This is a genomic window from Bacillus sp. Xin1 (genome assembly GCF_013314535.1).
In the GTDB taxonomy this organism is placed as follows: Bacteria; Bacillota; Bacilli; order Bacillales; family Bacillaceae_G; genus Bacillus_A.
Genome location: NZ_JABUAE010000006.1, coordinates 57,672 through 115,342, shown reverse-complemented (window position 1 = coordinate 115,342; position 57,671 = coordinate 57,672). Strand labels below are relative to the sequence as shown.

The 57,671-nt window shown below is 36.5% G+C and carries 50 protein-coding genes and 2 pseudogenes (1 of these 52 only partly in view); 50 read left to right on the top strand and 2 right to left on the bottom strand.

From position 1 onward, the window contains the following. Positions 1-304 precede the first annotated feature (304 nt). The 5 genes and pseudogenes from atpG to HRG09_RS08945 all read left to right on the top strand — a co-directional run. Entirely contained in the window at positions 305-1,165 is an 861-nt protein-coding gene (atpG, locus tag HRG09_RS08965; RefSeq protein ID WP_174100467.1) for a F0F1 ATP synthase subunit gamma, read from the top strand. Between the two features lie 237 nt (positions 1,166-1,402). Further along, positions 1,403-2,797: a F0F1 ATP synthase subunit beta gene (gene atpD, locus HRG09_RS08960; protein WP_174100466.1), complete on the top strand. Its 1,395-nt coding sequence runs from the start codon at positions 1,403-1,405 to the stop codon at positions 2,795-2,797. A 20-nt stretch (positions 2,798-2,817) separates the two neighbouring features. Continuing rightward, complete coding sequence (gene atpC / locus HRG09_RS08955) at positions 2,818-3,219, top strand: F0F1 ATP synthase subunit epsilon (protein ID WP_174100465.1); 402 nt, start codon at positions 2,818-2,820, stop codon at positions 3,217-3,219. Between the two features lie 169 nt (positions 3,220-3,388). Then, positions 3,389-4,177, top strand: coding sequence for a DUF975 family protein (locus HRG09_RS08950; protein ID WP_174100464.1), 789 nt, complete (start codon positions 3,389-3,391; stop codon positions 4,175-4,177). 54 nt (positions 4,178-4,231) lie between these two features. Next, positions 4,232-4,510, top strand: a pseudogene (locus HRG09_RS08945) (DUF975 family protein); the annotation flags it as partial. Positions 4,511-4,528: 18 nt separating this feature from the next. Here HRG09_RS08945 and HRG09_RS08940 read toward each other — a convergent pair. Beyond that, on the bottom strand, positions 4,529-6,742 hold the full coding sequence (locus HRG09_RS08940) for a putative bifunctional diguanylate cyclase/phosphodiesterase (protein ID WP_217447977.1): 2,214 nt from the start codon (positions 6,740-6,742) through the stop codon (positions 4,529-4,531). An 878-nt stretch (positions 6,743-7,620) separates the two neighbouring features. Here HRG09_RS08940 and HRG09_RS08935 point away from each other — a divergent pair. The 15 genes from HRG09_RS08935 (at position 7,621) to spoIID (ending at position 21,509) form a co-directional block, all read left to right on the top strand. Then, positions 7,621-7,989: an NADH-quinone oxidoreductase subunit A gene (locus HRG09_RS08935; protein ID WP_174100462.1), complete on the top strand. Its 369-nt coding sequence runs from the start codon at positions 7,621-7,623 to the stop codon at positions 7,987-7,989. Continuing rightward, on the top strand, positions 7,980-8,498 hold the full coding sequence (nuoB, locus tag HRG09_RS08930) for an NADH-quinone oxidoreductase subunit NuoB (protein WP_017153544.1): 519 nt from the start codon (positions 7,980-7,982) through the stop codon (positions 8,496-8,498). The genes HRG09_RS08935 and nuoB overlap by 10 nt, the downstream gene beginning before the upstream one ends. Continuing rightward, the gene (locus tag HRG09_RS08925; protein ID WP_174100461.1) at positions 8,495-9,448 is read left to right on the top strand and encodes an NADH-quinone oxidoreductase subunit C; all 954 of its coding nucleotides are present in this window, start codon (positions 8,495-8,497) and stop codon (positions 9,446-9,448) included. The genes nuoB and HRG09_RS08925 overlap by 4 nt, the downstream gene beginning before the upstream one ends. Positions 9,449-9,452: 4 nt before the next feature. Then, on the top strand, positions 9,453-10,553 hold the full coding sequence (nuoD, locus tag HRG09_RS08920) for an NADH-quinone oxidoreductase subunit NuoD (protein WP_174100460.1): 1,101 nt from the start codon (positions 9,453-9,455) through the stop codon (positions 10,551-10,553). Then, complete coding sequence (nuoH, locus tag HRG09_RS08915; RefSeq protein WP_174100514.1) at positions 10,553-11,554, top strand: NADH-quinone oxidoreductase subunit NuoH; 1,002 nt, start codon at positions 10,553-10,555, stop codon at positions 11,552-11,554. The genes nuoD and nuoH overlap by 1 nt, the downstream gene beginning before the upstream one ends. 25 nt (positions 11,555-11,579) lie before the next feature. Continuing rightward, positions 11,580-11,999, top strand: coding sequence for an NADH-quinone oxidoreductase subunit NuoI (nuoI, locus tag HRG09_RS08910; protein ID WP_017153540.1), 420 nt, complete (start codon positions 11,580-11,582; stop codon positions 11,997-11,999). Then, positions 11,996-12,520, top strand: a complete 525-nt coding sequence (locus HRG09_RS08905; protein ID WP_174100459.1) for an NADH-quinone oxidoreductase subunit J — start codon at positions 11,996-11,998, stop codon at positions 12,518-12,520. The genes nuoI and HRG09_RS08905 overlap by 4 nt, the downstream gene beginning before the upstream one ends. Continuing rightward, entirely contained in the window at positions 12,513-12,827 is a 315-nt protein-coding gene (nuoK, locus tag HRG09_RS08900) for an NADH-quinone oxidoreductase subunit NuoK (RefSeq protein WP_174100458.1), read from the top strand. Before HRG09_RS08905 ends, nuoK begins: the two co-directional genes overlap by 8 nt. A 27-nt stretch (positions 12,828-12,854) precedes the next feature. Then, positions 12,855-14,717, top strand: coding sequence for an NADH-quinone oxidoreductase subunit L (gene nuoL / locus HRG09_RS08895; RefSeq protein ID WP_174100457.1), 1,863 nt, complete (start codon positions 12,855-12,857; stop codon positions 14,715-14,717). Continuing rightward, complete coding sequence (locus HRG09_RS08890) at positions 14,714-16,216, top strand: NADH-quinone oxidoreductase subunit M (protein ID WP_174100456.1); 1,503 nt, start codon at positions 14,714-14,716, stop codon at positions 16,214-16,216. Before nuoL ends, HRG09_RS08890 begins: the two co-directional genes overlap by 4 nt. Before the next feature lie 7 nt (positions 16,217-16,223). Further along, a complete protein-coding gene (gene nuoN / locus HRG09_RS08885) occupies positions 16,224-17,738 on the top strand; it encodes an NADH-quinone oxidoreductase subunit NuoN (protein WP_302480766.1) in 1,515 nt (504 codons plus the stop codon). Between the two features lie 218 nt (positions 17,739-17,956). Next, positions 17,957-18,193: a DUF1146 family protein gene (locus HRG09_RS08880; protein ID WP_003202077.1), complete on the top strand. Its 237-nt coding sequence runs from the start codon at positions 17,957-17,959 to the stop codon at positions 18,191-18,193. A 52-nt stretch (positions 18,194-18,245) separates the two neighbouring features. Continuing rightward, positions 18,246-18,953, top strand: coding sequence for a YwmB family TATA-box binding protein (locus HRG09_RS08875; protein ID WP_174100454.1), 708 nt, complete (start codon positions 18,246-18,248; stop codon positions 18,951-18,953). A gap of 35 nt (positions 18,954-18,988) precedes the next feature. Then, the gene (gene murA / locus HRG09_RS08870; protein ID WP_017153532.1) at positions 18,989-20,293 is read left to right on the top strand and encodes a UDP-N-acetylglucosamine 1-carboxyvinyltransferase; all 1,305 of its coding nucleotides are present in this window, start codon (positions 18,989-18,991) and stop codon (positions 20,291-20,293) included. A gap of 202 nt (positions 20,294-20,495) precedes the next feature. Next, on the top strand, positions 20,496-21,509 hold the full coding sequence (gene spoIID, locus HRG09_RS08865) for a stage II sporulation protein D (RefSeq protein WP_174100453.1): 1,014 nt from the start codon (positions 20,496-20,498) through the stop codon (positions 21,507-21,509). A gap of 146 nt (positions 21,510-21,655) precedes the next feature. Here the strand turns inward: spoIID and HRG09_RS29510 are convergent, their stop codons facing one another. Continuing rightward, positions 21,656-21,844: a hypothetical protein gene (locus tag HRG09_RS29510; RefSeq protein ID WP_309232061.1), complete on the bottom strand. Its 189-nt coding sequence runs from the start codon at positions 21,842-21,844 to the stop codon at positions 21,656-21,658. A 309-nt stretch (positions 21,845-22,153) separates the two neighbouring features. Between HRG09_RS29510 and HRG09_RS08860 the strand changes: the two are divergent. From HRG09_RS08860 to pgtP, 30 genes and pseudogenes are all read left to right on the top strand, one after another. Further along, positions 22,154-22,621: pseudogene (locus tag HRG09_RS08860) on the top strand (AMP-binding enzyme); the annotation flags it as partial. Positions 22,622-22,790: 169 nt separating this feature from the next. Next, complete coding sequence (locus HRG09_RS08855) at positions 22,791-23,798, top strand: LytTR family transcriptional regulator DNA-binding domain-containing protein (protein WP_174100452.1); 1,008 nt, start codon at positions 22,791-22,793, stop codon at positions 23,796-23,798. A 189-nt stretch (positions 23,799-23,987) separates the two neighbouring features. Further along, a complete protein-coding gene (locus HRG09_RS08850; RefSeq protein ID WP_174100451.1) occupies positions 23,988-24,830 on the top strand; it encodes an ABC transporter ATP-binding protein in 843 nt (280 codons plus the stop codon). Next, positions 24,830-25,537 carry an ABC transporter permease gene (locus HRG09_RS08845; protein WP_174100450.1) on the top strand — a complete coding sequence of 236 codons (708 nt, stop codon included), beginning with the start codon at positions 24,830-24,832 and terminating at the stop codon, positions 25,535-25,537. The genes HRG09_RS08850 and HRG09_RS08845 overlap by 1 nt, the downstream gene beginning before the upstream one ends. A gap of 162 nt (positions 25,538-25,699) precedes the next feature. After that, on the top strand, positions 25,700-26,671 hold the full coding sequence (gene spoIIQ / locus HRG09_RS08840; RefSeq protein ID WP_174100449.1) for a stage II sporulation protein SpoIIQ: 972 nt from the start codon (positions 25,700-25,702) through the stop codon (positions 26,669-26,671). A 141-nt stretch (positions 26,672-26,812) separates the two neighbouring features. Continuing rightward, the gene (locus tag HRG09_RS08835) at positions 26,813-26,947 is read left to right on the top strand and encodes an ABC transporter ATP-binding protein (RefSeq protein ID WP_174100448.1); all 135 of its coding nucleotides are present in this window, start codon (positions 26,813-26,815) and stop codon (positions 26,945-26,947) included. A gap of 328 nt (positions 26,948-27,275) precedes the next feature. Further along, positions 27,276-27,548 (top strand): sporulation transcriptional regulator SpoIIID, encoded by a 273-nt coding sequence (gene spoIIID / locus HRG09_RS08830; protein ID WP_174100447.1) that lies wholly within the window; start codon positions 27,276-27,278, stop codon positions 27,546-27,548. Between the two features lie 162 nt (positions 27,549-27,710). Beyond that, the gene (gene mreB / locus HRG09_RS08825; protein WP_174100446.1) at positions 27,711-28,712 is read left to right on the top strand and encodes a rod shape-determining protein; all 1,002 of its coding nucleotides are present in this window, start codon (positions 27,711-27,713) and stop codon (positions 28,710-28,712) included. Between the two features lie 462 nt (positions 28,713-29,174). Next, on the top strand, positions 29,175-30,434 hold the full coding sequence (locus HRG09_RS08820; protein WP_174100445.1) for a glycosyltransferase family 4 protein: 1,260 nt from the start codon (positions 29,175-29,177) through the stop codon (positions 30,432-30,434). Further along, positions 30,385-31,683 (top strand): glycosyltransferase, encoded by a 1,299-nt coding sequence (locus HRG09_RS08815; RefSeq protein WP_174100444.1) that lies wholly within the window; start codon positions 30,385-30,387, stop codon positions 31,681-31,683. Before HRG09_RS08820 ends, HRG09_RS08815 begins: the two co-directional genes overlap by 50 nt. 78 nt (positions 31,684-31,761) lie before the next feature. Further along, a complete protein-coding gene (locus HRG09_RS08810; protein WP_309232066.1) occupies positions 31,762-34,479 on the top strand; it encodes a glycosyltransferase in 2,718 nt (905 codons plus the stop codon). A 12-nt stretch (positions 34,480-34,491) separates the two neighbouring features. Then, positions 34,492-36,336: an accessory Sec system protein Asp2 gene (locus HRG09_RS08805; protein WP_174100442.1), complete on the top strand. Its 1,845-nt coding sequence runs from the start codon at positions 34,492-34,494 to the stop codon at positions 36,334-36,336. A gap of 63 nt (positions 36,337-36,399) precedes the next feature. After that, the gene (locus HRG09_RS08800) at positions 36,400-39,927 is read left to right on the top strand and encodes a bifunctional glycosyltransferase/CDP-glycerol:glycerophosphate glycerophosphotransferase (RefSeq protein ID WP_174100441.1); all 3,528 of its coding nucleotides are present in this window, start codon (positions 36,400-36,402) and stop codon (positions 39,925-39,927) included. Between the two features lie 3 nt (positions 39,928-39,930). After that, positions 39,931-41,214, top strand: a complete 1,284-nt coding sequence (locus tag HRG09_RS08795) for a nucleotide sugar dehydrogenase (RefSeq protein ID WP_174100440.1) — start codon at positions 39,931-39,933, stop codon at positions 41,212-41,214. After that, on the top strand, positions 41,211-42,017 hold the full coding sequence (locus tag HRG09_RS08790) for an ABC transporter permease (RefSeq protein ID WP_174100439.1): 807 nt from the start codon (positions 41,211-41,213) through the stop codon (positions 42,015-42,017). The genes HRG09_RS08795 and HRG09_RS08790 overlap by 4 nt, the downstream gene beginning before the upstream one ends. 15 nt (positions 42,018-42,032) lie before the next feature. Continuing rightward, positions 42,033-43,685, top strand: a complete 1,653-nt coding sequence (gene tagH / locus HRG09_RS08785) for a teichoic acids export ABC transporter ATP-binding subunit TagH (RefSeq protein ID WP_174100438.1) — start codon at positions 42,033-42,035, stop codon at positions 43,683-43,685. 482 nt (positions 43,686-44,167) lie between these two features. After that, positions 44,168-44,602: a 3-hydroxyacyl-ACP dehydratase FabZ gene (gene fabZ, locus HRG09_RS08780; RefSeq protein WP_174100437.1), complete on the top strand. Its 435-nt coding sequence runs from the start codon at positions 44,168-44,170 to the stop codon at positions 44,600-44,602. Between the two features lie 226 nt (positions 44,603-44,828). Further along, positions 44,829-45,746 (top strand): polyisoprenyl-teichoic acid--peptidoglycan teichoic acid transferase TagU, encoded by a 918-nt coding sequence (gene tagU, locus HRG09_RS08775; protein ID WP_174100436.1) that lies wholly within the window; start codon positions 44,829-44,831, stop codon positions 45,744-45,746. A 354-nt stretch (positions 45,747-46,100) separates the two neighbouring features. Next, complete coding sequence (locus tag HRG09_RS08770) at positions 46,101-46,685, top strand: hypothetical protein (RefSeq protein ID WP_254610047.1); 585 nt, start codon at positions 46,101-46,103, stop codon at positions 46,683-46,685. 9 nt (positions 46,686-46,694) lie between these two features. Continuing rightward, the gene (locus HRG09_RS08765; protein WP_174100435.1) at positions 46,695-47,330 is read left to right on the top strand and encodes a class D sortase; all 636 of its coding nucleotides are present in this window, start codon (positions 46,695-46,697) and stop codon (positions 47,328-47,330) included. Positions 47,331-47,600: 270 nt separating this feature from the next. Then, entirely contained in the window at positions 47,601-48,509 is a 909-nt protein-coding gene (tagU, locus tag HRG09_RS08760) for a polyisoprenyl-teichoic acid--peptidoglycan teichoic acid transferase TagU (protein WP_217447970.1), read from the top strand. Between the two features lie 320 nt (positions 48,510-48,829). Beyond that, entirely contained in the window at positions 48,830-50,695 is a 1,866-nt protein-coding gene (locus HRG09_RS08755) for an NTP transferase domain-containing protein (protein ID WP_174100434.1), read from the top strand. Next, positions 50,692-51,666, top strand: coding sequence for a DMT family transporter (locus HRG09_RS08750; protein ID WP_174100433.1), 975 nt, complete (start codon positions 50,692-50,694; stop codon positions 51,664-51,666). Before HRG09_RS08755 ends, HRG09_RS08750 begins: the two co-directional genes overlap by 4 nt. Beyond that, the gene (locus tag HRG09_RS08745; protein WP_174100432.1) at positions 51,663-52,355 is read left to right on the top strand and encodes a sugar phosphate nucleotidyltransferase; all 693 of its coding nucleotides are present in this window, start codon (positions 51,663-51,665) and stop codon (positions 52,353-52,355) included. The genes HRG09_RS08750 and HRG09_RS08745 overlap by 4 nt, the downstream gene beginning before the upstream one ends. A 110-nt stretch (positions 52,356-52,465) precedes the next feature. After that, positions 52,466-53,458: a UDP-glucose 4-epimerase GalE gene (galE, locus tag HRG09_RS08740; RefSeq protein ID WP_174100431.1), complete on the top strand. Its 993-nt coding sequence runs from the start codon at positions 52,466-52,468 to the stop codon at positions 53,456-53,458. A gap of 111 nt (positions 53,459-53,569) precedes the next feature. Further along, positions 53,570-54,241, top strand: coding sequence for a response regulator transcription factor (locus HRG09_RS08735; protein WP_174100430.1), 672 nt, complete (start codon positions 53,570-53,572; stop codon positions 54,239-54,241). A gap of 11 nt (positions 54,242-54,252) precedes the next feature. Further along, positions 54,253-55,683 carry a HAMP domain-containing sensor histidine kinase gene (locus tag HRG09_RS08730; protein ID WP_174100429.1) on the top strand — a complete coding sequence of 477 codons (1,431 nt, stop codon included), beginning with the start codon at positions 54,253-54,255 and terminating at the stop codon, positions 55,681-55,683. Positions 55,684-55,749: 66 nt separating this feature from the next. Next, positions 55,750-56,532: a DUF3919 family protein gene (locus HRG09_RS08725; RefSeq protein WP_174100428.1), complete on the top strand. Its 783-nt coding sequence runs from the start codon at positions 55,750-55,752 to the stop codon at positions 56,530-56,532. After that, positions 56,529-57,563, top strand: a complete 1,035-nt coding sequence (locus HRG09_RS08720) for an ABC transporter substrate-binding protein (RefSeq protein ID WP_174100427.1) — start codon at positions 56,529-56,531, stop codon at positions 57,561-57,563. The genes HRG09_RS08725 and HRG09_RS08720 overlap by 4 nt, the downstream gene beginning before the upstream one ends. Positions 57,564-57,582: 19 nt before the next feature. After that, positions 57,583-57,671, top strand: partial view of an MFS transporter gene (pgtP, locus tag HRG09_RS08715; RefSeq protein ID WP_174100426.1) — the start only. The gene runs 1,252 nt beyond the window's last position; the window shows 89 of its 1,341 coding nt (coding positions 1-89); it begins with the start codon at positions 57,583-57,585; its stop codon lies beyond the right edge, outside the window.

Genomic DNA, 57,671 nt, shown 5'->3' with positions numbered 1-57,671 from the left:
GCATTGGAACTCCTGACAAAGAGGCGCTTTTTGCCTCGCAGGAAGGGGTGAAATGACCGACCCTTCTAGCCACCGCAGCTAGATTGAATAAAAAAGCGGAAGCGGCTCGTGCCGCTGAAACTAGATGATATAAATAGGCAACTCCTACAGGGATTGCTGACGGTTATGTAAAGGAAAAGAGTAGGTGCACCTATTCTTTTCCTTCAATCATGAGCAAGAAGATCTTGCAACGTAGATTAGAAAGATGAACGAAAGGGATTCTTACTAATCGTGCCAACTTCCGGAAAAAAGGTGGTGAAAACCTGTGGCATCTTTACGCGATATAAAAGCGAAAATTAACTCGACTAAGAAAACGAGTCAAATTACGAAAGCGATGGAGATGGTATCTGCATCGAAATTAAACCGTGCAGAACAAAATGCTAAATCTTTCGTTCCGTATATGGAAAAGATTCAAGAAGTAGTAGCGAGTATTGCGCAAGGTAGCAAAGGAATTAATCATCCAATGCTAACAGCACGCCCTGTAAAACGTACAGGATACATCGTTATTACATCTGATCGTGGACTAGCAGGTGGTTATAACAGTAACGTATTACGTACGGTAAGTAACGTAATTCGTGAACGTCATAATATGGATTCAAACCAATATTCAATTATTGTGCTTGGACGACTAGGACGTGATTATTTAAAACGTCGTGGCTTTAACATCATTGATGAAGTAGTTGGATTATCCGATCACCCATCATTTACAGATATTAAAGACCTTGCTTCTCGAGCAATTGCGATGTTCGCAGATGGTGCTTATGATGAACTGTATATTTACTACAACCATTTTGTAAGTAAAATTTCACAAGAAGTAACGGAAAATAAAATTTTACCGCTTACGGACGTGACGTCTGACAAACCGACGACAGCTTATGAATTCGAACCTTCTGAAGAAGATATCTTAAAAGTATTATTGCCACAATACGCAGAAAGCTTAGTGTACGGTGCATTACTAGATGGTAAAGCAAGTGAACACGCAGCGCGTATGACAGCAATGAAGAGTGCTACAGACAACGCAATGGAAGTTATCGATTCACTTACACTTTCATTCAACCGTGCTCGACAAGCAGCGATTACGCAAGAAATTACAGAAATCGTTGGTGGAGCGGCAGCGTTAGAATAGTAATAAAAAGCGAAAGCGGTTCGTTCAGAACAGGAGGACGTTGGAGCTCCTGACGAAGAGGCGTTCTGTGCCTCACAGGAAGGCGCGAAACGACCGACTGTTCTAGCCGCTGGAGCTAGATTCATAAAAAGCGAAAGCGGTTCGTTCAGAAGAGCCGCCTCAGTTAAACTAATAAAAAAATGAAAGCCGACTCTCATAGAAAGCTGGCTAATTTAAAGAAAGCTAGGAGGGAACCCGATGAATAAAGGGCGCGTTACGCAAATCATGGGTCCGGTTGTAGACGTTAAGTTTGACGGCGGAAAGCTACCTGAAATCTACAATGCCCTTAGAATTAAACAAGACGCAGTTAACTTAACTTTAGAAGTGGCGCTTCACTTAGGTGATGACACAGTTCGTACGGTTGCGATGTCTTCTACAGATGGACTTGTTCGTGGTACAGAAGTAGAAGATACTGGTAAACCAATTTCTGTTCCAGTTGGTGATGCAACACTTGGTCGTGTATTTAACGTATTAGGTGATGCAATTGACTTAGATGGTGAAGTTCCTGCGGATGTACGCCGTGATCCAATTCACCGTCAAGCACCTGCGTTCGAAGAGTTATCTACGAAAGTAGAAATTCTTGAAACTGGTATTAAAGTAGTAGACTTACTTGCTCCTTACATTAAAGGTGGTAAAATCGGTCTATTCGGTGGTGCCGGTGTAGGTAAAACAGTATTAATCCAGGAGTTAATTAATAACATCGCACAAGAGCACGGTGGTATTTCTGTATTCGCTGGTGTAGGTGAGCGTACTCGTGAAGGTAACGACTTATACCACGAAATGAGCGATTCTGGCGTAATCAAGAAAACAGCGATGGTATTCGGACAAATGAACGAGCCACCTGGTGCACGTCAACGTGTTGCATTAACAGGATTAACAATGGCTGAACATTTCCGTGATGAGCAAGGACAAGACGTACTATTGTTCATCGATAACATCTTCCGTTTCACGCAAGCGGGTTCTGAAGTATCTGCCCTTCTTGGTCGTATGCCATCTGCGGTAGGTTACCAACCAACACTTGCAACAGAAATGGGTCAATTACAAGAACGTATTACATCTACAAATAAAGGGTCTATCACGTCTATCCAAGCGGTATATGTACCAGCCGATGACTACACTGACCCAGCACCAGCTACAACGTTCGCTCACTTAGATGCAACAACAAACTTAGAGCGTCGTTTAACACAAATGGGTATTTACCCAGCGGTAGATCCATTAGCATCTACATCTCGTGCGCTTTCTCCAGAAATCGTAGGAGACGAGCATTACGAAGTAGCGCGTCAAGTGCAGCAAACACTTCAACGCTATAAAGAACTTCAAGATATCATCGCTATCTTAGGTATGGATGAGTTATCTGAAGAAGATAAGTTAGTTGTACATCGCGCTCGTCGCATTCAATTCTTCTTATCACAAAACTTCCACGTAGCGGAGCAGTTTACAGGTCAAAAAGGTTCTTATGTACCTGTAAAAGAAACAGTTCGTGGTTTCAAAGAAATTCTAGAAGGTAAATACGATGACCTTCCAGAAGATGCATTCCGTCTTGTTGGTAGCATTGAAGAAGTTATTGAAAACGCGAAGAAAATGATGGCGTAAGGCCTTAGGAGGGACGAATTATGAAGACATTTCCAGTCAGTATTGTAACTCCTGATGGACCGGTTTACGAAAAAGAAGTAGAAATGGTAAGTGTAAAAGCAGAGAGTGGGGAAATGGGGATCTTACCAGGTCACATTCCAACTGTTGCACCATTAAAAATTAGTGCAGTTCGCCTGAAAAATGGTGGACACACTGATTATGTAGCAGTAAGCGGTGGCTTTATCGAAGTTCGTCCAGATAAAGTAACTGTATTAGCACCATCTGCTGAGGAAGCAAACCATATCGATATCCATCGTGCAAATGAAGCGAAGCGTCGCGCTGAGCAACGTATGCAAGATAAACAAGCACATGTTGACTTTAGACGTGCAGAAATGGCACTACAACGTGCTGTGAACCGTTTGAACGTTTCCGATATGAAATAAAAAAATCCGTAAAGGTTCATTCCTTTACGGATTTTTTTGTTTTTCCGTTTTATCTCTAATATATATCATAAAAACTTCCCAAAAATGGTATAATTATTATATTTCTACCTGAAGTAGAGTATGCAAGGCACTGTAATTTGACAGCTTTGAGGAAAGAGGAGATAAGAAAGTGATTAGTGAAATGAAACGAGAAGCGTTACAATCGTTAAAAGGAAAATGGGGGCTTGGTGTTGGTTCTACTATTTTATATGTTATTTTAAGTTATGTTATATCAACAATTGCAACATTTATTGTCATCATTCCTGCTGTTATTTTATTTTTATCAGTTGGTGATTCTATCAACTTTTTTGAGAGAGAAACAGCGACAGCAGGCTTTATTGTTACGTTGATTATTCTTTATGCTCTTATGGCAATTGTGAGCCTTGGTTCATATGGCATTACATCATATGGTTACACGAATGTATCGCTAAATATTAGTAGAAGACAAGGTGCTACAATAGATGCTTTATTTGAAGGATTTCGTGGTTTCAAAAGAATGATGAATACTGTAAAAGCGATGATTTTAATCTGTTTATATTCTGGAATTTGGATTCCTATGGTGCTACTGGTTATCGTTGGCTTGTTAGGGGAAGAGGGGAAAGGCGCTGATGAAGGATCGGCTATTGCCTTTTTTGTATTATTATTTATTTCATTTATTGTCATTATTATTTCATATTTTTCGTATGCAATGACATATTACGTGATGATTGATCATCCGGAATATGGGGCTTTACAAGCGATGAAAGTAAGTAAAGAAATCATGAAAGGGCATAAAATGGATTTATTCCTTTTATGGCTTAGCTTTATCGGTTGGGCGATACTAGCGCTCATTCCTTTTGGGCTTGGATTTTTTTGGCTTTCTCCATACTTGAGTACAACAACAGCACATTTTTATCAAAATATATCAAAAGAAAGATAGTATGCACCTAAATTTAGGGATATAATGAAACGAATGGTATATCGATATAATAATATCGTTTGTAGGTTTTCTTATTCTATGACGTATTTTATTTTAAATGATCACCCAGAGTATACAGCGAATCAAGCAATTACGGAAAGTCGTCGTATGATGGATGGACATAAAATGGACTATTTCTTATTATGTTTAAGTTTTCTAGGTTGGTTTATATTAAGTATCTTTACTTTAGGAATTGGATTCTTATGATCACCCCCATACTTCTACACAACATCGGCAGCATTTTATGAGGAAATCTCAAAAGAATATTATAAAAATGAAGGTACTACTTTCTAATAAAACACCCAGTATGAATCAATTGTTCATACTGGGTGTTTTTTGTAAAAATTTCATGAATTGTTTCCCGCTTAGTGGCTTGCTAAAGTAATAGCCTTGCATATATTTACAACCATTGTTTTGCAAGAATTGGAGTTGTTCTTTTGTTTCAATTCCTTCTGCAACAACAGAGAACTTTAATGTATTGGCAAGTGAAAGAATCGTTGATACAATCGCTTTTTCTTCTTCACGATGTTCAGCCATTTGTGTAAATTTTCTTGGTACTTTTAATGTATCAATTGGGTAAAGAGATAGATAGGCAAGTGATGAATAGCCTGTGCCAAAGTCATCGATTGATGTTTGAATTCCGTATTCTTTTAATTGTCTTAGCTTTAATAAAGTTTCTTCTTCATCTATCATTGCAATTCGTTCCGTTAATTCGAGTGTTAAGAATTTGGGCTCTAATTTTGTTTCTTGCAGTATATTTAGAATTACAGCAATTAAGTTATCCTGCTGAAATTCTTTTGCTGATAAATTAACACTCATGTTTAAATCGCAATAACCGAATCTATGCCACGCTTGTAGTTGTTGACAAGCTTGTTTTAACATCCAGTGACTGAGTGGGATCATTTGTATCGTTTCTTCCGCTATTGGAATGAACTCGCACGGAGAGATCATTCCTAGTTCCGGATGTTGCCAACGAATTAACGCCTCTGCACCAATTATCTTTTTTGTGACGACATCAATTTGTGGTTGGTAGACGATAAAGAATTCATGATTTGCTAAAGCAAGCGGTAAGTCTTTTTCAATTCTAGCTCTTCGCTCCATCTTCTCATATAGTTCTTTCGTATAAAAAGAGCTACCATTTTTTCCTTTATGTTTTGTTTCATACATCGCCATATCAGCGTGCTGCAAAATAGACATTGCATCTTCACCATCTTCTGGATAGATAGCGATACCGATACTTGGTGAAATTTGCAGTAGATGATTTTCAATTTCAAATGGTTCATTTATCGACGATAAAATGTTATCTGCAATTCTTTGTACTTCATAGTCTTCTTCATAGTCTTCTATGAGAAGTGTAAACTCATCTCCAGCAAGCCGTGCGATCTTCATATTTGGTTTCGAAATTTGTTGCAATCGTTTTGCAACAGCAATTAAGAGAAGGTCTCCTACCCGATGTCCAAGGGTATCATTTATAATTTTAAAGCGATCTAAGTCAAGAAACATAACTGCAAAGGAACCTTTTTCTTTTTTTGCTCTTATAATGGCAGATTCAAGGTATTCCTGGAAAGCACGGCGATTTGCTAGTTCAGTTAATGTATCATGATATGCTAGGAAGTTAATTTTCTGTTGTTGTTGTTTACTTTCTGTAATGTCTTTAATCATTAAATAAATCCCTGTAATATCCTCTTTAAAAACAATAGGAACAGCTGTAACGTGTAAATAATAAATGTCTCTGTTTTTATGGTATGCTCGTATATCTAAAGAAATAGAATATCCTTGTTTTACATGACGAAAAGCATCAATTAATTTTTGGGAGTCCTTTTCATAAAAAAGAGAATGGCACGGCTTTAGTAATAGCTCATTTGTTTGATAGCCAAGCAATGTAGTTCCGGCATTATTGACATTTAAAAAATTTCCGTATAAATCTAATGTGAAAATCGGATCTGGATGATGTTCATATAAAGATTTAAACATTTGCTTGCTTTGAAACAATTTATTTTTTTGGTCTACTAAATCTTCTGTACGCAATTCGATTTGTTTTTCTAGTTCTAAATTAAAATGCATCTGTTTTAGTAATAGTACTTTATTTTGTCTTCGTACTAACATATGACGAATCAATAAGAAGAAAAATGTGAGAATAAATCCGGTTACTAAAACGGGTGCAAAAACGTGCTCTACCAATATAAAAATACTAAGTACAATTACAGATATATATGGTAATGATAAACGGATTGCTTCACCAGCTTGTGGTGTTAAAAGTACTTGCTCATGTTTCTTAGTCTTTTTTGTGTGAAGTACGCATGCAATCGTAATCATCATGCGTACAACTTGATAAATTGGTGCGACCGTAAACATAGAATATTCTGGTACTGAGTATTTGATGTACATATAAATAAAATCTGTACCTGCATATAAAATAAGAGAGATTCCAAGTAGCGTGGCAACCTGTTTTGAAATGAGTGATAGCGGCCGAAATAATAAGTGAATTCCTATTAATGCAAATAGTAAATTTGCCATCGGATACATAAGTTGAACAACCATATTGATGAGAGATAAGGTGAATATATGGATAGCTTGTTCAATGAGAAGGTAATAACTTAAAGTGAATTGTGCAGTCACAATGATACAAATGTCACATAGCGTGAAAAGCTTCTCCCATATATTTTTGTTGTGAATCATTTCGTATAAAAAGGCAGATACAAAGCTTATTACAAATAGTAAATAGAAAATATCAGATGGATCAACAAATGTGTAATAATCATTTAGAATAAGTCGTTCATAAAAAACGATTATATCACCGATGCTATAAAGTATTGTACCGATTGTTAATAACATCCAAAATGTATGAGCTTGTTTATCTGTATTTAATGAAAAGTAAAACAAATAACTACTCATCATCATGTTGAGAAAAATAGTAGTAATACCCGTTATGATTTGGAACGGAACTGAGTATCCGGAAAAAAAGAGTAAAGCTATATAGTGAATTATAAAATATAATAATAAAGAGCTTATAAGGATAGTTACATGTGTTTGTTTCTTTGTTTTCACTAAATTCACCCGCGATATAGACGAGTATAAATCGTCCTTTTCTATTTTCTTGAAGGAATTGCTTGATACGCATATGCAGTTTCCGTATTTTATTTTACACATTTATGACAGATTGTAAAAATGAAGAGGAATATAACTAGTTCAAATTACTGTATACCAAGTAATGTAAGAGGAGATCTGATCCTATGTTACTTGGTTTTTCTTTTTCCCAATATATCGACATAGGAATTTGAAGTTTGCTATAATGGGATTAATAGTCGCATTATTTAGAAAAATTTAAAAATAATAAATGATGCAGCTTAGTCATATTGTTTACTAAGTGAATTTGTTCTTAATTTAGGGGGGAGGGTTTCAGGGTGGCGAACGTATATGAAAATAGTTATATGATTGTTGGGATCTTTTTACTATTGGGCATATTGCTGCCGATAGTGGCTCTTACGTTAGGAAAGTTGCTGCGCCCACATAAACCAAGTGCAGCGAAGGCAACGACGTACGAAAGCGGAATTGAACCTTATCATGATGCAAATGTCCGTTTTCATGCTCGTTATTATATTTTTGCATTATTGTTTGTCATTTTTGATGTGGAAACTGTATTTTTATATCCGTGGGCCGTTGCGTATGACAAGCTTGGTTTGTTCGCGCTTGTTGAAATGTTAATCTTTGTCATTATGTTGCTTGTTGGTTTGGCGTATGCTTGGAAAAAGAAGGTGTTACAATGGCTATAAATTTCGAAGAGTTACATCCACAGGAACGGGCGGAATTAGAGAGGAACATCTTTTTTACAACATTAGAGCAGGTGAAGGGATGGGCGCGTAGTAATTCTTTATGGCCAATGACATTTGGACTGGCATGTTGTGCGATTGAAATGATGGGAGTTGGTTCATCCCATTATGATTTAGATCGGTTTGGATCATTTTTTCGGACATCACCGAGGCAATCAGATGTCATGATTGTTTCAGGAACAGTGACAAAGAAAATGGCACCAATTGTACGTCGTTTATACGATCAAATGCCAGAACCGAAATGGGTTATTGCGATGGGGTCCTGTGCAACGGCAGGTGGTCCATATGTGAACTCGTACGCTGTTGTGAAAGGGGTGGACCAAATCGTACCGGTAGATGTGTACATTCCAGGGTGTCCCCCGAACCCGGCTGCTTTAATTTATGGGATTAATAAATTAAAAGAGAAGATTCGTTACGAAGCAAAGACTGGAAAGCAGGTGACGAATAGATGAGTGATCCGAATAAAGAGATAGAAGATATGAAAAAAGCGGCCGCAAGACATGCGAAAGAAGAAGCACGGAAACGGTTAGCTGCTAAACATGAGGGGGAAATGTCTGAAACTGGGGTACAAGAAGAAGAAAAAGAGAAAGCGCTACCAAAAGAGGGTGAGATTAGTATAGAGGAAGCAAAACGCCGCGCCGCAGAGGCAGCCAAAGCAAAAGCAGCAGCGTTAGCGAAGCAGAAAGCATCAGAGGGCGTGACGGTATCGGAAGAGGACAAAGCGAAAGCGAAGGCAAAAGCCGTTGCAGCGGCAAAAGCGGCGGCGGCAGCGTTAGCAAAACAGAAAGCAAAAGCAGGCGGAGCACCAGCTGACGATGAAAAGGCGAAGGCAATCGCAGCGGCGAAAGCAAAGGCAGCAGCTGCTGCCAAGGCAAAAATTGCTGTAGACAAGAAAGAAGAAGAGCCGAAGCAAGAGGAACCATCACCGAATCAGCCATATTTGGATGCTTATGTAGAGATTATTAAGGAGAAAATGGGTGAACATTCATTAGAAGATTATTATATTAATAAACTTTCAAAGGATGTGCCAACGCTTGTTGTTAAGCTGGAAAGCTACTATGAAGTAATGGAATTATTGCGAGGTCATGAAGGACTTGCCTTTGATTATATGTCGGAGCTGCATGCGACGGACTTTGTTACACATATGGAAGTGTATGTTCACTTATTTTCATATGGTAAGAAGCAGTCTGTCGCAGTGAAGGTGAATATGGATAGGGAGGCGCCGCGGGTAGCATCGATTGCACCGTTATGGCGCGGTGCGGACTGGCCGGAGCGAGAAGCGTATGATCTGCTTGGTGTTATTTTTGAAGGCCATCCAAATTTAACACGTATTTTAATGCCAGATGATTGGGTTGGTCATCCACTTCGTAAAGATTATGAGCCGCTGGATGAAGGGGTGTGAGAATATGATCCGTACAGAAGAAATGCTTTTAAATGTAGGACCGCAACACCCGAGTACGCATGGTGTATTTCGTCTTGTGATTAAAATCGATGGAGAGATTATTAAGGAGGCTACACCTGTCATTGGTTATTTGCATCGCGGAACAGAGAAAATTGCTGAGAGTTTGCAGTATACACAAATTATCCCTTATACAGATCGAATGGACTATTTATCAGCTATGACAAATAACTATGTCATCTGCCATGCTGTTGAGACAATGATGAACTTAGAGGTTCCAGAGCGAGCTGAATATTTACGAGTACTTGCGATGGAGCTTGGCCGCGTTGCAAGTCACCTCGTTTGGTGGGGGACAAATCTTCTTGATATTGGGGCGGTTAGTCCATTTTTATATGCATTCCGGGAGCGAGAAATGATTATTAATCTTTTAAATGAACTTTGTGGTGCACGGCTAACGTTTAACTACATGCGAGTAGGTGGTGTAAAGTGGGATGCTCCAGATGGTTGGATTGAGAAAGTTCGTGAATTTGTTCCGTATATGAGAGAGCAATTGAAAGGTTATCACGATCTTGTGAGTGGAAATGAAATTTTCTTAAATCGTGTGAAAGGTGTTGGCATATATAGCGCGGAAGATGCACTTTCTTATTCACTAAGCGGAGCAAATTTACGCTGCACAGGCGTGAAGTGGGATCTTCGTAAGGATGAACCATATTCTATTTATGATCGCTTTGATTTTGATGTTCCGGTAGGAAGTGTGGGGGATGCTTGGGACCGTTACGTTTGCCGGATGGAGGAAATTGAGGAATCCCTCAAAATTATTGAGCAGGCGGCCGAGCAATTCCCATCAGAAGGGCCAGTATTGGCGAAAGTACCGAAGATTATTAAAGCACCAAAGGGCGAGGCATTTGTCCGCATTGAGTCGCCGCGCGGAGAGATTGGATGTTATATCGCGAGTGAAGGGAAGAAAGAGCCGTATCGCCTAAAGTTCCGCAGACCATCTTTTTATAACCTTCAAATTTTACCAAAGCTTTTGAAGGGGGAAAATATCGCGAACTTAATTACGATTTTAGGTGGCGTTGATATTGTACTTGGGGAGGTTGATGGGTGATGATAGAGCGCCTCTTAGAGTCAGCGGCAAGTTGGACGAATTTTTTCATTTTTTTCGGGCTAGCAGTGCTTCTTTTATTTGCCGTCCTTGGATTTGTTACATATGGGATTTTAGCAGAGCGAAAAGTGATGGGATTTATGCAAGGGCGAATTGGTCCCAACCAGGTCGGCGGCAGATTCGGTTTACTGCAAACAGTTGCTGATGTTTTAAAGCTTTTATTAAAAGAAGATAGCATTCCGAAGGCTGCAGATAAGCCACTGTTTATATTGGCACCTATCATTGCATTTGCACCGGCTTTTATGGTACTCGCGGTCATTCCGTTTACGGATAAATTTCAGTTTGCGGATATTGGAGTAGGACTTCTTTACTATATTGCGGTATCAGGGATTACAACGATTGGTGTTGTGACCGGGGGATGGGCATCAAACAATAAATATTCACTTTTAGGCGGGATGCGTGCGGCGGCGCAAATGATTTCCTATGAAATTCCGCTTGTGATGAGCGTGATTGGCGTTGTTTTATTAGCTGGCAGTCTGAATTTAAATGAGATCGTAGCGGCGCAAGAGAAGGTTTGGTACATTTTCGCGCAGCCAATCGGTTTTGTTATTTTCTTAATCGCAGCAGTTGCCGAGCTCAACCGGACACCGTTTGATTTACCGGAAGCAGAATCAGAACTCGTCTCCGGATATCATACGGAATATTCAGGGTTTCGCTGGGCGTTCTTTATGCTTTCTGAATACGTGTACTTCTTTGGAATGGCTTCGCTCATTACGGTGCTCTTCCTAGGAGGATGGAATCCAGTTATATTCCTTGGTTTTATTCCTGGCGCTGTATGGTTTGCCTTAAAATTTAGTGCGGTAGTCTTTCTCTTAATTTGGTTCCGCGTTACATTCCCACGTATCAGGGGCGACCAACTGATGGAGTTTGGCTGGAAGGTATTATTGCCAATCGCACTTGCGAACATTTTCTTAACGGCATTGATTAAGGAGTTATTCTTCTAATCTATGAGAGGGGTGCCCGTAAGATATGAAAGGACTATTTAAAGGATTAAAGTATACACTTAGCAACTTAAGTAAGAAAAAAGTAACGTACGATTATCCGAATCAACCATTACCACTCCCAGATCGCTTCCGAGGAATTCAAAAATTTTATCCAGAAAAATGTATTGTTTGTAACCAATGCGCTAACATTTGCCCCACTGACTGTATTCAATTAACTGGGAAGAAGCATCCAGACCCTACGAAAAAAGGAAAAATCATTGATACGTACGATATTAACTTTGAAATTTGTATTCTTTGCGATTTATGTACAGAGGTTTGTCCAACTGAGGCAATCGTTATGACAAATAATTTTGAGTTAGCGGAGTATACGCGTGATGATTTGTTTAAAAATTTGCAGTGGCTCGATGAAAATGATGAGAACGTCAGAAAGGAGAATAAAGCATGAATGGTGAGTTGATTGCATTTTTTATATTGTCCTTAACCGCAATTATCGGCGGTATTCTGATGCTAAACTTAACGAAAGTCATGCACATGATGCTCGCTCTTGTGTTTACGTTTCTTAGCATAGCGGGATTGTACTTTCTATTATCGGCAGAGTTTGTTGGGGTCGCGCAAATTTTAATTTATTCCGGAGCCATTACGATTATTATGATTTTTGGCATTATGTTAACGAAACATGATGCTGAAAATGAATCTAGTTTTAGTTTTCGGAAATGGATTATCTTTCTCGCAGTAGTCGCGTTTGGCGCAGTGATGTACTTTGCTGTTAATAATATAGATTTTACAAATCGAAATGTGCAAGGAAGTTTACCACTTCATGAGCAAAATACACTTCAAATTGGTACACTCTTGTATTCGAAATATGTTATTCCATTTGAATTAACGTCGGTTATTTTACTTGTTGCGCTTGTTGGGGCGATTGTACTTGCGAAGAAAGATGAGAAAGAGGGGGATTCCAATGAATAGTGTCCCAGCTTCCGCCTACTTAGCTCTTGCCATTATTCTGTTTTGCATCGGTTTATTTGGGGCTTTGACAAAGCGGAATACGGTCATTGTCCTAGTTTGTATAGAACTGATGTTAAATGCGGCGAACTTAAATTTAGTCGCTTTTAGTAAATTAGGCTTTTTTCCGAATTTAACAGGACAAATCTTTTCACTGTTTACGATGTCCGTTGCGGCAGCTGAAGCGGCAGTTGGACTTGCAATCTTAATTGCATTATATCGCAAGCGTGCAACAGTTAACGTAGATGAAATGGATTCGCTGAAAGGTTAATTGTGACCGAAAAGGGGGAAGGAAACAATGATCGATTATGCATGGCTCATACCGCTTTTCCCACTTGCCTCGTTTTTTTTGCTCATTATGTTTGGAGGAAAGTTGAGGGGAGGAAGTAGCTTACTTGGGATCTTCCTTACATTTCTCTCCTTTGTGGGTGCCGCGGTAGTATTAATAGAACGATTTTCATCAGAAACCGTAAAGCATCAGTGGTTATGGCTAAGGGTTGGAGATATAGATCTTTCGTTTGGTTTTGAGATTAACGCATTAAATGCTTTAATGCTTTTTATTGTGACACTCGTTAGTTTCCTTGTGCACGTGTATTCAAAAGGGTATATGCATGGTGATGAGAGATTGCCCACCTTTTATGCATATTTAGGGCTCTTTACATTTGCGATGCTAGGGCTTGTCATCTCAACGAATTTATTACAGCTCTATATATTTTGGGAATTAGTTGGACTTGGCTCATTTTTACTAATTGGGTTTTATTTCTTTAAAGCAGAAGCGAAGGCTGCTGCGAAAAAGGCGTTTATTATGACGCGTATTGGAGATGTAGGTTTATTTATCGGGATGATCTTACTCTTCTGGCAGGCTGGTAGTTTTGAGTATAGTGCTATTTTTAAGGCAATGCACACAGGAGATATATCCCCTGGCATGATTACACTCACGGCAATTTTAATCTTTATTGGTGCGATGGGGAAATCAGGTCAGTTTCCGCTTCATACATGGTTACCAGATGCGATGGAAGGACCAACGCCTGTGTCGGCACTTATTCACGCAGCGACAATGGTTGCAGCAGGCGTGTACTTAGTGGCAACGATGTTTCCTCTATTTTCAGCAAGTCCTGTGGCGATGCAAACAGTGGCGGTTATCGGTGCCTTTACTGCAATCTTTGCCGCGTCCATTGGGCTCGTACAAACGGATATCAAAAGAGTTCTTGCCTATTCAACAGTCAGTCAGCTCGGTTATATGATGCTCGCGCTTGGTTCGGCAGGGTACGTGGCTGGCGTCTTTCATTTAACGACACATGCTTTCTTTAAAGCATTGCTTTTCTTAGCAGCAGGAAGCGTCATTCATGCAGTGCATACGCAAAACATTAATGAAATGGGCGGATTGCAGAAGAAAATGAAAGTGACGGGGCTACTCTTCTTAATCGGCACGCTAGCGATTAGTGGTGTTCCGCTTTTTTCAGGGTTTTTTAGTAAGGATGAAATTTTGGCGGCGGCGTGGATGCACGGCAATTATGTGTTGTTTGTCCTTGCGGTTCTTGCGGCATTCCTAACGGCGTTCTACATGTTCCGGTTATACTTTCTCGTTTTTACAGGAGAAGCGAAGAAAGAAGAGGATATGCATGAATCTCCTCGCGTCATGACATTTCCAATGATTGTCCTGGGTGTTTTCGCGGTTTTGGCGGGCTACATCAATACGCCGTGGTTTGGAACATTTCTTGGGGACTGGCTTACAAAGGATGTCCCGTTTCAAGTAGAGCAAAGTCATGGTCCGGTGTGGATTATGATTGTTGCGACACTCGTTTCCTTTGCAGGCATTTTCTTAGCATATCTCATCTATGGGAAACGCTCTATCTCTAGAGACTGGGCTGGCGGAAGAGAAACAGTCTTATATAGCCTCTTAAAGGAAAAATATTATGTAGATGAAATATATAATGTGACTGTGCTCCCGCTCGTAAAAGGAATCGCTTATGTGCTTCGTTTATGTGAAGTATATATTGTGGAAGGAATTGCCCAGTTAATCGCAGGTATTGTGAGGGGAGCAAGTGCTGCTGGTTCTAAACTTCAAAACGGAAACGTACAAGTATACGGAACTGCGGTGGCTGTTTCTTTGGCAGCATTAGTTGTCATTCTGTTATATACAGGGGGGTATTGGCAATGAATGCATTCTTATTATCGTTCTTCATTTTCTCCCCGCTTCTCGGGATTCTCTTACTTATGTTCACACCGAAAACGGAAGTGCGTGCAGTGCGGGGCCTCGGTTTGTTCGGAACAATTCTGCCGCTTGGCATCGCGATTGTTTTAGCTGGTACATATGCTTCCGGAAAGAGCTTAACAATCTTTGCTGAAAAGGTGAAATGGATTCAATTTGGAAGTTTTTTGAACGTAGATGAAAAGTTGTTTTCTATTTATTACGAGCTTGGCATCGATGGTTTCTCCCTTGTCATGATGATACTGACGGCACTTTTAGCAACACTTGCGGCGATTGCTGCCTTCTCCATTCAAAAGAATATAAAAGGTTTTTACATGCTTTTATTAACACTTGAGATTGGGATGCTCGGTGTCTTTGCAGCAGAAAATTTACTTCTATTCTTTGTCTTCTTTGAAATTACATTACCACCGATGTTCTTGCTGATCGGAAAGTGGGGGAAATTGAACAGTGAAAAAGCTTCCTATAGTTATTTGATTTATAACGGAATTGGATCGGCGATTTTACTTATCGTTTTCTCTATCCTCTTTGCAAAAACAGGTACAACAAATATTACAGCGTTAAAAGATATTTTGACTGGGGCGGAAACATCGCTCCTAGGCGATATTTCAAATTCATTGCAAATTGGATTATTCATTGCCCTTATGATTGCCTTTGCTATAAAGCTACCGGTATTCCCTTTGCATCGCTGGATGGTAAATGTGCATGTTGAGGCCCATCCTGCGGTGGTAATGCTCCATGCAGGTGTTCTGCTCAAAATCGGGGCATACGGCATCGTCCGCTTTGGAAAAGGGCTATTCCCGGAGCAGTTTCACGACTTTGCAACGTTTATGGCAATTTTAGGAGTAATCAATTTACTGTACGGTGCTTTCCTAGCGATGATTCAAACGGATTTCCGAAAGGTACTTGCTTACTCAAGTATTTCGCATATGGGAATCGTGCTAATGGGACTTGCAGCACTTAACGCTCCCGGCATAAAGGGAGCACTATTTCAAGTCGTATCCCACGGCCTAATTGCGGCGTTACTCTTCTTCCTGCTCGGTATGATTGAGCGGCGCTTCGACACTTCTGATATTACGAAGCTCGGTGGCCTCGCCAAACAAGTTCCGGTGTTAAGCGGCTTCTTATTAGCGGGAGGTATGGCTTCACTTGGCCTCCCAGGAATGTCTGGGTTTGTTAGTGAATTTCTTGCCTTCCTTGGACTATTTCAACGGGAGCCGATCATCGCAGTAGTTGGTGCACTCGGTATCATTTTAACCGCGGTATATGTCTTAAGAGCAACGCTTCAAGTGACATTTGGAAAGAAGGAATTGGAAACAAAGCCGGATGTCCGCGGCTGGGAATACGTTCCGGTCATACTCTTACTAACGTGTATTATCGCAATCGGTGTTATGCCAGAACTCTTAGGAGCGCCACTACAATACACAGTGAAAATACTGGGGGTGAGATAGGATGGATATGAATACATTACTTAGCTTATCTTGGCATCTTATGGTACCGGAGTTTATCATTCTTGGGGCGGCCATCCTTCTCTCGCTTCTGGATTTATTTCTGAAGTTTGATCGTAAGTATTTAGGGATTGGTGCGATTGGTAGTACGGTGCTATCACTTATCGCGTTAATTACACTATATAGTGAACCAGCTGGTGATATTTTAAGCGGTTCGTTTGTATTAGACGGATTTTCAAAAGGATTTAAAACGTTGCTATTAATTGGAGCTGTTCTCGTTTTATGTATGGCGATGAGCGATGATAAAAAAGAGCCGATTCAAGATAAAGGAGAGTACTATTACTTATTTTTAATGGCAGTTCTCGGGGCGATGTTCATGGCGTCTAGCGTCGATTTTATTACGCTCTTTATTGGCTTAGAGTTGTTATCACTGTCTTCGTACATTTTAGTAGGGATTCGAAAGAAAAATCGTGCTTCGAATGAAGCGGCGATGAAATATGTCATTAATGGCGGAATTGGAACGGCCATTACGCTTTTTGGAATGAGCTATTTATATGGGATTACGGGTACGACTAATATAATTACGATGCAGGAAGTTTTGATGCAAGGTGTAGATGGAAGCATCGGGCTTTTAGTATCACTTGCTTTCTTGCTTCTGTTTGTTGGTTTATCCTTTAAAATTGCGACAGTTCCGTTTCATATGTGGGCGCCAGATGTATATGAGGGTGCCGCGACACCTGTCACGGCTTTCCTCGGGACAATCTCTAAAATCGCTGGATTTATTATGATGATAAGATTGTTCCTTATGGTATTCGGTGGTATACCGATTCATGGAAGTGAGCAATCCGTATTTAGTAATATGAGCGTATATATTGCGATTTTAGCTGGAATTACAATGATTATCGGTAATGTTGTGGCGTTAAAGCAACACAGTGTGAAGCGTTTGTTTGCCTATTCTGGCATAGCGCATGCTGGATATTTACTCGTTCCACTTGTAGCGTTATCGCCATTTACGATGGATAGTATGTGGTTTTATATGTTGGCATACGTGCTGATGAATATAGGAGCTTTTGCAGTTATCCACGGATTAATCTTACAAAGTGGAAAGGAAAATATAACAATTTTCTCTGGTTTATACAAACGCTCTCCGTTCGTCTCGGCGGCGATGACCATTTTTATTCTATCTCTAGCGGGAATTCCAGGGACCGCTGGTTTTATCGGAAAGGTTAACATTTTTTTAAGTGCCTTTACAGCTAGTCCAGCTCATTACGTGCTAGCATCAATCATGATGGGCACAACCGTTATCTCATTTGTATATTATTTCCGTATTTTGCAGCAAATGTTCTTTCGAAAGAGCAGTGAAGAAGATCAGGTATACGTACCAATGAATTTGAAAGTTGTTATTAGTTTTTGTGCAATTGCAATCGTATTACTCGGGATTTTGCCGGCGATCGGCTACAATTTCTTTTATGAATATTTTCCACTCATGAAAGATTTCTTCTTTACGGGGAACGTGGTACAATAGTGAAAATAAAAAGTGTAGGGTCACTGCTCTACGCTTTTTATTGTGGAGCAGATCTAGTAAGACAGAGATGTTTCCGCGGTAGTGCCCCCTTCTTCAGCTTCTTTCGAAGGGAGAACTTTATACCGCCTATTTTAGGCGTGGAAAAGTGTGGTTTCCATTTATATGGGATCGTTTTGCATCCTAAGTGATGGTAAGCCAAACAAAAGGAGTCGATTTTTTTGGCGCAACTTTTAGGGCAACAAGCACTGATTGCGATTGTCTCGCATTTATTGTTTATTACCATTACGTGGTGGGCCTTACAAGGTATCCATATCGAACGCCTGATGAAATCTGGGAAGGTATTGCAGACGAGAATTTTGCTCATTCTGGTTACGATTGCAATCGGGACATCTGTCAGCAACTTTTTCCTTGATTATTTAGGGTATTCGAAGAGTTTAACGTATTTAGTAAAGTAAGTGTATAGAACCTCATATCTCCGTTAACAATGGGGATAGGAGGGGATGAAACTTGAAAAGTTTGAAAACAATTCTTATTGTTGTCGTAAGTATTGTCGTATTCTTGGTCGGGTATAAACAGATAAAGCCCGTAAGTGACGAAGAGAAGATGGAGAGTATGATCGCGGCTCTTGAAAAAAATGGAACAGAGATAGAGCGGTGGTCATGGTTAGCACGAGAAACCAAAACCATTCCTACTATACATACGTTTCAAAAATTGCTAAATGAAGTGAAAGAAAAAGCGAATGTTCAGAAATGGGAATTAGAACAATCTCATGACGGATATAAAGCAACAGCATACAAAAAATTTTCTTCCCATGAAGAACGAATAGTAGTAACTTGGAGTAAGAAAAATACTAAAGAAAACACTTTTATTATCTTTGAAGTAAGTGGGTCAAAATGGGACCCTAAAAATATTCAAAAAATGGATAAAATTTTTAGTACAAAACCTAAAATTTACACTTGTGTTCAAGGTGTACTGAATGATAAGATTGAAGGTGTTTTGCAAAATAAAACCAATCAGGTTTTGAAAGATCTTTCAGCAAGAGCGATCGAAGAGATAGAAGAAAGAGCATTTGTGTCAGTCTCGGCATATAATAAAAAGTGGAATGACGCTCTTTCAACAAATAGAGAGAAAATCAATGTGCAAATAGCAATACGTTCTACAGACAACAAAGATACAATTGTGGTTGGCACACCGATCATAACTTCTGAGTATTGAATAGATATTGAAAAAAGGACACGGAGGGGAATAAATTGGAAAAAATCATCGTCCGTGGCGGAAAGCGGTTGAACGGCACAGTGCGTGTTGAGGGCGCGAAAAATGCTGTATTACCAATAATCGCTGCAGCCCTATTAGCGAGTGATGGAAAGAATGTACTATCTGAAGTACCAGTTTTGTCTGATGTATACACAATTAATGAGGTATTACGTCATTTAAATGCTGAAGTCGTATTTGAAAATAACCAAGTAACAATCGATGCTTCAAAGGATTTAAATATTGAAGCACCATTTGAATATGTACGAAAAATGCGTGCGTCCGTTCAAGTAATGGGACCACTATTAGCACGTAATGGCCGTGCTCGTATTGCACTTCCTGGTGGATGTGCAATTGGTTCACGTCCAATTGACCAACATTTAAAAGGCTTTGAAGCAATGGGAGCGAAAGTAAAAGTTGGTAATGGATTTGTTGAAGCTTATGTAGATGGACAATTGCAAGGCGCGAAAATTTACTTAGACTTCCCAAGCGTAGGTGCAACAGAAAACATTATGTCTGCTGCTACATTAGCAAAAGGGACAACAATCCTTGAAAACGCAGCGAAAGAGCCAGAAATCGTTGACTTAGCTAACTTCTTAAATGCAATGGGAGCAAAAGTACGCGGAGCTGGAACTGGAACGATTCGTATTGAAGGCGTTGATAAATTATATGGTGCACACCATTCTATTATTCCTGACCGTATTGAAGCAGGAACATTTATGGTTGCAGCAGCAATTACTGGTGGAGACATCTTAATTGAAAATGCTGTACCAGAACATTTACGCTCTATTACAGCGAAGATGGAGGAAATGGGTGTTAAGGTTATCGAGGAAAATGAAGGTGTACGTGTTATCGGCCCAAGTAAACTAAAAGCCGTTGATATTAAAACAATGCCTCATCCTGGTTTCCCAACAGACATGCAATCACAAATGATGGCATTGTTATTACATGCTGATGGAACGAGCATGATTACAGAAACGGTATTTGAAAACCGCTTCATGCATGTTGAAGAATTCCGTCGTATGAACGCAGACATCAAAATTGAAGGCCGTTCTGTTATTATGAATGGACCTAATAACTTACAAGGTGCAGAAGTAGCAGCGACTGACTTACGTGCTGCAGCAGCATTAATTCTAGCTGGTTTAGTATCAGACGGTTACACACGTGTAACAGAATTAAAACACCTTGATCGTGGATATGTAAACTTCCATGAGAAACTAGCTGCATTAGGTGCAACAATTGAACGTGTAAACGAAAAAGTAGAAGAAGTGAAAGAACAACAAATTTCTGATCTTCACGCTTAATTGAAATCGTCTCTATGTCTTTGGACATAGGGGCGATTTTTTTTCTATTACTGTTATAGTCAAAAAATTCGTGACTTATGCCTATTTCTTCAAAAATATTTGGAAAATTCATTTGTTTGAGAAGAGGTCCCCGTGTTTGTTCTAAAAGCTCCCTATTCTCCATAAGAATGAAATGAGTCTAATTTCATATCGGGGGAAAAAGATGAAAATATCAAAGCCACTTTTCATTACAATGGCGCTCTTAGTGGCGCTCGTCATTATTGTACCGACCGTACTTGTTATTCCGTATGCGAAAGAGAAGGTCGGTCAGCCGCCCAAAAATCCTCCAGCCGTGCAAAATGTGCCAGCTCCTAAAAAGGTACATACCGCTGTGCAAGTTGCTGTATATCGTAGTCAGCAAAAGAAGATAGAAACAATGCCGATGGAAGAGTATGTTACAGGTGTAGTAGCCTCTGAGATGAATGCGAGCTTTGAAGTAGAAGCATTAAAGGCGCAGGCATTGGCGGCGAGGACATTTATTGTGCAGCGTATGTTAAGCGGAAGTAAGAAAAATAATGCAGATGTGACAGATACGGTTCGTGATCAAGTGTATAAAAGTAAAGAAGAGTTGAAGAAGACATGGGGCAAGGGTTATGAGAAGAATTTGAAGAAGATTGAAGAGGCTGTGTCTAAAACAGCCGGACAAGTTTTAACGTACGAAGGGAATCCAATTACGGCGCAGTTCTTCTCAACAAGCAATGGTTATACGGAAAACGCTGCAGACTACTGGGGAAAGGACTTACCATATTTGAAAAGTGTAGACAGTCCTTGGGATCAAGCTTCTCCGAAATTTGCGAGTGAGCAAACTTTTACTGTAGCTGATTTTCAAAAGCGTCTTGGCGTAAAGGTGCTGGAAAACGGAAAAGTCGGTAACATTAAAGAACGTACAGAAGGAAAACGGGTGAAGGATGTAGAGTTTCAAGGAAAAACGTTAACAGGAAAAGAAGTGCGGGAAAAATTAGATTTACGTTCTTCAGACTTTACGTGGAAACAACAAGGGCAGAATATTGTTGTTACAACGAAAGGTTTCGGTCATGGCGTTGGCATGAGTCAGTATGGTGCCAATGGAATGGCGAAAGAGGGGAAAGGGTATACAGATATTGTTGCTCATTACTATAAAGGTATCGAAATTAAGACGCTAAACGACTATGAAGGAAAGTTAATGGCGAGGAACTAAAATAAGACGTAGTACCAAGTCCATCATACTAGATGGACTTTTTTCTTTACTGAATTTTGTTCATACAAATAACCTGCATATCAAAAATACTTTGATATGCAGATTATTTGTATGATAAATATTAAAATAATTGCAGGGTCATTAAACTACATTAGTGCTTTTAAAAGTTCTTGTACTAATGGGATTACGCCACCGATAAATTTTAATACAGCCATTGCGATTTCCATACGATTACCTCCTGTTTGTTGGAATATTAAAATATCTAAAATCTTGATACTTTGATTATAGTAAGCGCTTTCGATTTTATCAATGTGTTTTAAAATGCAATTTTGCATAATGAATTATAAATTAAGTAATAAATAATTCATGTGGTAAAATATTGCTTGTGGATGCGTTCTATAAAGCAGAATGGATTTTAAAACTTAGCTTCAGTTTCACTTTATAGGATGTGTTTACGTATAGTAGAGGAGATTAGGATTTTAATACACAATTATTAAGGTAGTTCAAGTCGAAAGAGGGAGATATCCAAAAGTAGCTATTCAGCTACTTTTGGATATCTCCTTGTTTTTTGAAGGGAAGAAAGTTAGATAATAAGATGTCATTTTTTGTAGAAAACAAAAGAAATGTTACCGGCTTTTGTCTAGTTGTGCCTACGCGGACCATGGATTGCTGGTAGTTATTATAAAGACGAACGTACAGAAGAATCGATGAAAGACGGTTGGCTCCATACTGGAGATATTGTCACGGTCGATCCTGAAGGGTTTATTAAAATTGCTGACCGGACGAAAGACTTAATTAAAAGCGGCGGCGAATGGATTTCCTCCGTTGATTTAGAAAATGCTTTAATGGCACATGATAAAGTACTAGAAGCAGCTGTCGTTGCCATTCCACATGAAAAATGGCAAGAACGCCCTGTTGCTTGCGTTGTTTTAAAAGAAGGACAAACAGTAGAACAAGAAGAGCTCTATGCATTATTAGAAGGTCAGTTCCCGAAATGGTGGATGCCGGATGACATCTTATTTGTCGAAGAAATCCCGAAAACATCTGTTGGGAAATTCTTAAAAAGAGCGCTTCGTGATCAGCTGAAGAGTTATTTGGTGAAGCAGAAGTAATAGTTGTATGCTGCTCGTTTAGGGCAATATATCGACGCTTCGATAAAATACATCATACAAATCAATCAAAAAGGGGCTAAATTAGCTCCTTTTTATTTTCGGAAAAAATATCATAATTTTCCATTAATCGTTTGATATAATAAGATAAAAACAATTCGGGGGAGAAAACATGGCGTTACTGGAGCTAAAACAATTGGGTAAAACGAATCAGTTGCAGGCGATTCAGCTTGAAATTGAAAAAGGGCAATGTGTTGTGCTGCAATGTAACAATCATACGGCGAAAATTTTGCACCGCATTATAATCGGTGAAGAAGAGGCGTCGACAGGAAGCGTCTTATTTGATGGGGAGCCGATTCAAAAGCAAGTTTACTCGCGTATTGGTTTTTGCTTTTTAAAAGATGAAGCGTACAATCGCTTGAAAGTGAAAGAATATTTCGCTTTTTTATCCGGATTGTATGACTCGAATATTAGCATAGAAGAAATTGTCCAGTATGTTGGTTTACTAGATAAAATGAGCGTTAAAATCGAAAAGCTATCCTTTTCTGAAAAACGCCGTCTTCATATTGGTCGGGTCATGATTCATAATCCAGATTTAATTATTTTGGAAGAGCCAGAACAAAATGTAGATATAGAGAGCACGATTATCATTCGAAAAGCAATTATGAAAATGAAAGAACACGGAAAGGCCATCTTTATTACATCATCCTTTTTATCAGATGCACTTTCTTTAACGGAAGATGTGTATATATTAAATCCAGATGGCGTTAAAAAAGTAGAAATCGAGCAGGAAGAAGAGGAAGAGATAGATTCAGAAAACGTCGTTCAAATGATTCCGCAAATGAAGCTTGAAAGAATTCCGGCGAAAGTGAACGATAAAATCATTTTGCTTGATCCAATGGAAATTCATTTTATTGAAACGCAAAATGGGACGACGCATATTCATGTTCGCGAAGGAGACTTTGTATGCGCGTTAACATTAAGTGAGTTAGAAGAAAGGTTAAAAGGATTCGGATTCTTCAGATGTCATCGTTCTTACCTTGTTAACTTACAGCGAGTACGAGAAGTAATCACCTGGACTCGTAATAGCTTTAGCTTAATTTTGGATGATGAACGAAAAAGTTCCATTCCACTTTCGAAAGGTCGAATGGATGAATTAAAAGGTGTGATTGGGCTATAAATGATACTCCACCCAGCTGAAAATAAGATTCATTCACCGGTAATAATACTCCTTTTACCGGTATTTTACTGCGTAACTTCTTTGTTTTTCATATGATTAGGTCAAGAAAAGCGAACATAACAAGCGGAGCCGGCAAATGAGCTGCTGAAGCGAAATGATCTATAAAAGAAAAACAAAGGGGATGGCGAAATGACATTGGCAATTGAAATGAAGGATGTAATGAAAACCTTTCATGAAAAAACAGCGCTTCGAAATGTAAATATTGAAGTGAAGCAAGGAGAGATCTTCGGGTTTCTTGGTCCAAGTGGATCAGGAAAAACAACAACAGTGAAAATTTTAACTTCCCAATTGCTTCATAGTGTGGGAAGAGTAAGGGTACTAGGAAAAGATATTATAGGACCAGGCAGCATTGATTATAAACGAATCGGTATTTTAACAGATAACAGCGGCTTATATGAAAGGCTTAGCATTTATGATAACTTACTATTATTTTGCGATTTATACGATTGTCCAAAAGAACGAATTGATGAAGTGCTATCGCAAGTGAATTTATTAGAGGATAAAAAAACACCAGTTAAGAAATTATCAAAAGGGATGAAGCAGCGCGTTACACTAGCACGAGCAATTCTGCATAAACCAGATATCCTCTTCTTAGATGAACCAACATCAGCGCTTGATCCAGTAAACGTCCAAAACATTCATAACATCTTAAAAGACTTAAATAGAGAAGGAACAACTATTTTCTTAACGACGCACAACATGGATGAAGCAGAGACGCTTTGTGACCGTATTGCTTTCTTATGCGGCGGAGAAATTGTGGCGCTTGATACACCGGAGAACTTAAGACTTCAATATGCGAAAGACAAAATTGAAGTAGTTTTAACAAATAAGAAAAAAGAAACAGTGCAAAAAGATGAGTTAGGAGCAAAACGGATTTCAGAATGGATGAGAAAAGGTGAGCTTTTATCCATTCATTCGCATGAGCCAACTTTAGGGGATATCTTTATTGAAGTAACTGGGAGGGGATTATAATGACATTTTCAATGAGACGTGTATCGGCGATTTTACGGAAAGAGATACAGGATTTGAAGAATAACGCACAAATATTATTAATGGCGATTTTACCACTTGGATTGGCGTTGTTTTATAAGCAAATGGGACAAGGGAAGGAGTTTATGGGAGGCTTTGTAATCGTCATGATATTATGTATGGTTACAACAATCTCACAGGCAACTCTTATTGCGGAAGAGAAGGAGAAACATACGTTACGAGTGCTTATGCTATCTCCTGCCTCTCCATTTGAAATCATTATTGGAAAAGCACTACCAATCATTGTTTTAACGTTTGCTATAAGTTTTCTTAATTTATTTATATTAGATGTTTTACAAGGGAATATGTTGTTCATGTTTCTGTTAATGTTATTAGGAACATTAGTGTTTATCATATTTGGGACAATTATTGCTCTTTTAGCTAAAAATTTAGTGCAAGTTTCTGTTATTGCATCACCGGTTGCAATGGTTTTGCTCATGACTCCAGTTTTAAGTAATGTTATAAAAAATGACATTTTGAAAAACATACTATCGTATTTACCGACTAATCATATTTTTGAAGCGTTCGTAAGTATTGTAGAGGGGAAAGGCTTCTCTGCAATTGCGGCAGATCTAATCAATGTCTCTATTTGGTTAGTCATTTCAATTATTGTTTGCCTCTTCGTCTACAAAAAGAAACAACTAGACTAAAAAACTGAGCCAATCCGCTCAGTTTTTTCTTTTTTCTATCATTTCCTCGGAAATTTTTAAAATCCTATACATATTTTTACAGATTTTGTCGAAAAGTAATTAGTTACAGGTTGTATAGGATGAATGAATATTGTTCAAAATGATTGCTGAGGTGATGATAGAATGCGAGGAAGGAATAATAAAAAGTCGCGGAAGGTAGTTCATTTATTTCAAAAACGGTGGGTATTTCCTGCACTATATATTGCATGTGCAGCAGTAATCTTGTCAGTTGCTCTATGGTTCCAGGCAGCGAATCCAAAGAAAGCGCCTAATAAAGAGCAAGCAACGCCGTACGGTCAAACGGACAATCCAGCAGTACCTGTAACAAAATCTTCAGAAGTTGTGAAAATGCCAGTTGCAAAGAATGTAGATGTTGTTGTGAATAAGAAGTTTTATGAGGATGCAGCAACAGAGGAGGAGCAAGAACAAGCACTTGTCTTTTATAACAACACATATTCTCCTAACAAAGGAATTGATATTGCTGCGAAAAACGGGAAGGAATTCGATGTTACAGCTGCTTTAAGCGGTACAGTAACAAAAGCGGAAAAAGATTCGCTTCTCGGTTATGTTATAACAGTTGATAACGGAAATGGTCTTGCAACAACTTATCAAAGCTTAGGCAGTGTAAAAGTAGAAAAAGGTGCAAAGGTTGCACAAGGTGAAGTATTAGGAAAATCCGGTTTAAGCGCAATGAATAAGGAAGCAGGTTCCCATGTACACTTTGAAGTACGTAAAGATAATGTAGCTGTTAATCCAGAGCGTTACCTTAACAAACTTGCAACAGATGTAAAAGCAGAGGCAGGAGCAGCGAAAGCGACAAATGGCTCTGTTGATGAAAAAGCAACAAATGGTAAAACGGAAGAAAAATCAACTTCAGCTGACGAAAAAGGACAAAAAGAAGAGAAGTCAACAAGTGGTTCAGCTGATGAAAAGCAGCAAAAAGAAGAGAAGTCAACAAATAGCTCAGCTGATGACAAACAGCAAAAAGAAGAAAAGTCAACAAATAGCTCAGCTGACGAAAAAGGGAAAAAAGAAGAGAAATCAACAAATGGTTCTACGGAATCATCTAGCAACTCTTCTTCTACACAAGAATAATAAAATGAAAAAATCAGTTCTCACTAGGGAACTGATTTTTTTATTATTATATAAAAATGATTCATTTTTCGAGGAAATATAGCAATAACAAGGAAATTGGACAGAATTCTCGAATATATATTAATAAAAGGAGGGGATTCTATGTCGTTTTTATTTGTTCTGTCGATTGCTCTTATTTTGTTGTTCATTTTATTTACTTTATATTATTACATCGCTAGTAAGAAAGAAGTTCCCCACCATCAATTGTTAGAAGAAGAATGTGATCAAGAAGAATGACGCCTTTGACATGGGGCGTCATTCTTTCGTTTTGCAAGAGGGTTCATTAAATAAAAATTGTCATTGTTAACGTATTTCTCACACAAAATTGTAATTTTTCTTAACTTAGTCCGCAAAAATACCGAACTTATAGCATATATCAGTAATGTGGGCAATACAATGGTATAAACCAATGCAAAGAGAGTGTTTGAGGTGAGAAATCGTGAATCATTTCATTATAAATTCCAGAATGTTTAACGCTTACAAACAGCACTCGAATTTACTTCTTAGTCATATGCAGCGAGTCTCATTTCACACTTCTCACATCCAAATTAGGGAGGCGAGTGGTGTGCACGATTACATCAAAGAGAGAACTATCAAGATTGGCAAGTATATCGTGGAGACAAGAAAAACAGTTCGTGTGATTGCGAAAGAGTTTGGTGTATCAAAGAGTACAGTTCATAAAGATTTGACAGAACGTTTACCAGAAATTAATGCAGAGCTCGCAAATGAAGTGAAAGAAATTCTTGATTATCATAAGTCGATTCGCCACCTAAGGGGCGGGGAAGCGACGAAGCAAAAGTATCGAAAAGAAGATATAGAAAAAATCGTGCGGCAATAATTCAGTATACGGCAAACATTCCTTGATCATTACGGAACATTTTTCAGAAGAATTATTTTTTCAAATATTACGTTTCCGTTAAAATTATGATAAAATCAGGAATTAGGTGTAAAAGAATTCGGGTACAACCTGATTTTGAATATCAAGGAGGAAAAAGCAGGAATGTTTGCGAGAGATATCGGAATTGACCTAGGCACGGCTAACGTATTAATTCATGTAAAGGGTAAAGGGATCGTTTTAAACGAACCGTCTGTTGTAGCAATTGATCGCAATACTGGAAAAGTATTAGCGGTAGGTGAAGAAGCAAGAAGTATGGTAGGACGTACACCTGGTAATATTGTAGCGATTCGTCCGCTTAAAGATGGTGTAATTGCAGATTTCGAAATTACAGAAGCAATGTTAAAGTATTTCATTAACAAACTGGACGTGAAGAGCTTCTTTTCAAAACCTCGCATTTTAATTTGTTGTCCAACAAACATCACATCTGTCGAACAAAAAGCAATTCGTGAAGCCGCTGAACGTTCAGGTGGTAAAACAGTATTCTTAGAAGAAGAACCAAAAGTAGCTGCTGTTGGTGCTGGTATGGAAATCTTCCAACCAAGCGGAAATATGGTTGTTGATATTGGCGGAGGTACAACAGATATTGCCGTACTTTCAATGGGTGATATTGTTACCTCCTCCTCTATCAAAATGGCCGGTGACAAGTTTGATATGGAAATCTTAAACTATATTAAACGCAAGTACAAGCTATTAATCGGGGAACGTACATCAGAAGACATTAAAATTAAAGTCGGTACAGTATTCCCAGGTGCACGTAGTGAAGAACTTGAAATTCGTGGACGTGACATGGTAACGGGCTTACCACGTACAATCACAGTATGTTCAGAAGAAATTACAGAAGCATTAAAAGAAAATGCTTCTATCATTGTACAAGCTGCAAAAGGTGTATTAGAACGTACGCCACCAGAACTATCTGCAGACATCATTGACCGCGGCGTTATCCTAACAGGCGGCGGCGCATTACTACACGGTATCGACATGCTTCTAGCAGAAGAATTAAAAGTACCAGTACTAATCGCTGAAAATCCAATGCACTGTGTTGCTGTTGGTACAGGCATTATGTTAGAGAATATTGATAAATTGCCGAAGCGTTTGTTGAAATAGTTATAGAAAACTATTTGAAGAGGTTATCCAGAAGTAATATATTTTGGAGGCCTCTTTATTTTATTTGGAAAATATTTCTGTTGCGGGTGAAATACCCCTAGAAATACAATTTTTTGTTATGATTATTTTTGAATAGCAATTAAACTTAAATGTGAAAATAATGGATCCAATTAGTCGATACGTTTCGACATTATGATTCATTATTTTTTTGTTTTAGTATGCAGGAATGTAGAAAATAGATTATTTAAGTCGAAAAATAGTAGATTTATTAGACGTAATGGTTCAAATTTGTCAGATTTAATGATACTCTAGTATTTGTAAATTTCGAATTAATTTTGTAAATTTCAAGTTAAGTTTGTGAATTTGATTCAAATTATTTTTGGTATATAATTAACAAAATTAACAAATTTATCTAATAAGTAATAGAGTATATAGTTGGTGCGGGGAGAAAAGGGGGAAAAGATGAAGAAAGTTTTGATAGTGGCACAAAATTTCTATCCAGAAATTGGGAGCGCTGCGAATCGTATTAAAAATATATATTCAGAACTAACTGAAGAAGGATATGATGTCACAATTCTTACAACGGATCCTCGATATCCAAACCAAAATTTATATAAGAACCAGGAGTTTTGGGATGAGGAGTTCTTAGACAATGAAAAAATAATTCGTGTTAAGCCGAAAACACGAAAGTATACGAATAACATGGTTAGAAGACTACTTTTATATTTAGAAATTACTTTTCGGTTTATTATGGCTATCTTTGGAATGAAAGAAAAATATGATTATGTATTTGTTTCAACACCCCCTATTTTTATAGGCTTAGCAGGTATATTTGCGAAAAAGAGGTTAAAGGCTAATCTCATTTTAGATGTTCGAGATTTATGGCCGGAATCTTTGTTGGGGGTTGGAGTTTTTTCAAATCGGTTTGTGTTATCTATTGCTTACGGTTTAGAGAAGTTTTTATATCGTTCAGCGGATCAAATTATTGTAAATAGTGAAGGATTTATTCCATATATCGAGTTGAAAGGAATTCCAAGGGGTATTATATCTTTTATGCCCAATTCACTAACAGAGAAAGAATTAAAGATGGTAACACATCAGCTGGCAATGGACGATAAGAAGCAAGAGGACATTACAGTGATTTATACGGGGAACATTGGCTTAGCGCAAGATATTAGAAAATTAATTGACGTTGCAGAGCATTTGAAGAATTACGAGCATATTAAATTCAAAATTATTGGTTATGGATTTAAAAGCTATGAAGTAGCAGAAGTTATTAAGAGAAAAAGTCTTTCTAACATAGAAATTGTTAAGGCAAAAAGTCGTAGTGCTACTTTGAAAGAAGTTGCGAAGGCGCATATTGCGTATGTTAGCTTAGTAGATGCAAAAGTATTTCAAACAGTATTACCAGGAAAAATAATTGACTATATGTGTATGCAGAAACCTATTGTTGGAGACGTGTCTGGCTATGCAAAGAAAGTTATTACAGAAGCAGAGTGTGGCATTATTTCACATGATCGTACAGTTGAAGAGTTAGGAAAACATATTTTAACTTTAGCTGAAAACGAAGTGGTGAGAAGAAGGAAAGGAAAGAATGGACATGGTTATGCTTTTCAACATTTAAGGTGGAAAAACAACATCAAAGTACTAACTAGCTTAATGGAGGAACAGGATGTCACAGCAGAAAGTTTGTATGTTCGTATGGAACCACTTCACAAATGATGCACGTGTTTTAAGAGAATGTACTGCATTAGCTGAAGCTGGATATGAAGTAGATTTAATATGTATTCATGATTGGAAACAACGTGACCTGCCGAAGTGGGAAATGCGAAAAGAAGGATTTACAGTTACACGTGTAAATAATCGCCTGCTGCCTTTACAGAAAGTGTTTGGGGCAGTCAATCGTGTGAAGCAGTTTGCTATGAAAAATGTGATTACAAAGTTACTATTTGCTGCAGGTGCTGCTTTTGCATTATGGAAGTTTCCGATAGTTACATCAGTTTTATTGTTATTTGCTATTTTATTTTCCACAAAAAAAATAAGAACTTTAATTATTCGTTCATATATTTTGAGTCAAATGGTAAAAAAAGGTTTGGGAAAGAAGTATGATCTATATCATTCCAATGACCTAAATACGTTACCACAAGGATGGTTATGCGCTAAAGTATTTAGAAAGAAAAAACTAATTTATGATTCACATGAAGTGCAGACAAGTCGTACAGGGTATAACAGTAAAATTTATGGGATTATGGAAAAATTCTATTTAAAATATGCAGATGTAATGATTATGGAAAATCATACGCGTGCAAAATACGCAGAAGATTTGTATGGATTCTATCCAAAAGTCATCCATAATTATCCTTTTGTTACGCAACCTGAACAAAGTGATTCGGTTGATTTGCATAAGATGCTAAATCTTCCAATAGAAGAACCAATACTTTTATATCAAGGTGGTATTCAAACGGGAAGAGGATTAGATAAATTAATACAGGCAGTGCCAATGTTTAATAGTGGAACAGTTGTGTTTATTGGTGATGGACGTATTAAACCTGACTTACAAAAAATGGTCATGGAATTAGGGTTAGAAAACAAGGTAAAATTTATGCCAAAGGTACCTGTCAACGAATTGCTACACTATACTAAAAATGCTTATCTAGGTTTTCAGGTGTTAAATAATGTTTGTTTCAATCATTATTCAGCCTCATCTAATAAATTATTTGAGTACATGATGAGTGGGGTACCTGTTATTGCTTGTAGTTTTCCTGAAATTCAAAGGGTTGTAGAAAAAGAATATACAGGCATTTGTGTAGATTCGCATGATCCAGCTTCTATTGCTGAAGGTGTGAACCATTTACTTAATCATCCAGAAGAGCGTGAAAAAATGAGACGAAATTGTTTTACCGCACGTGAAAATTATAATTGGGAAAATGAAAAAAGAATATTTGTAGATATATATAAGAGTTTACAATAATACGAAGAATAGGGACGATTTCCCATTCTTCGTATTATTGTATGGTTTAGAAAACGGGGATGATGGTTGTTGGTAAAGGTGAAATTAAGCGTTGTCATTACAAATTATAATAAAGAACAATATTTAGAACAGTGCCTCAAATCTGTTATTGATCAAACATTGAATAATGTCGAAGTTATTGTTATAGATGACGGATCAACAGATAGTAGTATGAAAATTTTGCAACAGTACGAAAAACAACATAAGAATTTAATTGTCTATGAGCAGAAGAATGCAGGGGTAAGTGCTGCGCGTAATGTTGGGCTTCAACATGCGAAAGGGGAATATGTTACATTTTTAGATGCAGATGATTATGTAAATCAAACGGCGTATGAACAGTTGTATAAGCTCGCAAATCAGGAAGATGCGGATATCGCTATTGCAAATATTACTTGTTTTAATGAATATAGACATTGGCCGCTTTCGTATATGAAAAAAATATTTAATAAGAAGCTTCCACTTATTAGGAATATTACAACACATTCCGAATTACACGCTACCCCATCTGCTAGTAATAAGATTTTTAAAAAGGAGTTGTGTAGACAACATGACATCTATTTTGATGAAGAATTATGGTTAGGAGAAGATTTATTATTTACACAAAGTTGTTTACTTGTGTCCGAACGTATTGCAGTACGAGATATTCCACTTCTGAATTATAGAGTGCTAGATAACAGTGGGAATCTATCTAAAAAAACGAGCATTTCATTTTTCCAGCAGTTAGTTATATTACAAAAAAAGTTAACAGATTTGTATATGGAACTTCAAAAAACCTCATCTATTCATTTTATCGAGAGAAGACAATGGAAATTCTTTGTTGATTCTATTATTTTAAAAGGTTCGAGCTTTACAAAAGAAAAGCTCTCTCAAGTTATTCAACTGGGAAATGAATTTTTATCAAACGTATGCGTTTCAAATATTACAGAGAATTTAAATATACGTGATCAATTAGTGACAGAAATGATTAAACAGAATGACTGTGTATCATTAGAACAGTTACTAGTTATTATTCAAGATGAATCGATTTCTAAAGAACATGTTTATGAAAATGAGCAATATTATCATTATTTTTACCGATTCTTTCCTCAATATAAGGCGTTGTTGCGAGTCAGTAAGTTCATATTGAATCATCGAATCGAAGGTATAAAACTTCGTCAAGAGATTCTAACACTTAGTGGGTATGCCTTTATTGAAAATATGTCGACAAAGAGAATAAAAAAAGAATTGGTATTTCGTAAAAAAGGAACTACTAAAATAATTCAACTAAAAAGCTCCTTACGTACTGATATAACATATCTATTTTCTAACAATACCATTGACTATAATGATGCGGGGTTTGAAACAATAGAAGTTAATGTGAAAGATTTGTTAGAAGAGGGAGAATGGAAAATATCTATACGCCTCAGCATAGGGAATACTGTTGTTGAAGAACCGATGAAGGTTCTATTAGCACAGTTACGCAATAATACAAAGTATCAAAATATAAATCCATTAGAAATTAGAATGACATATAAAAATAGTGAAGCTACAATTCGTATTCGTAAATGTAACTATATACAGCGAACAATGAATAGATATCATGAAATAAAACGAGCGATGCGCTACGACATAGGTCTCTTTAAGAGGAAAAAGTATGCGGCATTTTTTGCAATAGTTGCATATAAGTTATTTGGCTCATATTTTCGTAGAAAGAAGATATGGTTAATTGGAGAAAGACCAGACACAGCGCAAGATAATTCCTATCATTTGTTTACTTATATTCGCAAAGAACATCCTGAGATTCCAATCTTTTATATTATTGATAAGGAATGTAATGATTATAAGAATATTGAAAATCTGGGTAATATCATTCAATTCGGAAGTTTTAAGCATACATTCTATTTGTTGATTTGTAATAAGACAATTAACAGTTACTCAGAAACAGCAAATATGTACACAGAAGAGTATAAACATATTTTAAAGTACTATCCAGAATGGCAACAAAATAAGAAAATTTTTATTCAACATGGAGTAATAGGCGTAAGCCGAGTAAATCATGTCTTAAATAAAAATCGGATGGGGTATTCTTTATTTGTTGTATCTTCCCAATTTGAAAAAGATCATATTGTAAAAGAATTTGGTTATGCAGAAGACGAAGTGATTGTAACTGGACTTGCACGCTGGGATGCATTGCAGGATGAGAGTAAAGGAAATGAAATTTTACTTATGCCAACTTGGAGAAGTTGGATTAAAACGAAAGAACAATTAATGGAATCTAAGTATTGGAAAACATATATGTCATTTTTAAAAAGTAAAAAACTTCATCAAATTTTAGAAGAACAAGATTTGACATTGACATTTTTTCCGCATTACCAGACTCAAAAATTCGGTGCAGAAATGCCTGTATTTCATGAAAGAATTAAAGTTGTTAAGCAAGGGGAAGAAACAGTACAAAGCCTATTAAAAAGACATCGATTATTAATTACAGATTATTCTACTGTTTCGTTTGATTTTGCTTATATGGATAAACCCGTCATTTTCTATCAATTTGATTATGATGACTTTTATTCTAGGCATTATAATGAAGGGCCGATTGATCATAAGCAAAGCCTGTTTGGGCCTGTTGTTAATCGTCTTGAAGATATATTAAATATTATTTCTCAAAAAGCAAATTTCTATAGTGATGAAATAGAATTTAAAAAACAGCGTTCTGTATATATAGAGAAAAAAACTAATAAACATTGTCAAATGGTATTTGAATTTATAAATAAAGAATAGGGGATTTGCAGAGTGAAAATTACAACGATTGGTGCTGCAAGTAGATTGTTTTTCGATGCAGTTTCAACTCAAAAAATTGAGTTAGTAACAGATATTCATCAAGTAAATTTAGTAACTTTAATGTCAAAACAAATTGAAAAAAGTAATAGTGCCTTTAAGTCATCTCAAATACAATATGAAAGTTATTCTAAGTTTTGTAATCTAGCTAAGTATGCGAATTCCTCTGATTACATCATTATTGATTTATTAGATGAAGCATATGATGTTTTAAGTTATGAGGATAACAAGTTTACTTTAACATATGACCTACAGCAAGAATTAGAAGAAGCGGATTTAAAGAGAGAATACAGTAAATATGCAAATGCATTTGATACGAAATGGAAAGAGATTTGTTTAGCTTTTATAGAAACACTAAGAAAAGTAGTATCTAGCGATCAAATTATTCTCCATGAAGTGTATTTTACAGAGGAATATTTGAAAGAAAATAAAGCGGTAAAGTTAGAAAATTATAAAGAAGTAGCTCAAGTGAATGAAAAATTACAAAAAATGTATGATTTCTTCAAAAAGAATTTTGAAGGCATCGGTACGATAAAAATGGATGAGAACTACGCAGAATCTATTTTCACACCGGTTTTAAAATTTAATCTTCCAGGAAGTCAATATTTTAAGAAGTATTATACAGATTTGTACAATACATTTGATAATACACAAGAGTACTATAAAATTCCTTTTACTACACATATGTATTTACTACCACATGCAAATATAGATTTTAAATTTTGTGTAGGTGGCGAAGCAGAAATACAAATGTCTGTAGAAAATGAAGAAAAAACTGTAGGGTTTTGGACGAATTTTTATGACAATCTCCTGAAAGTGAATAGAACTTTACTTCCAGTTTTGAAAGAAGAAGCGGAATATTTATTAGAAATAGATACGAGACAAAATGACCTAGACATAGGTGTAGTCATCAATTTTTTTAATGACGAGGGACAGGTGTTTTATTCACAAAAATGTACAGAACGTAATGGAATTATTAAAACACCAACTAAATTTAATTTTTACCGTATCTACCTGAAAGTTAAGGGAAAGGGTAAAGCTCATATTAATTATTTAAAAATACGTCGTCATCGTAAACAAGGGTATGTAACAGCTTTTGATAAAGTGTGTCATTGTCCTGATAGTGAAAATATTAAATACTTATTAAAGAAAAAGGCAAGTGAGTATTTAGTGGTAGTTTTTCATGGTTTTAATCCATATGTAACTAAGTATGAGTTTTTAGGGGTTCTCAAGGATATGCCTGTAAACACGTTATATTTATTAGATGATTACGGATTGAACGGAAGATTTTATCAAGATACAGACAGAAAAGATAATTTGCAGAGAAATATTATAGAGTTAATAGAAAGTATTGCGCAGCAATGTAATGTTGCTAAACAGAACATTATTATGCTTGGTGGGTCTAAGGGTGGCGGTTCCGCCTTATATTATGGATTGAGAATGAATGTTGGACATGTAGTTGCTGGAGGGCCTCCGATTTATTGGGGGATATTTAATAGTAGTTATTATCACCAAAGTAGTTTAGTTAAAAATGTTTCAGGCGGTGTATCTGAAGAAGATACCAAATATATGGATAGCATCTTACCATCTTTACTACATGAAGACATACAGACAAAGATAGAGTTTTTAAGTATTACTAACGATATTTATTATGAAGGTTATTTTGAGAAGTTCGCAAAACTTTTAGGTGAAAATAAGATTGAGTATCATAACCTTTTAAAAGATGGAAAGGGTCATGGAGATTTACCAAAACATCTTGGAAGTTGGGCCAAACAAACTGTAACCAATATTATTAGTTAGTATAAATTTTACCGAGATTTAATTTTAAAAATGTGCAAGAAAAAGTAAAGGTTGGGATAACTATTGAACATTGTAACTTTAGGGAATGAAACAGGAGCTATATTACGTCTTTCAACAGAGCATAGTATGTATATAGATACAGATTATTCACTTCATTCTATGATGAGTATGATGTCTTCATCTTTTAATTATGATTCAAGCAATATAACGCCTCATAGTTATGCTAAAGAAAGAGTTTTGGGCAATGAGCTAAATAAAGTCTTTGTAAATAATATTGAGCAAATTTCAAAACAAAATGATTATATTGTTATTGATTTATTAGATGAAAGATATGATCTTTTGAAAAAAGAAGATTCTTTAGTTCTAAACAGTTGGATCCTTAGAGATAGTAATGTATACAAAGAAACAAAGTTTGATGTGATAAAAAGGAATAGTATAGATTTTCAAACTTGGAAAATCTATTGTGATCAATTTATAGAAGTTATAAATGAACATTTTACTAAGCGAGTTATTATTCATGAGATGTATTTATCTGAAGAATACTGGAAAGATGGAGCGTTTCATGAGTTTAAAAATATAGAATATATCCGCTCAATAAACGAACGTCTAAATATATACTATAACTATTTAAAGAAGCACCTTGTAGGTGCAAAAGTAATTAAAGTTCAAGAAAATAATTATACGGATGTAAATTTATTAAACGTTTTAAATCCTGCTAAGAAGAACGAAAAATATATTCAAGATTTGTTAAATCAAGTACAAAATATTGAAAAACAGCCCTCTCAATATAAAGTAGCTGTTGTTATTGCGAGTTATAATGTTGAAGATTATATCGAAGAAGCGGTTATGTCTGTTTTAAATCAAACATTATCAGATGTTCAAGTAATTGTTGTAGATGACGGTTCTACTGATAATACAACAAAAAAAGTAATGGAATTGGCTGAACGAGAGGAACGAGTTAGTTATAGGTTTTTAGAAAATACGGGTAGTCCATCGGAACCACGGAATGTCGGAAAGAAAATTGCTGATGCCGAATATGTAATGTTTTTAGATGGAGATGATTACCTAGATTCTAATGCGTGTGAGAAAATGTACAACTATGCAAAAAATCAAGAAGCAGATTTAGTAGTTGGAAGAATGATGTCATTCATTGGTGAAAGACGTTTCGAAACATTTGAAGGTGTTCCACGTTTTAGACAACGAATGGAATTTTTGAAAGGTATTAAGGAATTTGAAGCAGTAAGTATTACTGAAAACCCAGTTTTATATTTATTCCCTAGTTGTTGTGCAAAATTATATAAAAAAGAACTGATTAAAAATATAGACTTTAATAAAAATATTAAGTATGCGGAAGATTTGTTATTCTCTAATACAGTATTTTTCCAATCTAAAAAGACTTTAGTTCTTGAAGACTTTGTTTATTATTACAGAGGTAGGGGAGAGACATCTAATAGCTCTATTACTCAACAAAAAAGTATTCAAAATCTACAAGACTTATCTATTTCGGTAAATACTATCAATAGTATTATAGAGAAAAATAAGTTTAGTATAAAAAATAAAGTAAGATTTAATAATTTAATTCAATTTTATAGAATGTTAGAAGCCAGTCAACATGTAGGTAGTATTATTCAATATCCACAAGAAGAACAAATAAAAGTTTTAAAATTAGTAAGGGAAACTTTATTTAATGACAGTTTTAATAAAGATAAAATTAAAGTATTTTCATTTTATAATTTCATAAAAATGACCTTACTATTAGAAAATAAATATGAAGAATTAGTTCTTTTAAGTCAAATGTTAAAGAAAATTACTATGTATGATTATGTGAATAAATTTCCATTTAAAACTGTAAAACGTAATAGGAAATTTTATTTTATCTTTAAATATAAAGGGAAAAACGTTTCGATAGACATTACACATTATGTTACTTCTAATAAGTTGATTAATCGTTTAGTAGACATTAAATTTGTAGAAAATCAATTAATCTTAAAAGGATTGGCTTATATTAATAATATATCTATTACAAATAGAAGTGATATTCAACATACTATAATTATGGTAAATCGAAAAACGAAAAAGGAATATAAATTTAATTCTTCTTATGCATATAATAATAAGTTCTCTACCTCCCACTTTAAATATGGACACGGCGGATACGAAGTAAGAATTCCGTTTAATGAGTCGATGCAACTAGGAGGATATGATTTCTATATTGAAACAGAATTCTTAGGAGTTAAAAAACAAGTGCCTCTAGGAGGAATGAATAATAACTTTGTATATAAGGCAAATAACCATTTCATGAAGATGGGAAATACGCATTATGAAGTAGTGCCTATTGTTAAAAGCAGAAGTAAGTTAGCCATTAATTACAAAGTGTTTCCTAATAAGTGGAGTTATATGAAAAGAAGATTAATTGCTAACGTTAGGGGGAAACAATTTTCAATAGCCCAGATTAAAAATAATACAGGTCTAAGCGTAAATAAAAAGTTGAAATTGCTATTTGGAGTAATCACAGAAGACATTTCGAATCTGATTCTTCGAAAGAAAGATATATGGTTGGTAGGAGAAAAAGTAGGAGCTTCTGCAAATGATACTGGATATTGGTTCTTTAAACATTGTCGAGAAAAATATCCAAATAAGAACGTATATTATTTGATTGATAAAAAGTCTCCAGACTATTCCAAAGTCAAGGCCATGGGGAATACCATTCCATTTTATAGCTTGAAGCACATTATTTACTCTATGAATGCAAAATATACGTTTAGTAGTGATAATGTAAATGTATTACTACCATCAAATATAAAGCATTTACGAAAATCGTCCCGTGTATTTATTCAACACGGTATTATTCTTCCTGGTAGGGTGGAAAATATATATCATGCTAACAGAGATTTAGCAGACTATATTTTGACAAGTAGTAATTTAGAAGCTCAGATTATTAAAAATCATTTTGGCTATAATCCTGAAGAAATTTGGGATTGTGGACTCCCTCGATTTGATACGTTACAAAATAAAGAGAAAGAAAAACGTATCATGATGACATTTACTTGGCGTAAAAACATACAAAATCTAGAGCAATTAATGGAAAGTAAGTATTTTACAGCGATTCAATCATTATTGCATAATAGTAAGTTTCTAAAAACGTTAGAAAGAAATAATATTATACTAGATGTATGTTTACATCCAAGGACGTGTCAACTTCTAGAAGAGGATAATTCAGGTATCTTAAATAGCTTGAAAACATCACCGAATATTGAAATTCATGATTTCAATAAAGCAAATGTAAGGGAACTAATTGAAAGAAGCTCTATGATGTTGACGGACTATTCAAGTATTTCTTTTGATTTTGTATACCTTGAGAAACCAATTATTAATTACTTGTTCCAAAATAATACGCCAATTTCTGAAGAAAATATTAAAAATGTATTACCAGGATATGTGTCTTATTCAGAAGATGATGTAATTCATGCTGTAGAATCATATTTAGTAAAACAAAGACGACTTAAGAAAATTAATAAGAAGCATTATATTAAATATGATGATGGACGCAACTGTGAGAGACTTGTGAAATTTGCTAGTGGGAGTCGATGATTTGTGAAAATCTGCGTAATAGGCCTAGGTTATATCGGTCTCCCTACTTCCGCCATGTTTGCAAAACATGGCGCTGAAGTAGTGGGGGTTGATATTAATCCAGGTGTTGTAGACAAATTAAACCGAGGAGAAATTCATATTGAAGAGCCGGGACTTGGAGAGGCTGTGAAAGAAGCAGTAAATAAAGGGATGTTACGTGCTTCGCTTACACCAGAAGCGGCAGATGTTTTTATTGTTTCTGTTCCAACTCCAAATTACGAAGATCAGTATAAGTCATGTGATTTGACTGGTGTATTGATGGCAGTAAAGAAAATTCTTCCTCACGTTAAAACAGGGAACGTATTAATAGTAGAATCAACAATTGCTCCACGAAGTATGGATGATTATGTAAAGCCTTTAGTTGAAGAGGCTGGTTTTACAGTTGGGAAAGATATATATTTAGTGCATTGTCCAGAAAGAGTACTCCCAGGGAAAATTATGGAGGAAATTGTTTTTAATAATAGAATTGTAGGTGGAATAACGCCCAATTGTGCCCGAATGGGTGCAAAGGTATATGAAACGTTTGTACAAGGTGAAATAGTTGAGACAGATGCAAAAACAGCAGAGATGTCTAAGTTAATGGAAAATACGTTTCGAGATGTTAATATTGCATTGTCAAATGAATTAGCAAAGGTATGTAATAAACTCGAAATCAATGTATTGGATGTTATTGAAATGGCAAACAAACATCCCCGTGTAAACCTACATCAGCCAGGCCCAGGTGTAGGAGGTCATTGCTTAGCTGTTGATCCATATTTTATTGTGGCAAAGGCGCCAGAACTGACAAATATTATTCAAATGTCCCGAGATACAAACATTTCTATGCCCTCCTATGTTGTAGAGAATGTTAGAAAATTACTTAAAGGAATTGAGAAACCAAAAGTTGCTGTGTTTGGCGTGACTTATAAAGGAAACACAGATGATATGAGGGAAAGTCCAGCCCTAGAAATTCTAGATCTACTGCATGAACAAGGATACACGGTTGCAATTCATGATCCATACATTCAAGCGAATTTCTTTAAAACATTACCAGCAGAAGAAGCGGTGGAAGCAGCCGATTTACTTCTTGTATTAGCAGATCATAGTGAGTTTAGCGGTATGGATTATAACAAATTAGCTTCTAAAATGAGACAGCCATTTCTTTTTGATACTCGTAATTGTATAAAAGAAAATCCGAAAAGTAGTATGAAGATTATTCATTTTGGGAATCTATACAAGGTGTTACAGGAAAATGAGGTTACCGTATGAAAGCAATAAAGAGCGTTTTTCGTGAACAATTAGATAATCTATATTTAATGGGAAGACTTTCTTCGTATGAGATTAAGCAACAATATGCATCAAGTACGTTAGGGGTTATATGGGTATTTTTAAATCCATTAACACAAATCTTAGTTTACTGGTTAGTATTTGGTCTAGGTATTCGAGGTGGAGCACCTGTAGAGGGGGTGCCTTTCTTTGTTTGGATGATATGTGGTATTATCCCATGGTTTTTTATTAACGGTTCAATTATACAGGGGTCAAATTCTATTTATGCTAAGCTTAGCACGGTTTCTAAGATGAATTTCCCATTAAGTGTAATTCCAACGTATGTTATATTATCGCAATTATATACACATATAATTTTACTTGCCGTGTTAATAATTATTATATTATTTATTAAAGGGCTAAGTTTTCTTAGTATAGTTGGATTGATATATTGTATAGTTTCTACTTTTTGTTTCTTAATTGCATTGGCTTTTATTACTTCTACAATCTCTACTATTTCAAGAGATATACATTTATTTATTCAATCCATTACAAGGATGTTATTTTATTTAACACCAGTATTGTGGAAACCAAGTGAGCATATGAGTGGTATTTTTGCATTCTTAATGAAGGTAAACCCATTTTACTATGTGGTAGAAGGGTATAGGCTTTCCTTATTGCACGGCGATATTAGCTTTATATGGTCACCATATACATTATACTTCTGGGGAATCGCGATTATCTTGTTTGTGATTGGATCAATGTTTCATATAAGGTTCCGCAAGCAGTTTGTTGACTACTTATAAAAGGTGAATGATTCAATGAATTATAAAGTGAAGTTCGAGCATGTTACAAAAAAATATAAGATGTACAACAAGCCTTCTGATAAATTAAAGGATTTATTTTTTAAGAGTGAAGATGGTGAGTACCATTATGCTTTAAACAATATATCATTTGAAGTGCCAGAAGGAGAAATTGTTGGAATTGTAGGTTTAAATGGTTCGGGAAAGAGTACGTTATCCAATTTAATTGCAGGTGTAACAATTCCTAATAAAGGGAAAGTGAATGTTAAAGGTTCTGCAGCATTAATTGCGATTTCTTCAGGGCTAAATAACCAATTAACAGGAATTGAAAATATCGAGCTAAAAGGTTTAATGATGGGGCTTACGAAAGAACAGATTCAGGAAATTACGCCTAAGGTTATTGAATTTGCTGATATTGGAAAGTTTATGTATCAGCCTGTTAAAACATATTCAAGCGGAATGAAATCAAGAATTGGATTTGCAATTTCAGTTCATATTGACCCAGACATTTTGGTGATCGATGAAGCACTTTCTGTTGGTGATCAAACTTTTACAAAAAAATGCTTAGATAAAATGAATGAATTTAAAGAAAAAGGAAAAACAATTTTCTTTATTAGTCATTCTTTGTCTCAAGTACAAAGTTTTTGTACAAAGGCCCTTTGGTTACACTATGGTCAAGTGAAAGAATATGGAGATATAAAAGAAGTAGTTACACATTATGGTGATTTCTTAAAACAGTATAATCAAATGACTGCTGAAGAGAGAAAGCAGCTGCGTGAAGAACAAACTTCACAGTTTCAACATGGTTTATTGCAAGAGCAACCAACAAAAATTCAAAAGAACCATTCTGAGTTCAAAACACACCGTCGCAAGTTCAAAAAGAAAAGCGGTGTAATCATGGGAATTTGCTTAGCTCTTATGGCTGGGATAATCACAACAGGATTTTATTATAAAGACTTGCTTCCGATGAAAAAAGGAAATGATACTATAGAAAAGTCTGTTCAAAGTAAAGGTAATACTGAGAGTAAGCAAGCTAAAGAAGATTCTTCTAAGGATAAGAAATATATAGTAAATAGTAATAGTATTAGCATTCGGAAAGAACCAAGTACAAGCAGTGAGCGTCTAGCGGTAGCTAACTTTGGAGAAATCTTTACTGCATCTAATAGTAAAAAGAATACTGAGACTGGTAGCGAGTGGGTACAAGTCGCATTACCAACAGGTGAAACTGGCTGGATGAGTACACAGTATGTCGTACCATTTACACCGAGCAATGATGCAATAGTGGATGCAAAATTAGATGATGTAACAGCTTTATTAAAGCGAGTATACGGATTAGAATTTGTAAAAGCTCCTACATACTTTGGAAAGACGTTAAATGAACTCAAGGCAGAATACCCTCGGTCATTGACTTCATCACAAAGTATAGGGGAGAAAACAACTTATAAGGATGGGAATATTAAATTTGTTATTTCTCAAGACAAAGTAGTAGAAGTTGTGTTTGAAGATATTTCAATGTCTATTGCTAAGCTACATGAATTACTTGGTAAAGAAAATATAAGTAATGATTTAGAGAAAAACTACTTCTATGAATCAAAAAGTTATTATATTGCAGCACGTTCTGATCAAACACATGCAGAAATTCAATCCTTATCGATTGTGAAGAAAAAATAAAAGGTATATATTTTTAAAGATTTTCCTCTTTATTAAAGTTTATCTTGTAGAAAGAAGCTTTTCTTTTAGAATTCCATATTTGTGTGTGCTGTTAATTTTAATTTCTAAATATAACATTTAAGATAATGTAAGCTAAAAAGAGAAATTGATAGTAATTATGAAGAATAACGAGAAAAAAGGGAAAATATTAGGTTTTTCTTTCTTATTTCTCTCCTTTATAATAAGTCGTGAATACGACACTTAAGGCAAACAATGTTTTATACTAATTGCCTTTCCCTAACTTGGGTATACACTCTTTTCAACCTCCGTGTCAGCAATAATAATATTTTATTATGCCGAAAAGAGTGTATACATTTTTTAAAAACGTTCCGAAGCAGAAATAATGCTTCGTTTTTTTATAATGACAAATAATAGACAAAATGGGATAATAAAATCATGAACCTAAGTGGTATGACCAATTTAGCGTGTAAGGAGAGAATAGTATGTTAGATATACAACAAATAAAAGAAATTATTCCGCATCGTTATCCATTTTTACTTGTTGATCAAATTCTAGAGGTAGAAGAAGGAAAACGTGCAATTGGAATTAAAAATGTAACGGCAAACGAAGAGTACTTCAACGGGCATTTTCCTGATTATCCTGTAATGCCAGGTGTTTTAATTGTAGAAGCATTAGCACAGGTTGGTGCTGTTGCAGTACTTAAGAAAGAGGAAAATCGTGGTCGCCTTGCATTCTTTGCTGGTATTGACAATTGCCGTTTCAAACGTCAAGTTCGTCCAGGTGATCAGCTTCGCCTAGAAGTGGAAATGACACGTGTACGTGGACCAATCGGAAAAGGAAAAGCAGTTGCAACTGTAAACGGTGAAATTGCATGTGAAGCTGAAATTACATTTGCACTGGGGGATAAGAAAGAATAAGCAGTATTTAATAAAAGGATGTTACTTCCAGAGGACAAATGGCAAGGATTATTTTTAATCCTTACTATTTGTCTCTTTTTATTAACAATAAGCTTAAGGGGATAACTAGTAAAAATCAAAATATATCGTATAATGGTTTTGGGCCAATAAAAGGTGGGAAAATGCATAGAGTGTTTCTTTTCACAATAAAAGCGCTCGTGTAATAAATAGAAAGAGGGTTGAAGAGATGAAAAAGAAGATCCTACTTTGGATTTTAGGAATTGTAGGTGTACTTATAATTGGCACAGGTATTTATGCATATAGTGTTTATTCATCTGTCTCAAGTACATTAGATAAAGTTCATAAGCCATTAGATCGTGACCATTCGAAGAAACGTACAGAAGAAGTAAAAGTAGCAGATTCAAAACCGGTATCCATCCTATTAATGGGTGCAGATGAGCGTGCAGGTGACCAAGGGCGTTCTGACTCGCTAATGGTAATTACTTTAAATCCGAAACAACAATCAATGAAACTGTTAAGCATTCCTCGCGATACATATACAGAGATCGTTGGTAAAGGGAAAAAAGATAAGATTAACCATGCGTATGCATTTGGTGGTATTAATATGTCTGTTGATACTGTAGAAAACTTCTTGGATACGCCAATTGATTATTATATTGAAGTAAATATGGAAGGCTTCAAAGATATTGTTGATGCAGTTGGTGGTGTAGATGTAAACAATGATTTAGAATTCACACAAGATCGTACACATTTTGCGAAAGGTAATATCCATTTAACAGGTGAAGATGCACTAAAATATACACGTATGAGAAAGCAAGATCCACGTGGAGATTTTGGTCGTCAAATGCGTCAACGCCAAGTACTACAAGCTGTTATTATTAAAGGAGCAAATGTTTCTTCTCTTGCAAACTATGGTGATGTGTTAAAAGCAGTTGAGAAAAACGTAAAAACAAACTTAACACAAGATCAAATGTTTGATATGCAAAAGAATTATAAAGAAGCAATGAAAAATAAAGAAGAAATTCAAATTAAAGGTGATGGACATAAAGCGGAAGATGGTGTTTGGTATTATTTTGTGTCTGAACAAGATCGTAAAGACTTATCGAATAAGCTAAGAGAACACCTTGAATTAAAAGGAAATTAATATTTCAAAGAGAAGCCAGCTGTTGATAAAACAGTTGGTTTCTTTTTTAAAAGAATGGTAGAAAGGAAGTGAACGGCATTTGGATAGTATTTATAAAACAATTAATTGAAACTTTGCTGTTATGTTGTTAAAAAGGTAAAGTTGTTATCGTCTGTATAATTAGAAGTGAATGTGTCGATAAATGTATTCTCTTTTTTTAAACAAACGTTTGTTTAAAAAATATAGGAGATTTTCGAAAAAAAATTTATCAATTAAAGTCTGAAAAATATGGCTGGAAATTAAGGGGAAAGTAAAATTAAGGTTTATTGTGGGAAAAAATCTTAAACGAGATATGATGGAGTCATAGACCAAACCATGATATTTCTCCTAATAATATTAACTACACCTACATATTGTAAATATATAGAAAATGTAAACCTATACATAACTGATCAAGAGCAAGCTCAAATTAATGCAAATGCAGCACGAGTGAGTGAGCTTCTTTCAAGTGCAGATAATGTAATGAACTTAAAAATGGAGCAAAAAGTAGAAATGCTTCGTCTCTTCCTTGATAGTGCAAAGCTTGCCCATTTACAAGTAGAACTTGTAGATCAGAGCGGGAAATCTTTAGATCTTTTAAACTACTCAATCTGTCCTGATAGTAATTTGTTAGTTCAATTAAAAGATCTAGATGGCAAACTGCTTGCAACAATCAATCCAACTCAAGAAATGGTACAAGCAGCTAACTTCAAAAGCATGGTAAATGCTTTAAAAGTTGCGATGGAAGCGAAGCGTGAGCTAAATGCAACTGGTAAGTTCGTTCCAATGACAAATGCTGAAATGCCAAATACAGCACCTCATGAACAAACGTATATGTTAATTGGTGGCTTAATTGTACTTCTAGGTGCAGCTGCGCTAGTTCCAGCAGTACGATTAGCTCGTAAAGTAGAACAAGCGTAAGTACTTACTATGGAAAAGAGAAAGAAAGTACATAAGCGTAAGTCAAAATGGAGATGGGGGATCATTGGGATTCCCGTTTCCATTATTTTGTTTGGCCTTGGGATTGTTGCTTTTTTCTGTTGGGAACTGACGAAGCAAACGACATTATTAGCTCATACAGTCATTACACCTTATAAGCCTGCGGAACAAGAGAAAGAGTTTAAACAAGTTTGGTCTAAGTTTCCTGACCCAGGAGAGAAGCTTGGTGAGTTGAAGTTCCCTTCTATTTCGTATGAAGTTCCTGTTGTAGAAGGGACTCATCCGAAAGAACTGAAATCAGGAGTTGGGCATTTCGCTGGGAGTATGTTGCCTGGTCAAGGTGGAAATGTTGTGCTAAGCGGACACCGGAATACGAGTTTTCGTAAGCTGGAAGATGTGAAGAAGGGCGATCAAATCAAGTTTGAAACGCCGTATGGTGAGTTCGTGTATGAAATAACGGACTTTAAAATTACGGATGCGAAGGATGAGAGTATTATTGTTCCAACGGATTATGAGACGTTAACGTTAACAACATGTTATCCGTTTGATTATATTGGTGATGCGCCAGATCGTTTTATTGTGTATACGAAGCTTGTGTCTAAGCCAGATTTAGAGAAACAATCATAGTTTGAAGGATAAAACCCCACTGCTTATTTAAGCAATGGGGTTTATTTGTGCTGGAGAGTAAAAGAACTTCCCCGCCTTATCTAGTGTTATGGATAAGGCGGGGAAGTTCTTTTTGTATAGATAAGAGGTTATATGAGGAAATATATAAGTTAAGTGTTAGATATGAAGCGCAGTATAGTTTGATGAGTCAATTCAATTCCATGTATAATGTAAATTGGTACTTTATTCCTCAAAAACCTATAAAGTCGATTCAAGAAAGAAGGTTACATAATGAAGAAATTTCTATTTTGGATACTTGGTATTATTGTTGTTCTTCTAATCGCGGGAGGCGGTTATGCGTATTATATGTACTCATCTGTTACGGGAACACTCGATAAAGTGTATAAGCCGCTTGAACGAGATCATTCTACGAAACGATCTACTGATGTGAAGTTAGGAAATAAGGAGCCAGTGTCTATTTTATTATTAGGTGCAGATGAGCGCGGGGCAGATAAGGGGCGTTCGGATTCGATTATGTTGTTGACATTAAATCCGAAAGATAGTTCGATGAAAATCGTAAGTATTCCTCGTGATACATATACGGAGATTGTTGGGAAAGGGAAGAAGGATAAAATCAACCATGCGTATGCATTTGGCGGCATTGATATGTCTGTGAAGACGGTTGAGAATTTCTTAGATGTGCCGGTTGATTATTATATTGAAGTCAATATGGAAGGTTTTAAGGATATTGTTGACGCTGTTGGTGGAATCGATGTGTATAATGATATAGCATTTACCCTTGAGGGGATGTCATTTGAGAAAGGGAATATCCATTTAAATGGCGAGCAGGCACTGAAGTATACGCGTATGCGTAAGGAAGATCCGCGCGGCGATTTCGGTCGTCAAATGCGCCAGCGTCAAGTGTTAGAAGCGGTTATTAGTAAAGGCGCGAATATATCGTCCGTTACAAAGCTTGGCACGATGTTAGGAGCAGTTGAGCAAAACGTAAAGACAAATTTAAATCAGGATCAAATGTGGGATCTTCAAAGCAATTATAAAGCTGCGATGAATAAGAAAGAAGAGATTCAAATTCCTGGTGATGGTCGTAAGCAAGGTGGCGTTTGGTACTACTTTGTATCAGATAAAGATCGTCAAGACTTGTCTAATAAGTTAAAAGCTCATTTAGAGTTAACAAAATAGCAGTTAGTATAATAAGAAGCCTAATGACCCTGTTTTGGGAAATTAGGCTTCTTTGATGCTATTCAGCATATAAGCTGAGGCTATGGCTAAAAAAGTGACCTGCACTCATTTTCTTCGTCTGTTTTCACTTGGCGTGGACCGTTTCTATGCATGGCTGGATGCGCTCTCCCCTCTAAAAGAAAGGGTTTAATTAGGTTTTGAATTCATATTTACAAACTTCATACTAAATTTACAAAATATTTACGTTCCTACCCAAAAGTGCTATGATAATGACATGTTCAAAAAATGAACGGATGAATTGGGTTATGGAGGGGAACACTATGCAACAAGTTTTAAATGTGTTAGAGGTTATTAATCAAAACCCACAGATGAATCAAAAAAAGATCGCAGAGAAGTGCAATATATCTGTTGGTAAAGTGAATTATATTATGAATGATTTAACGAAGAATCAATATATCTATAGTGAAAAATCAGGGAAATACATGAATTATTATTTGTATAAAAAAGGCTTCGAATACATGCGCCAGGAACTAGCGGCTTATCAAGGGAAGAAGCTTCGCATTCATCGTAAAGAGAGCCAGAAAGTTACGCAAGCTGTTGTTCTTGCGGCTGGGAAGCGTCAAGAGTTTGGAAAGCCATCTGGTTTGTTGACAGTTGGGGAAAAGCTTTTGTTAGATCGTAGTTTAGAAATCCTTAAAAATAATGGGATTGAGAAGATCGTTGTGGTTGTTGGTTATAAGAAGGAGCAGTTTGAGGGCTGGACAGGCCGTCATAATGTGCACTTTGTGGAAAATCCGAAATATAAGTGGACGGGCTCGATGGCATCACTTGCAGCGGCTGGGGAGTTTATTACAGATGATTTCTTATTAATTGAAGATGATATTTTAATTGAAGAGAAAGCTCTTATTAAAGTATTAAACCATCCGGAACCAGATTGTGTACTTGTTACGAGTGAGAGTGGATCTGGTGATGAGGCGTTTGTTGAGATTCGGGACGGTTATCTTCATAACATTTCAAAGGATATTCATCAGTTAAACCGCATTGATGGCGAGATGGTTGGGGTTTCTAAAATTTCGTATGATGTGTTTATGAATATGTTAGAGACATACCGTCATAATCAAAATCCATATGTGAATTATGAATATTTACTTCTTGATGCGGCAAGGTTGTATGATGTTGGCTATGCGAAGTTATCAGATGTTGTATGGGCAGAGATTGATACAACGAAGCAATATGAAGTGGTGAAAAATAAAATTTACCCTCGTTTAGTGAAAAAAGAGGCGGAGTTTAAAGAGAGACAAATTAAAAGATATGTTTCAGAAGCACTTTCTATTTCAAAAGATGAAATTACAGATATTCAATCATTCGGTGGTATGACAAATACGAATTTTAAAGTCATTGCAGCCGGAGAGGAATATGTACTGCGTATTCCAGGAAGCGGTACGGAAGAGATGATTAGTCGCCGCGATGAAATGATGAATTCGAATTTAGCGAGTGATCTAGGAATTGATGCGAAGCTGTTATACTTTAATGCAGAAACTGGTGTGAAATTAGCGAAGTTAATTCCAAACGCTGAAACGTTAAATCCGAAAACGGCAAAACGTAATGACAATATGAAGTTAACAGCAACAATCTTAAACAAATTACACAGTTCAAATATCGTGATGGATAATACGTTTAATGTATTTGAAAAAATTGAGCATTATGAAGGGTTATTAAATAAAGTAAATGGTTCTAACTTCGATGATTATGAAGAAGTAAAGCGCCAAGTGATGCGATTAAAAGATATGTATGTAGCGATGGATGTTATGCTTACGCCTTGTCATAATGACACTGTTCCTGAAAACTTTGTGAAGAGCGGCGAAGACAAAGTGTACTTAATTGATTGGGAATATGGCGGCATGAACGATCCGATGTGGGATATCGCTGCGCATAGTTTAGAATGTGGATTTTCTTCAGAAGATGATGAGCTATTTTTAGATTACTATTTTAATGGACAAGTAGATGAGTCTTATAAAGAAAGAATATTGATGAATAAGATTTTCCAAGATTTCTTATGGAGTATTTGGACAAAGATTAAAGAAGCAACAGGAAGCGACTTTGGGACATATGGAATAGATCGTTATAATCGTGCGAAGGAAAATTTACAACTCTTCGTAGAGCTTGAGTGTGAGGTATTACAATGAGAAAAGTACAAAGTAAAGGCATATTTTATGGGATCTTTTCTGGTTTTGCGTGGGCTGTAGATACTGTATTGATTGGAATTATCTTATCTTCACAGCTGATGTTAGCGACAGAACAAGTTGTGTTTCTGGCGCCGCTTGTAAGTACGTTTTTACACGACTTTATGTCAACGTTATGGATGATGCTTTATATGGGGATCAAAGGGCAGTTGAAAACGGCTCTTTCTAAGTTGAAGACAAGAAGTGGACGGTTCGTTATGTTAGGAGCACTGATGGGTGGACCGATTGGGATGACGTTTTATGTATTAGCTGTAAAATATATCGGAGCTTCTTATACAGCAGCGATTTCCGCTGTCTATCCAGCGGTTGGTGCATTTTTTGCATTTGTATTTTTGAAAGATCGTCTTCGTTCGTGGAATTGGATTGGACTTGTCATTAGTATTACATTCATTATTATACTTGGATTTACAGGTGATGGCTTTGCAACTGAAAACTATATGTTAGGATTTATTTTCGTCCTTATTTGTATCGTTGGCTGGGGCTTAGAATGTGTAATCTGTGCGTACGGTATGAAAGATGAAGAAGTATCTCCAGAAGAAGCACTGCAAATTCGTCAGCTTGTTTCAGCAACAACATACGGACTTGTTATTTTACCTTCAGTTGGAGGACATTTCTTAACGAAACAAGTTGTGATGAGCAGCGAGTTTATGTTAATTATTGTGATTGCGTTAGTTGGAACAGCTTCTTATGTGTTCTACTATAAGGCAATTCATGAAATTGGACCGACAAAAGCGATGGCGCTTAACATTACGTATTCAGCATGGGCGGTTGTCATTTCTATGTTAGCATTAGGAGCACCTTTCTCATGGAAGTTAATTATTTGTTGTATTGCCATCCTTGTAGGGGCTGTATTAACAGTTGCAGATATAACTGAGTTTATGAAAGCGAAAAAATATAGAGGTGAAGTAACGTGAGAGCGATTTTATTAGCAGCAGGTATGGGAACTCGTTTACGTCCATTAACGTTAACGACTCCGAAATCATTAGTAGAGGTAAACGGCAAGCCGATGCTAGAGCGTCAAATTGAATATTTACAAGAAATCGGCGTGGAAGAAATTATTGTTGTAACAGGCTACTTAGCAGAGAAATTCGATTATCTTATTGATAAGTATAACGTGAAGCTGGTGCACAATGACAAATATAATGTGTATAACAATATTTATACAATGTATTTAGTTCGTGAATACTTGCAAGATGCATATGTAATGGATGCGGATGTTTATTTACACCGTAATATCTTTATCGAGAATCCAGAGTCATCTTTATACTTTAGTGCGAAGAAAGAAGATTTCCGTAATGAATGGATCATTAAGCATGACGAAAATCGTAAAGTATATGATATTGAAATCGGTGACGGTGATGATGACTACATCTTATGTGGTATTTCGTATTGGTCGAAAGAAGATGGCGTCCATATTGTGAAAAAACTAGAAGAAGTAGTAGATCAAGAAGATTTCACTGAACTATACTGGGACAATATCGTAAAAGATAACATTCAAGATTTAAATGTCCATCTGTACAAAATCGATAGCAATGATAGTTTTGAAATTGATTCTGTAGAAGATTTGCAGAAGGTAGAAGAAAAACTAGCAGTGTTAGCATAATAACAATTGTTGATGGTTTTATGAAAAAATTGGAATTTTTCTTGCCATATAAAATAAAACTAGCTAAGCTATATTTATAGGTTAAAAAAATGAAAAGTTGGGTGGAAAATATGGGTTCTATTTTAGTTTGTGGCGGAGCTGGTTATATTGGTTCTCACGCTGTGAAAAAGTTAGTGGATGAAGGACAATCTGTCATCGTAGTAGACAACCTACAAACAGGTCATGAAGATGCAATTGCAGAAGGCGTGAAATTTTATAAAGGCGATCTTCGTGATAAAGGTTTCTTAAGAGACGTGTTCCAGCAAGAAACAATTGACGCGGTGATGCATTTTGCAGCGGATTCTTTAGTTGGCGTGAGCATGGAAAAACCGCTTCAATACTATAATAACAACGTATATGGTGCACTATGTTTACTAGAGGTAATGGATGAGTTCAAGATTGATAAATTTATCTTCTCATCAACTGCGGCAACATATGGAGATGTAGATGTTGCGTTAATTTCAGAAGAAACACCAACAAATCCTACGAACACATATGGTGAAACAAAATTAGCGATTGAAAAAATGTTGCATTGGTATAGCCAAGCTTCTCATTTAAAATATAAGATTTTTAGATACTTTAACGTAGCTGGTGCAACGCCAAGCGGTATTATCGGTGAAGATCATCGTCCGGAGACACATTTAATTCCGCTTGTGCTGCAAGTTGCTTTAGGACAACGTGAAAAGATCATGATGTTTGGTGATGATTATAATACACCAGATGGTACATGTATTCGTGACTATATCCACGTTGATGATTTAGTAGCGGCTCACTTCCTTGGACTGAAAGATTTACAAAGTGGCGGGGACAGTGACTTTTATAACTTAGGAAACGGTAACGGATTTAGTGTGAAAGAAATTGTTGAAGCAGTTCGTGAAGTAACAAATCATGAAATTCCAGCAGAAGTTGCGCCAAGAAGAGCGGGAGATCCAGCGCGCCTTGTTGCATCTTCTCAAAAAGCAAAAGAAAAGCTAGGCTGGAATCCGCAATATACAGATGTAAAAACAATTATTGAACATGCGTGGAATTGGCATCAAAGCAAGCCACAAGGATATGAGAAGTAAAAATGATGTATAGAAGAGAGTGTATCGTCGTTCAACATATGTTCGACAATACACTCTCTTTTTGTATAAGATATTTGCTATACTAAAATGTACTGCGAAAGGAGGGTATATATGAAGATACTTGTTGTTGATGATGAATCGAGCATTCGAAATTTGATTCGTATGCAGCTGGAGATGGAAGGATATGAAGTACTTACTGCAGCTGATGGGAATGAAGCTTTGCAAAGGTGGGCCGAGGAGCCGGATGTATTGATTTTAGATGTGATGCTTCCGGATACGGATGGTTATGAATTACTTCGCGTATTCAGGGAGAAGGACCGAGATATTCCTGTACTTATGTTAACAGCGAAGAGTCAAATGAATGATAAGTTGCTTGGCCTTCAGCTTGGTGCGGATGATTATGTAACGAAGCCGTTCAATCATGCAGAGCTGATTCTTCGGGTGAAGAATATGGCACGGCGCGTAATAAAGCAGGGGATGCCTAAGGATGATAAGATCATTCGGGCTGGTGAACTCGTCATTTATCCGAATGAGCGGAAAGTGCATGTGAATGGAGAAGAAATTGATTTAACGTATCGTGAGTTTAATTTATGCCAGTTGTTTGCTTCACATCCGCAGCGTGTGTTTATGCGTGATGAGCTATTAGAGAAAGTGTGGGGTTTTGCGTACACGGGAAATACGAGAGCGGTGGATATTATGGTGCAGCGCCTTCGGAAGAAGCTTGGGGCAAGTGGTGAAAGTATTAAGACGATATATGGCGTTGGATATAAGTTAGAGTGTTAAAAGGTGATAAGATGTCGTTAAAACGAAATATGGTATTTGGTATAGTAGGGTTATTGATCCCGATTTTGTTTCTTCTTTATACGGTAATTTACATTACACTAGAAAAAAATATGTATCATAATGCGGCAGGTTCTTTAGAGAAGTTAAGCGTAGAAGCGCAAATTTATACGATGAACTATTTAGAGAAGGAAGCGGATATGGAGACACTCGGACCGAACTCACTGCTCATTGCTTCTTATTTAGCAAAGCGGATGGACGTTCGTGTGCAGATGATTGGGAAGAATGGGGATGTCGTTGCTGATACAGAAAAAGGAGCCTTGCTTCATAAGAATGTAGATATTGACCAGTCGTTACGTGGAAAGAAGGCATATGTGATTGAAAATGGTGATCCAGCGCCACTTCTTTTATTTTCGAGCCCGGTTTATTATGGAAGCGATGTCATCGGAGCCATTCGCTTTATTCATGAATTGCAAGATGAGAAAGAAGTTTTAATGAATGTGAGCTGGACATTTCTCATAACATCGATTTGTTTAGCAGCGGGGGGAATTTTCTTTGCAATCCGTTTAGCGAAGTCGCTTCATAAGCCAATTGATCAGTTAAGACAAATGGCAAAAAGGCTCGCAAATGGGGATTATAAAAGTAAAATTGAGCTAAATGAGTATGTCGAAATTGCCCAATTATCAGCGTCTTTCAATGCGATGGCTGATGCGATTGAACTGCATATAACGCAGTTAAAGGAAGAGAAAGAGAAACAAAAGGATTTCTTAGACCGAATTACGCATGAGCTGAAAACACCGCTTACTGCGATTATTGGATATGTAGATTTAATTCCGAAACTGGAGTCTTCGCGGGATGTAGAGGAAAGTCTTCATTATGTTTCAATTGAAAGTCATCGTCTATTATCACTCGTTGAGGAATTGTTACAATCTTCGAAGTACGGAACGAGTACGTTTGAAGTCTCTCCGACGATTGTAGATATAAAGCAAATTGCGGAAGAAGCAATTTCTATTGTGAAGCCTCGTCTAGAGCAATATGAGATAGAAGTTATGAATGAATTAACAGAGACACATGTTGTTGCTGATTTTGATAAGACGAAGCAGATTTTCTTAAATGTGTTTGATAATACGATTAAATATAGTGATGCGACGCAAATGAGGATGGATGTTGTTGTAAATGAAGAGGAAGCAAAAGTTCTCATCCATGATGATGGGATTGGTATGGATGAAGCGATACTTGCAGAATGGAATCGTTCTCCGAAGGGGAAAGTACTCTCTTCTAGTTATGGAAATGGATACGGTTTGTTTATTTGTCAGGAGATTATGAACAAGCAAGGCGGAAGCATGCGAATTGAAAGTAGTGAAGAAATGGGAACGATGATTGCTATTACATTTTTGCTGCCAAGACGCATGGAAGATATAAAAAACTTGAAAGCGGTTAAATGATACATTTATGAAACAATTATGCGGTATTTTCGAAACAACGTTTTCTTATTGTGGAGGTAGGCAGAAATGAAAAGGCTATCATTTCAAATTCTCTTGTTTGTCTTTTGTATGGTTGCTGCTCTTATTTTGTTTTATGTAATAGAGAAGCAATTGTATAACCGCGTTACAATTCTGGATGACAAGCAGGTTGTTTTAGAAAGAGCAAGTGAATCTCTTCCTACTGAAGTGAGAGTAAGACATGAGAAGTGGGGAGAAGTAGTTGTAACAGATGAAGTTCGTCTACATGCGATTGTTTCATTCTTTGACAAGATTCGAATAGAGCGAACAGAAGCGCAGATCCACGAACAAGTATTTACTGGAGAAGTAACGTACTTGAATGGGCATAGGCGTACTTTTGCAGTAGGTGACTTGTTCCAGTACGGGACAAACGTATACGGAAAGCCAGGTATGGATCCAATGATTTCCGCATTTCAAACGTATTTGCTGGGCCTATATTATACGCCAGAGCGTATTAGCGATTTCTTTGCATCAGCAAAGGAAGTTGTCTTGCGAGAAGGCGATGTAGTGCGTACCACGAATCTTGCGCCAATACTTGATTCGATTCGGCAAGCAAAGCAAATTACGGACTATGGAGAAATTCAGAAATTGCTGCAATCACAGAAGAATCCAATCGCTTATATTACTGCTTATCAAAATGGTAAACATGTAAAGAATGAACGCGAGGATATTTTAACGATTTCTGTATATCCTTCTTACTTTGTCGTTCAATATCTTGGCGATAATAATGGGAATGTGATGTATATGAAAGGCTCCCTAGCAACGTTATTTGTAAAGGAGAATGTTTCATGAGAAAGATAGCCTGTTTCTTCTTTTTGCTACTAATTGGAGGAGCGATGTCTAGTTGCTCTCGAGATACTACCTCTATTCAATATAATAAAAATGGTCTTCCAAATTTAAAAGATCGTCATCTTGTTGCGTACGTAGCAGCACGTGAAGAAGTCGGCGAAGCGCTTTTATCATCGTTTTGTAAATCACGAGGGTGCACGTATGAATTCATTCGTCTTTCTACAGAAGAAATTCTGAGGAGAGTAGAAGCGGAAGCGGGAAACCCGAAGGCGGATATCATCATTGGCGGCACAGTAGATGCACATCAAATGATGAAGCAAAAGGACTTATCGATTCCTGTTACAAGTAAGCATGCAACTAGCATTTCAAAAACTGTTAAAGATAGGGATAGTTTTTGGTATGGCTATGAAGTAGAGCAGCTTGCCATCGCCATAAATAAAGAGCGGTGGAAGCAGGAGATAGAGCCGCTTGGTCTTTCTTATCCATCAGAGTGGAAAGACTTATTACACCCTGCGTATGCTGGAAAGATTGTCATGCCCGACCCGAATATATCAGGAACAGCATATACATTTTTCGGTTCACTTATTGATATGTTCGGCGAAGAAGAGGCGAAAGGTTATGTAAAGAGCCTTGCTGGGCAAGTGGCAGAAGTAACGATGAATGGTTACATGCCGGTAGAGTATGTTGCAAGCGGTGAATATATGATTGGTATTAATTTTATGGGAGATCAACGGATGCTTCAAAAACAAGGCTTTCCGATTGTAAGCAAAGTTCCAGCGCAGACAGGGTTATCTGTCAATGCGATTTCGAAACTGAAACATGCACCGAGTGGTATTATAGCGGATTTATTTATTAATTATTGTTTATCAGAAGAAGCTGGGCATATTTTAGAAAAGGTTTCGTTTGGCGTACCAACGATGCTTGCGAAGAACGAGAAAGAAATAGAAGGTCAGCCTGTTAGAAGAACAAACAAGGATATATCAAATAGTGGGGTCATCGAGATATGGAATAGACAACGTCTCTCTCAGAAATGAGAAAAGGAGAAGAGATGGTATGTTTAATTGGTTGAAACCAGCACCAATGGTAGAAAGATTACCAGCGAATATGATTGATAAAGTATACAGACTACTGCGTCTTCGTGT

Coding starts and splice junctions, on each gene's coding strand:
- HRG09_RS08735 (WP_174100430.1), top strand. CDS start 53,570: ATGAAGATACTTGTTGTTGATGATGAATCGAGCATTCGAAATTTGATT.
- nuoH (WP_174100514.1), top strand. CDS start 10,553: ATGATAGAGCGCCTCTTAGAGTCAGCGGCAAGTTGGACGAATTTTTTC.
- HRG09_RS08850 (WP_174100451.1), top strand. CDS start 23,988: ATGACATTGGCAATTGAAATGAAGGATGTAATGAAAACCTTTCATGAA.
- tagU (WP_217447970.1), top strand. CDS start 47,601: ATGAAGAAATTTCTATTTTGGATACTTGGTATTATTGTTGTTCTTCTA.
- HRG09_RS29510 (WP_309232061.1), bottom strand. CDS start 21,844: ATGCAAAATTGCATTTTAAAACACATTGATAAAATCGAAAGCGCTTAC.
- tagU (WP_174100436.1), top strand. CDS start 44,829: ATGAAAAAGAAGATCCTACTTTGGATTTTAGGAATTGTAGGTGTACTT.
- nuoB (WP_017153544.1), top strand. CDS start 7,980: ATGGCTATAAATTTCGAAGAGTTACATCCACAGGAACGGGCGGAATTA.
- HRG09_RS08940 (WP_217447977.1), bottom strand. CDS start 6,742: ATGTATCCGATGGCAAATTTACTATTTGCATTAATAGGAATTCACTTA.
- HRG09_RS08790 (WP_174100439.1), top strand. CDS start 41,211: ATGAAAGCAATAAAGAGCGTTTTTCGTGAACAATTAGATAATCTATAT.
- spoIIQ (WP_174100449.1), top strand. CDS start 25,700: ATGCGAGGAAGGAATAATAAAAAGTCGCGGAAGGTAGTTCATTTATTT.
- HRG09_RS08815 (WP_174100444.1), top strand. CDS start 30,385: ATGTCACAGCAGAAAGTTTGTATGTTCGTATGGAACCACTTCACAAAT.
- HRG09_RS08750 (WP_174100433.1), top strand. CDS start 50,692: ATGAGAAAAGTACAAAGTAAAGGCATATTTTATGGGATCTTTTCTGGT.
- HRG09_RS08855 (WP_174100452.1), top strand. CDS start 22,791: ATGGCGTTACTGGAGCTAAAACAATTGGGTAAAACGAATCAGTTGCAG.
- atpD (WP_174100466.1), top strand. CDS start 1,403: ATGAATAAAGGGCGCGTTACGCAAATCATGGGTCCGGTTGTAGACGTT.
- HRG09_RS08730 (WP_174100429.1), top strand. CDS start 54,253: ATGTCGTTAAAACGAAATATGGTATTTGGTATAGTAGGGTTATTGATC.
- nuoD (WP_174100460.1), top strand. CDS start 9,453: ATGATCCGTACAGAAGAAATGCTTTTAAATGTAGGACCGCAACACCCG.
- HRG09_RS08845 (WP_174100450.1), top strand. CDS start 24,830: ATGACATTTTCAATGAGACGTGTATCGGCGATTTTACGGAAAGAGATA.
- mreB (WP_174100446.1), top strand. CDS start 27,711: ATGTTTGCGAGAGATATCGGAATTGACCTAGGCACGGCTAACGTATTA.
- spoIID (WP_174100453.1), top strand. CDS start 20,496: ATGAAAATATCAAAGCCACTTTTCATTACAATGGCGCTCTTAGTGGCG.
- HRG09_RS08835 (WP_174100448.1), top strand. CDS start 26,813: ATGTCGTTTTTATTTGTTCTGTCGATTGCTCTTATTTTGTTGTTCATT.
- HRG09_RS08820 (WP_174100445.1), top strand. CDS start 29,175: ATGAAGAAAGTTTTGATAGTGGCACAAAATTTCTATCCAGAAATTGGG.
- galE (WP_174100431.1), top strand. CDS start 52,466: ATGGGTTCTATTTTAGTTTGTGGCGGAGCTGGTTATATTGGTTCTCAC.
- HRG09_RS08890 (WP_174100456.1), top strand. CDS start 14,714: ATGAATGCATTCTTATTATCGTTCTTCATTTTCTCCCCGCTTCTCGGG.
- HRG09_RS08720 (WP_174100427.1), top strand. CDS start 56,529: ATGAGAAAGATAGCCTGTTTCTTCTTTTTGCTACTAATTGGAGGAGCG.
- HRG09_RS08905 (WP_174100459.1), top strand. CDS start 11,996: ATGAATGGTGAGTTGATTGCATTTTTTATATTGTCCTTAACCGCAATT.
- HRG09_RS08770 (WP_254610047.1), top strand. CDS start 46,101: ATGATATTTCTCCTAATAATATTAACTACACCTACATATTGTAAATAT.
- HRG09_RS08755 (WP_174100434.1), top strand. CDS start 48,830: ATGCAACAAGTTTTAAATGTGTTAGAGGTTATTAATCAAAACCCACAG.
- HRG09_RS08925 (WP_174100461.1), top strand. CDS start 8,495: ATGAGTGATCCGAATAAAGAGATAGAAGATATGAAAAAAGCGGCCGCA.
- atpC (WP_174100465.1), top strand. CDS start 2,818: ATGAAGACATTTCCAGTCAGTATTGTAACTCCTGATGGACCGGTTTAC.
- tagH (WP_174100438.1), top strand. CDS start 42,033: ATGAATTATAAAGTGAAGTTCGAGCATGTTACAAAAAAATATAAGATG.
- nuoN (WP_302480766.1), top strand. CDS start 16,224: ATGAATACATTACTTAGCTTATCTTGGCATCTTATGGTACCGGAGTTT.
- HRG09_RS08725 (WP_174100428.1), top strand. CDS start 55,750: ATGAAAAGGCTATCATTTCAAATTCTCTTGTTTGTCTTTTGTATGGTT.
- HRG09_RS08765 (WP_174100435.1), top strand. CDS start 46,695: ATGGAAAAGAGAAAGAAAGTACATAAGCGTAAGTCAAAATGGAGATGG.
- nuoL (WP_174100457.1), top strand. CDS start 12,855: ATGATCGATTATGCATGGCTCATACCGCTTTTCCCACTTGCCTCGTTT.
- fabZ (WP_174100437.1), top strand. CDS start 44,168: ATGTTAGATATACAACAAATAAAAGAAATTATTCCGCATCGTTATCCA.
- nuoI (WP_017153540.1), top strand. CDS start 11,580: ATGAAAGGACTATTTAAAGGATTAAAGTATACACTTAGCAACTTAAGT.
- nuoK (WP_174100458.1), top strand. CDS start 12,513: ATGAATAGTGTCCCAGCTTCCGCCTACTTAGCTCTTGCCATTATTCTG.